Origin of the sequence: Kitasatospora sp. NPDC058115, assembly GCF_042884635.1 — a bacterium.
GTDB lineage: Bacteria > Actinomycetota > Actinomycetes > Streptomycetales > Streptomycetaceae > Kitasatospora.
Window position 1 is genome coordinate 56,419 of sequence record NZ_JBHVTL010000027.1, and the last position, 55,552, is coordinate 111,970.

Genomic DNA, 55,552 nt, shown 5'->3' on the forward strand with positions numbered 1-55,552 from the left:
TCCAGCACCGTGCGCTGGCGGTAGCCGGTCTCCCGGGCCACCGAGATCACCACCACCGGCCGGGCGGTGCGGGGGTCGCTGCCGTCGCAGTAACCCCAGATGTCCTGGTCGCTGTAGACGACGTCCGGGAACCGCTCGGCGAGCAGGTTGCGCAGGCTGACGGCGCCCGTCCCGCCGAAGGCCCGGCCGAACGCGTGGTCACCCCGGAACGCGCAGGTGACGACGGAGTTGGAGCGGCCGTCCCAGACCGCGACGCCCTCCATCGGCTGCTCGCCGGAGCCGTCCAGGACGGCCGTCCACACGCCGCCGCCCTCCGAGCCGTCGGGCAGGTAGTGCAGGCTGTGCCCCAGCAACTGGATCCCGGAGGTGAGGCCGGCGCTGTCGGTGAGCGCCTTGGTCGCCGCCGCGTAGGAGGCGGTGCGCGCCTCGAAGTCGAAGTCCGGCATCGGCGCGGTCTTCACGCAGGCCGGCACGTCCGCGGTGCCCACGAGGTCGCAGCGGACGCCGTCGCCGGGGCGGGTGTGCTCGGTCACCGGCAGCACCGAACGCGGTGTGCCCGCACCGGTGGCCGGGACGTCGAGCACGGTGGCCGCCGCGTAGAAGCGGCCCTCGTCCTTGTCGTCGTCCCACAGCCCGGTACCCGCGCGCACCAGCGAGCCGGCCACCGCCAGCACCACCACCGCGACCGTCAGGCGGACCTTCCACCCGCCGAGGCCCGCCCCGGCCTCCTCCGCGATGACCACCACCGCCCACACGGTGCCGCACAACCCCACCGCGACCCAGAACCAGAACAGCGGCGCCGCGTCCAGCGGACCGCCGTGCGGGAAGAACTGCCGTTCGATCAGCAGCCGGTAGCTCTGGTCCTGCTGTCCGAAGCCGCCGAACACCAGGTGCTTGACCAGCCACACGACGAACGCGACCAGTGGCATCCACAGCCACCAGACGGCCAGCCCCACCACGCCGCGCCGCGCCGCACGGGCACCACGACTCGTCACACGCCCCCCCAATCCCGTGCCCCGCCGCCGCCCGCTCCCCGGCCGGCCGGGCCTGTGTCCCGTCCCTGCCCGCCCGCGCCCCCGGCGCGCCTGCGGAAGGGTCCTGCCGCGTCGGTCCGCGGACGTGGAACTCTACTCCTCCGTACGGACATTGCGACGGGCCGCCGACCGTGCGCGGACGGCGCGCAGCGGGACGGCGCGGACCGGCCCGGCCGTCAGAGGTCGGGCTCGGTCGGGGACCAGTTCCTGCCGGTGTGGGAGTAGGCCGGCGCGTCGCGGATGCCCGCGGTGCGGAAGGGGCGGCCGTGGTCGTCGACGCGCAACCGGCCCTGGCGGTCGCCGCTGCTCCAGACCAGGTCGAGGTACCAGCTGACGTCCTGCGCGGCGGTGGCCGCGTCGACGTCGATGACCTGCGGGTCGGCCGCGGAGACGCGGTAGGGGAAGTTCGAGAGGGTGGGCCTGCCGGTGTCGTCCAGGCCCTGCACGGGGGTGGCCCGGGGGGCGGCGGAGTCGAGGTTCACCGTGAAGGCCGCCGGGGTGAGGCCGCCGCCGCAGCCGGAGCCGGGTGTGTAGGCGTTCCCCTTGGGGGCCGGGCGCGTGCTGACGACCTGGATGTACGCGGCGTGCAGGACCACCGGCGTGGTGCCGGTCCCCTGGGCGGTCAGCTGCAGGCGCAGGTGGCCGCCGGGGACGCCCTGCTGGGCGGCCGCCCAGCTGTCGATGTCCGCCGGGCTGTCCGGCGGCGCGGTCACCTGGCCCGGGGAACGGGGGGAGAGGAACCACTGGCCGCAGGGGCTCCCCCAGTTGTCGGTCAGGACGGTGACGTGGAAGGGCGCGGGAAGGTCGTCCTCGGGCGGTGTCGTGGCGGCGGGGGCCGGTGCCGATGCGGTGGTGACCGGCGCGGTGGGGACCGGAAGCGCGGGGGCCGGCGCCGTGGCGCTCGGTGCGGTGGTGCTCGGGGCCGTGGCCGGCGGCGTCACGACGGGGGTGCTGGGGGGCGTCACGGCCGGCGTGTCGGGGGCCGTGGGCGGGAGGGCGGCGGGTTGGCCGCGGCCGTGCAGGACGAACGCCGACACCGCGGCGACCAGGAGGACGGCGGTCACGGCGCCGAGCAGCGCCCTGACCCGGCGCCGGCGGTGCCCGGTCGGGAGGGCGGCCGGGGCGACGGGCGGGAGGACGGCCGCGGGGACGGGCGGCTGCGCCGGTTCCGCCGACGGCGTCGGCGTGGGCATGGGCGTCGGCGTCGGCGCGGGAGCCTGCGCCGGGGGAACCGGTGCGGCCGGCCGGGGCCTGGACGCCGCCGCGCCCGCCTCCCGGCGCCGCGCCGCGTCGGCCACGATCCAGCGGCGGTGCAGCAGGACGAGCTCCCCGTCGTCCGCCCCGCAGGCCCGGGCGAAGCGCTCCACCGGCGCGTACTCGGTGGGGACCGCCGCGCCGTTGCAGTAGCGGTGCAGGGTGGAGGTGCTGACGTGCAACCGGGTGGCGAGCATGCCGTAGCTGTGGCCGGAACGTTCCTTCAACGCCCGCAGCATCCCGGCGAACTCGTCGGTCTCCACGCCCACTCCGGCTCCCCCGCTCCCCGTCCTTCGGCCCGGCATCCCGCCGAACCCGCAGCTCACGGTACCGGCAGCCGGTCCGGGATCCCCAATCGCGGGGACCTTCGGGCAGATTCCCGGCCCACCCGGCCCGCCGGGCCCGCGACTTGACGGAACTTGCCAACCCGACGCATCACGCGCACCAACCGTTGACCGGAGCATGACGCCATGTGAGGGTTCGAGCACCCGAGCGCGGACGGCCCGCACGGCCGTCCCCACACACGGCCCTGCGGTGTGCCACCAGCTGTTCCTTCCGCGGTCGAGGACCCCCACACGCTAGGAGCCTCGATGAAACGCAGTGCCACCACAGGCCGGTTGCTGACCGCCGCGACCACCCTGACCGTGCTGGCCGGCACGATCGCCGCCACCGTGGGCCCGGCCACCGCCGCGCCCGCCGCCCCGGCGCCGCCGAGCGCGCTGGCCGCCGCCGTGAACGCCGCCGACGCCGCGGCCGCCGCCGGCCTGGACGCCCTGGCCAAGGGCCCGGACGAGACCTACGAGCGTCAGTCCGTCACGCCCTGGGTCGGCGGCCTCTACTCGGTCTCCTACGAGCGCACCTACAAGGGCCTGCCGGTGGTCGGCGGCGACGCGGTCGTCCTGGCCGACGCCCAGGGCAACGTCCGGGGCTCGCAGTCCGCCTCCAGCGGCCGGATCCAGGGCGCCACCACCGCCAGGATCAGCGCCCAGAAGGCCGAGAAGACCGCGCGCACCAAGCTCACCGCGGTCGACTCCGTCCAGTCCCGCCGCCTCGTCGTGCGCGTCAAGGACGGCGACAGCGGCCGGCTGGCCTGGGAGACGGTGCTCACCGGCCGCAACGGCGACACTCCGAGCACCCTGCACGTCTTCGTCGACGCCACCACCGGTGAGGTCATCGACAGCTACGACGACGTGCGGGCCGGCACCCTGAACAGCAAGTGGAACGGCCCCTCGGCGACCATCAACACCACCAGCTCCGGCAGCTCCTTCTCGCTGCGCGACCCGGGCCGCCCCGGTCTGAGCTGTGCCGACAACGCCACCGGCCAGGTCTTCACCAAGTCTTCCGACTCCTGGGGCAACGGCAGCGCCACCAGCAAGGAGACCGGCTGCGGCGACGCCATGTTCGCGGCCCAGAAGGAATGGGACATGCTCCGCGACTGGCTCGGTCGCAACGGGCACAACGGCAACGGCGGCAGCTGGCCCGTCAAGGTCGGCCTCAACGACGTCAACGCCTACTGGGACGGCTCCTCCGTCTCCATCGGCCACAGCCAGGCCAACGAGTGGATCTCCTCCATCGACGTCGTCGGCCATGAATTCGGCCACGGCATCGACCAGTTCACCCCCGGCGGCGCCAACAACGAGAACGGCCTGGGCGAGGGCACCGGCGACATCTTCGGTGCACTCACCGAGGCCTACGCCAACCAGACCTCCCCCTACGACAGCCCGGACTACCTCGTCGGCGAGATGATCAACCTCGTCGGAAACGGTCCGATCCGCAACATGTACAACCCCTCGCTCGTCAGCAACAACCCCAACTGCTACTCCGCCTCCATCCCGAGCACCGAGGTCCACGCGGCCGCCGGCCCGCTCAACCACTGGTTCTACCTGCTCGCCGAGGGCTCCAACCCCGGCGGCGGCAAGCCCACCAGCCCCACCTGCAACAACTCCTCCGTCACCGGCGTCGGCATCAAGGACGCCGGCCGGATCTTCTACGGCGGCATGCTGCTCAAGACCAGCGGCATGACCTACAAGCGCTACCGCACCACCACCCTGACCGCCGCCAAGAACCTCGACCCGACCTGCAACCTGTTCACCCGCACCAAGGCCGCCTGGGACGCCGTCAGCGTCCCCGCCCAGACCGGCGACCCGACCTGCACCAACAACGGCGGCGACGACTTCTCGCTCGCGCTGAACCCGGGCTCCGGCTCGGTCAAGCCCGGCGCCTCGACCACGGCGACCGTCAACACCGCCGTCATCTCGGGCAGCGCGCAGACCGTCGCCCTGACGGCCTCGGGCCTGCCGTCCGGTGTCACCGCGACCTTCAGCCCGTCGTCCGTCCAGTCGGGCGGCTCCGCCACGCTGACCCTGTCGGCCTCCTCGTCCGCCGCGACCGGTAGCTACCAGGTCACCGTCACCGGCACCGCCGGGGCCACCGTCCACACCGCCCAGTTCAGCCTGACGGTCGGCAACGGCACGCCCAACCCGGGTGGCACCTGGGCCGCCGGCACCACCTACAAGGCGGGCGACGTCGTGACCTACAACGGGGTCAGCTACCGCTGCCTCCAGGGCCACACCGCCTACGCCGGCTGGGAGCCGCCGAACGTCCCGGCGCTCTGGCAGGCCATCTGACCGGCAGGCCCTGACCTCCGGTGAAACCACCGCGCCGCGGTCCGTCGAGGGGACGGACCGCGGCGCGCCCGGCGTTCCCGGCCGGGGTCGGTCAGTTGTACCACCACTCCTGGTTGGCCTGGCCCCAGCCGCAGTCCCACAGCTGGACCACGTTGCCGCGGCCCCAGTCGTAGATGTCCAGGCACTGGCCGGTGGGACCGGGGAAGCCCTGCGGAACGCCGGCGAACGCGCGGTTGATGAAGCGCAGGCGACCGGCACTCGCCGGTACGGTCCAGGCCTGCGAGGCGCTGTTGTCGCACGGGAGCTGGACGACCTGCTGTCCCCGGCCCCGGTAGCCGTCGACGCACTTGCCGCTGGCGTTGCTCTGGATCTGGTAGCCGCCGCTGACGGCGTTGTACGAGACGTTCCAGGACTGGTTGGCGCCGCCGTGACAGCCCCACATCTGGACCCACGGCCCGTTGCCCCAGTCCCAGACGTCCAGACACCTGCCGTCGGCCTCGGGGGCGTTGCTGGTGATCGTGAAGGTCCGTGGCGGATAGTCACTCGCCACCGCGGCCGGCCCGGCCGCCGCCGCGCTCGCCGCGAGGGTGCTGCCGGGCGTCACGGGCGCCGTGGGCTCCCCGGCCGCGGACTGCCCGACCGCGACCGCAGGGCCTGCGCACAGCGTCAGCGCCGCCGCCGCGGCGGCGAGGATCTGACCAACTCTTCTGGGACCGTTCATGGTTGCTGCCCTTCCGTTTAACTGGTTCAGACCAGTGACGCTAGGGCCGCAACGGCACCCCGGCACAGTCGAGTACCGGCCGTTTCGATCACCGCCGGGCACCGGCCCCGCGGACCGGGTGCACGGCCGGGCGTAGGCTGTCGAGGTGGAACCCTCGACGCCCGCCCCGCCCCTGCCCGAGCTGCCGCTGCAGGAGCTGGAGTGCTTCGCCGTCCTCGTCCACCAGCTGCACTTCGGGCGGACCGCGCAGCGTCTCGGCGTCTCGCAGGGGCGGGTCTCCCAGCTGATCAAGCGGCTGGAGGGCCGGGTCGGCGCCCCGGTGTTCCGGCGGACCAGCCGCCGCGTGGAGCTGACCGAGCTCGGGGGCGTCCTGGCCGAACAGGTGGTGCCGGCCTTCGAGCGGCTCAGGGAGGGCTACGACGCCGCCCGCGCCCGGGCGGCAACCGCCGAGCCGCTGCGGCTGGGATTCCAGTGCGCGGTGTACGAGCCGGTCGCCCGGGTGATCGCGGGCCTGCCGGAGGGGGCCACGCAGCTGGTCGAACTGCCGTGGGCCGACCCGTTCTCGCGGCTCGCCCGGGGTGAGGTGGACCTCGCCATCGTGCTCGGTCCGTGCCGGGAACCGGGGCTGGAGGTGCTGATGAGCTTCTCCCGGCAGCCGGTGCACGTGGCGGTCGACGCCGCCCTGTACCCGCCCGCGGTGGAGGCGGTGGGCGCCGAGGAGCTGGCCGCGCTGGCGCTGATCGAGCCGCGCGGCCCGGCTCCCGCGTACTGGCGGCAGGTGCACGCGCCCCGGCGCACCCCGGACGGACGGACGCTGTCCTACCCGGCGGGGGCGGTCACCCTCCAGGAGGGCCTGTCGATGGTGGCCGGCACCGGCCGGGGGCTGCTGCTGTGCGAGCGCAGCACGACGTACGTCCGGCGCCCGGACCTCCGCTTCCTGCCGGTGCCCGGGCTGGAGCCGACCGACCTGGTGGTGGTCCAGCGCGAGGGACGGCCGCACCGGCTGACGGCCGGGTTCGTCACCCGGCTGGCCGGGAAGGTCGGCTAGATCCTCTCCTCGCGGATCACCCCGGGCGGCGCCGACAGCAGGGTGAGCAGCAGCCCCGCGGCGGCCAGTCCGGCCGCGGTGAGCAGGACGGCGCGGTGGCCGGCCCGGTCGACCACCAGGCCGCCGGCGAGGGAGCCGAGCGCGATGCTCGCGTTGAACACGCCCGCCCAGACGGCCGCCGAGGCCTCGGCGACGGCCGGGGCGGCGGTGCGCACCCAGGCCTGGGTGGCGACCGACACCCCGCCGTACGAGACGCCCCAGAGGACCAGGACGAGGAGCACCGTGACGACGCCGCCCACGGCCTGCGGGAGCAGCACGGCGGCCAGCGCGACCCCGCCGAGGGCGGCGGCGACGGCCGCCTTCGGGTGACGCCCGGACAGCGGGCCGAGGGTGAAGTTCCCGGCGACCCCCGCCACGCCGTAGACCAGCAGGCAGCCGGCGATCACGCCGCTGCTCGGACCGGCGCCCGCTTCGAGGACCGGACGGACGTAGGTGAAGCCCGCGAAGTGGCCGAGCACGACGAAGGCGGTGGCGGCGGTCCCGGCGGCCACGCCGCGGTGGCGCAGGGCCCCGAGCGGACCGTCCGCCCGCCGGTCCCCGTGCACCGGCGGGGCGGGCAGCGGAGGCAGGACGGCGGCGAGCACGGCGGCGCAGACGGTGCCGAGGGCGGCGAGCGTCCAGAACGCGAAGCGCCAGTCGAACAGGGCGGCCAGGTAGGTCCCCAGGGGGACGCCGAGCACGGAGGCGATGGAGACGCCCGAGAAGATCAGTGTCATGGCGAGGGCGGTGCGCGGGCCTTCGGCCAGGCGCGGGCCGAGTCCGGCGACCAGGCCCCAGACGACGCCCATCGCCGCGCCGAGCAGGATCCGGCCGGCGGCGAGGACGGTGAAGTCCGGCGCGAGGGCGGACAGCGCGTTCGCCAGGGCGAGCAGCAGCATGGCGGTCACCAGGACGGCCCTGCGCTCGCGCCGGCCGACCAGCCTCGGGGCGAAGGGGGCGAGGGCGGCGGCGATCAGGCCGGTGATGGTCAGGGACAGTCCGGTGACCCCGTCGCTGACCCCGAGGCCGTGCGACATCCCGGTGAGCAGGCCGACCGGCATCATCTCGGAGGACACCACCGTGAAGGTGGCGAGCGCGACGGCGAGGACCGGCGACCAGCGCTGCGGGGCGGCGGGTGGGACGGGCGGAGCGGACGGGGGTGGGAGGGTGTCCGCGTGCGTCCTGCGGGCGTTTGTCATGCGATCAGCCCATCAGCCGCCGCCGGGGGCGAACAAGATCGTTGACCTCATCGATCGATGAGCCCGGCTCATCGATCGCGGGCCCCGCCGGGTCTGCGGGCGCACCCCGGGGGCCCCGCCCCGTCTGCCCCGGCGCCGGACGCCGGGTAGCGTGACCTGCGGCACCGCACAGTGCCGCCCCGGTGGGCGGTCGACGGAGAGACGGAGAATCGGATGACCCTGGAGGAAGGCCGTCGCGTCCGGCTGGCCGAGGACCTCGCGATCGGTGACGCGCTCGCCGGGGAGCCGGGGGCGGTCGTCGGGTTCCTCTCGCTGGGAGCGGGGATCGAGGGCACCGTCGAGCGGGTGAACGGGGAACTCCCGGAGAGCCAGGAGGTCCGCGAGTACCGGCGGCTCAAGGCGCTCCTCGACGACTACGGGCACACCATGCCGGAGGCGAGCCGCGAGCGGCTGGAGGCGGAGATCGCCGAACTGGAGCCGGAGTGGGACGCCCACCGGGGGCGGGGCCGGCGGGTGACGGTCCGGGTCCGGTGGGACAACGGATTCGTCCTCGACGAGGTGCACCAGGACGTCCTCGGCACGCTGTGACGGACGGTTCACCCCGGCCGGACCCCCGTCACCCCGCCCCGCCCGCCGCACGTGCCGGGGCTCAGGGCCGCTGGTCCGCGGTGGCCGCGGAGGCGGCCGCGTCCGCGACGCTGCTCCGGTAGAGGCCCAGCCGGGGCCCCAGGACCTTGGCGCCGGGGCCGAGCGGGAAGTTGCGGGTCTCCGCCGTGGGCATGTGCTCGCCGTCGGCCAGCACGTCGAGGTGGTCGATCCCGGCGGCGGTGCCGGCGCTCGCGCCGCCCGGGTTGAGGTCGATCACCGCGTAGGCCGTCCGGCCGGCGCCGACCGGGTAGGCGGGGGCGCCGCCCAGTCCGCCGGGCACCAGCGGCCTGAGGTCCTTGCCGTGGTCGGCGGCGTGCGAGTCGCCGAGGCCGACCAGCGGGTAGTAGCTCAGGCCGCAGGCGTGCGGGCCCTGGTTGCGCACCTCGATCACCCTCTGGGTCGGCGCCTCGGGGCGCGCGGTCACCCGGACCGTCAGGTCCTTGCCCTCGCACGGGTGGGTGTAGGCGTAGGCGTCGTCACCACCGCCGCCGGGCGTGCCCGCCGCGCTCGGCCTGGCCGAGGCCGGCACGGGGGCGGAGGCGGCCGGGGCCGGGGCGGCCGGGGCGGTCGTCGGGGCGGCGGTCTTCGGGGCGACCGGGGCCGACGCCGCCGGGTTCTGGCCCGCCGGGTCGGGGCCTGCCGGGTCCGGGGCGGCGGCCTGCGGGTCGGACGCCGAGGCGGACTTCGCCGGCCGGGGCCCGTCGGTCGGCCCGTCCGGCCCGCAGGCGGTCAGGACGAGGGCGGCACCGGCGAGCGCGGCGGGAACGAAGAGGGCACGGCGGATGGACATGGCGGATCCCCGGAGGAGCGAAGGAGTGCGGTGGAGGGGCGGTCGGCGCCACGGTCGGCGCTCCGCCCGGCAGCACTCTGCCCCGCCGCCCGTCCCGCCCGCCAGCCCCTCCCCCGGATCCGGCACGCTGGAACGATTCCACCCCCTCTGACCTGCGGTTTCACCAGCCCCTGGAACGGTCCGGCGGGACGTTCCAGGGGGTCCGGGTCCGCCCCGCCGTGCCGCCGGGCGAGCCGGTGGAGGGGCGCGTCCGGCGGGCGGGCGGGACCGGCCGGTCCCACCCGGGCCCGGGTCAGAGGCCGTCCCGGTGGCGTTCCTCGACGACCACCTCGTCCACCGCACGGCCGCTCAGATAGCGCCGCCGGCCCAGGACCTTCGCGTACGCCACGACGCCGATGAGGCCGGCCGCCATCAGAACGACGCCGACCACGGTCAGATTGACGCCGGAGAGGTGCCAGTCCACGCCGAACGCGAGGACCGCCCCCACCGCCAACAGGATGATGCAGCCGCCCAGGCCCATGATTCCCTCCGTCATCGCGTCCGGCCCACCGTTGTCGGGGGCCGCCGCTGCGCGTACCCCGGATCGCCGGGGCGATGCCCCACGGTCGACCGGGGGGACGGCTTTCCCGGTGGGCGGGCGGGCGCAGTACGCTGGACGGCCGACGCATCCGGACGGGAGGCGAAAGTGGCGGCGACGACGCGGCCCAACCGTGAACTGCAGACGATGGGCGACCTGTTCGCACCCCCGGGCGATCCGGGACCCCCCGAGGTCCGGGCCCGGGCACGGCGGGCGGTGGCGGCGCGGGCTCACGACGCCGAGGACTGCCGGCTGCTGCTGGACGCCCTCGGGCTGCTCGACCACCCGACGCCCGGCGGGGAGTCCCGGGACGGAGCCGGAACGGACGGCTGAGGGCGCCACCGCGCGGGGATCCCCGAGACCCCTTCAGGTCCGCGCGCCGGGCGCCGGTGCGCGGGCGCCCGCCGAGGTGCGCGGGTGCGCCTCGGCGGGGTTCCCGGCGGTGGTTCAGCGCATGCAGAGCACGGTGGCCCTCGCGGAGTACCAGCCGATGCCGGCCGAGCGGACGTCGAAGCCGAGGACGTAACACTGGCTGCGCTGCCAGCCGGCCCCCTGGGCGTAGAGGTACGCCATGTTGACCGCGCCGTTGACGGCCGTCTCCTGCGAACCCCCGGCGCTGCTGGCGGTGAACTGCGCGGTTTCGGTGGCCTCGACGGACCGGCTCGGGCCGGCGGCGGCTCCGGCCGCGGCCGGGGCGGCCTGGGCGGTGGCGGCGCCCCCGAGCAGACCGGCGGTGGCGGCGAGGGCCGCGGCGGCGACGCGCAGACGGACGGCGGACGTACGGGTCATGGGAACTCCTCGGTCGCGGGTGGGACGGCTCACTGGGGCCGGTCTCGGCCGGCGGATCCAGCCTCGCCGCGCGCGGCCCGCTCCGGCAAAGCCCTTCGACCCCCCTCGAATCCGGGCCCGGCCCCCGGAGGTGGCCGCGCCGGCCGCCCGCGGCGCCGACGGCGGCCCCGCGCGTCGAGCGGGGCCGCGCCCGCGCCACCCGAAGGGGCGGGATCGCGGCGCGCCGGGCTTCGGGGCGGTGTCCGGTGGGCAGCCTCCCGGGCGGACGGACGGCCCGCGAGGAGGAGGACGACATGAGTCAGGACGAGGACCGGACCACCGGCGAGCGGACGGGGACCGTGGACGACCCGGAGGGCCTTCGGCGGTCCGCGGCCTTCCTGGTCGACGAGGCGCTCGGCTTCCTCTTCCCCGCCGCCCTGCGCGCCGCCGCCGACATCGGGGTGGCCGACCACCTGGCGGACGGCCCCGCCGCCCCCGCAGAACTCGCCGCCGCGACCGGTACCGACGCCCGCAATCTGCACCGGGTGCTGCGCCTGCTCGCCACCCGGGGCGTGGTGACGGAGGACGAGCAGGGCCGCTTCGCGCTGACCGCGGCCGGCCAGGCCCTGCGCGGTGACGTCCCGTACTCGGTGCGCTCGGCCGTCCAGATGCTCACCGACCGCACCATGTGGCGGCCGGCCGGGGAGCTGACGCACTGTCTGACCGAGGGCACCACGGCGTTCGAGAACATCTTCGGCATGCCGTTCTTCGACCACTTCGCCAAGGACGCGCGCACCGCCGCGGTCTTCCACGTCGGCATGGCGGCGATGTCCGACCAGGAGAACGCGCCGATCGCCGCCGCCTACGACTTCCCGGAGAGCGGCACGGTGGTGGACATCGGCGGCGGGCACGGCGGTCTGCTGCTGGAGGTGCTGCGCCGCAACCCCGGCCTGCGCGGCGTCCTCCACGACCGCTCCCACGTCCTCGCCGGCAACCGGCTGGAGGCGCACCCGGAGCTCGCCGGCCGCTGGACTCCGCAGGAGGGCGACTTCTTCACCGCCGTGCCCGCCGGTGACGTCCACCTGCTGAAGCGGATCACGCACGACTGGACGGACGAGGACTGCGTGACCCTGCTCGGCCACTGCCGCCGCGCCCTGCGTCCGGGCGGACGGGTCCTGGTGGTGGACGCCGTGGTCCCGCCGGGCAACGCGCCGCACCAGTCCAAGGCCCTGGACCTGATGATGATGGCCTCCCTCACCGGCCGCGAGCGCACCGAGGCGGACTTCGCGGAGCTCTTCGCCCGGGCCGGGCTGCGGCTGTCCCGGGTGCTCCCCACGCCGACCGTGCTGTCGGTGGTGGAGGCGGTCGCGGCCTGAGCCGGCGGGCGACGGTGCCTCAGGAGTCCTCCCCCCGGGGGTGCCGGAGCGCCTCGACGAAGCCGGCGGCGGAGGGGCCGGGCAGCGGGCGGGCGTGGCGTTCCGCGAGCCGCTCCAGGGTGGTGAGCCCGGTGGTCCAGCCGTGCCCGTCGAGCCAGTCCCGGGTGCCGGGGCCGAGGCCGCCGCGCCACAGGCCGGTGAGGTGGGCGAGGGCCGGGTCGTGCGGTGTGGCGGTCACGTCCCGGCCCTGTTCCAGCAGCAGCCGGCTGCCCGGGGCGGCCAGCGCGGCGACCGCGGTGAGCAGGGCCGCCGCCTGCTCGGGGGTGAGGTAGACCAGCAGCCCTTCGGCCAGCCAGGCCGAGGGGCGCCCCGGGTCGAAACCGGCGTCGACCAGCCGGGCGGGCCAGTGCGGCTCCAGCAGGTCGGCCGGCAGTACGGTGCGGGCCGTCCTCGGCTCGGCGCCCAGGCCGTCGAGGACCCGCTCCTTGAAGGCCAGCACCGGGCCCAGGTCGAGTTCGAACACCCGGGTGCCGGCCGGCCAGTCCAGCCGGTGCGCCCGGGTGTCGAGGCCCGCGGCGAGCAGCACCACCTGGTCGGCGCCGGCGGCGAGCAGGCGGTCGTCGTAGAAGCGGGTGCGCAGGATGCCGTGCGCGACCAGGGCCCGGGCGAGGCCGCTGTCCGGACCGGCGGCGGGCAGCGCCACCCCGGCGGCGGCGGCGAACGCGGCGGCGTACGGGTCGACGAACAGCGGGTCGGGTCGGGAGCTCTCGTAGGCCCGCACCATCGCGACGGACAGGGCGGTGCGGGACACCGGGCTCAGTGCTTCGGGGGTCGTCATGGCCGGCAATCTACATCGCTGCCGATGCATCTGTGAAGATGTATTCTTTCGGCATGGACGGCGTACAACTCCTCAGGCTCGGCAAGCGGTTGACCGAACTCGGCCGCGAGATGATCATCGACCCGGCCTCCGAGCACCTCACCCCCGGCGAGATCGCCGTGGTCGCCGACGTGTACCGCCATCCCGCGACCTCCGCCCGGGACATCCAGGTGCGCACCGGCTTCGCGCAGAGCCATGTCTCGGTGTCCGTCGCCCGGCTGCGCGAACGCGGGCTGCTGGACGCCGCCGCCGACCCGCGCGACGGGCGGCGCACCCTGCTGACCGTCTCCGACGTGGCCCGGCGCGCCATCCGCGAGCACGTCGCCCGGCCCGCCGAGCCGCTGATCGCGAAGGCCGTCCCGGACCCGGAGCGGGCCCGCCGGGTCACCGAACTGCTCGACGAACTCGCGGCCCTCCTGCTGCCCTGACGGCCCGCGTGCCGGTGCCGCCCGCCGGACGGGGCGTCAGCCGAGCTCCTCGGCCAGCCCGACGACGATGTCCTCGGGGCCGCGGACGTAGCAGAGCCGGTAGACGTCCTCGAAGCGCACGATCTCGCCGACGAGTTCGGCGCCGTGGGCGAGCAGGCGCGCGACCACCTCGTCGATGTCGTCGACGGCGAACATGATCCGGCGGATGCCCAGGGTGTTGGCCGGCGCCCGCCGCGGCTCGGGGCTGACCGCCCGCGGCGCGTGGAACGAGGCCAGTTCGATCCGGCCGTGGCCGTCCGGGGTGCGCAGCATGGCGACGTCCTGCCGGACGCCCTCCAGGCCGATGATCCGCTCCACCCAGCGGCCCTCGACCGGGAAGCGGCCCTCCGGCTCCAGGCCGAGTTCGGTGAAGAACGCGACGACCGCGTCCAGGTCCTCGACGACGATGAGCACGTTGTCCATCCGGCGGACGGTCATGGCAGTTCTCCTCGGTGCGGTCGGCCACGGGGCGGATCGGTACCCGGCGGGCGGGGCCGCCGGGTACCGATCCCGGCCCATCCTCCACCGGCCCGGCCGCCGGGCGCGGCGAGCCGGTGACGAGTCGCCGGAGTATCGTCACGGGGACAACCGAGAACCGGGGGGCCATCGTGACCATCGCCATCGTCGGAGCCGGCCCGGGGGGCCTGCTCCTCGCCCGGGTGCTGCACCTCAACGGCATCGACGCCGTGGTGTACGAGCGCGAGGCCGCGCGCGACGCGCGCGGCCAGGGCGGCATGCTCGACCTGCACGCGGAGACCGGGCAGCGGGCGCTGCGCACGGCCGGGCTGACCGACGGGTTCCGGGCGATCGCCCGCAGCGCGGGCCAGGACCTGCGGCTCCTCGAACCCGACGGCACCCTGCTGCTGCGGGAGGACACGCCCGACGACGCGCCGCTCGACCGGCCGGAGGTCGACCGCGCCGATCTGCGCGCCCTCCTGCTGGACGCGCTGCCCGACCGCACGGTGCGCTGGGGGCACGCCGTCGAATCCGCCGGCGACGGCGTGCTGCGGTTCGCCGACGGCGGCACCGCCGCCTACGACCTGCTGGTCGGCGCGGACGGCGCGGACTCCCGGATCCGCCCGCTGCTCACCGACGCCCGGCCGGCGCACACCGGCCAGAGCGTCGTCGAACTCGGCATCCCGGACGTCGACCGCACCCGTCCCGACCTCGCCGCGCTGGTCGGGCGCGGCAACTACTGGGTGCTCGGCAACGGGCAGTCCCTGGCGGCGCAGCGCAACGGCGACGGCCGGGTACGCGTCTACCTCAGCTTCTACGACACCGCCGAGGACTGGCTCGCCACCAGCGGGATCCCGTTCGACGACCCGGCCGCCGCCCGGGCCCGGCTGGCCGGCCTGTTCGACGGCTGGGAGGCCGAGGTCGCCGCGCTGATCGGGGCCTGTGACGACACGGTGCTGCCCCGGCCGATCAGCACGCTCCCGGTCGGCCTGACCTGGCCGTCGACGCCCGGCGTCACGCTGCTCGGCGATGCCGCGCACCTGATGCCGCCGGTGGGGCAGGGCGCCAACATGGCGCTGCTGGACGGCGCGCTGCTCGGCCTCGCCCTGGCCGCGCACCGCGAGGACGCCACCGCCGCCGTCGCGGAGTACGAGCGGGAGATGTTCGAGCGCACCGGCGCCGCGGCCCGGCAGTCCGCGCGCGTCCAGGAGATCCTGGCCTCCCCGGACGCCGCGCGGACCATGCTCGCGTTCTTCCAGCCCGGCTGAGGGCCGGTCAGGAGGCCGGCCGGGGCGCTGCGGTGGCGCCCCGGCCGGCCTTCTGCGGTTCGCCGGGGCCGGTCCCCGGCGGCAGGTCAGCCCTCGGTGGGGCGCCGGCGGCGGGAGACCACCACGAGGCCCGCACCGGCCGCGACGGCCGCCGCGGCGGCGCCGGCCTCCCAGCCGAGGCCCTCGGCGCCGGTGGCGGCGAGCTGGCCGGGGCGGGCGGCGGTGTCGCCGCCGCCGGTGGAGGTCGTGGTGCGGGCCGCGGCCTGGACCACCGGGGCCTGGCCGGCCGGCGCGGCCTGGGGGGTCGCGGTGGCCTGCGGCGCCGGGGTGGCCGTGGACTGCTCGGCCGGGCGCTCGGTCGGCCGGGTGGTGGGCTGGGTGGTGGGCTTCGCGGCGGCGGCCTCGTCCTCGGCACGGGCCGCGGCCCAGCCGCGGTCGAGGAAGGCCAGGACGGCCTGGTCGTCGCCGTCCAGGGCGGCGAGCGCGGCCTTGCGGACGGCCGGGCCACCGGTCTCGGCGATCTGCGACACCTTCACCCGGTTGTCGCTCATCCGCACCGCCGCCAGCTCGGACTCCAGGAAGCGGCGCAGGCCGGCCGCGTCACCGGCGAGCGCCTTCCGGGCGGCCTCGCGGGTGTGCCGGCCGCTCTGCGGGTCGGCGGCGATCTGCTCGATCTCGGCGCGGTCGTCCTCGGCGCGGGCCGTGTACTGACCCTCCTTGAGGAACTGCACGATGTCGGCGTAGCTGCCGGACATCGCGGCGGACGCGGCCTTCTTCACCGCGGGGCCGCCCTTGGAGAGGATCTGGGTGACCAGGACGCGGTCGTCGTCGGCCTGCTGCTTGGCGAGCTCGACCTCCAGGAAGTGCCGCAGCGCGGCGGGGGTGCCGACAGCCAGGGCCCGCTGGGCGGTCTCCCGCACGCCCCGGCCGGTCTGCGGGTCGGCGAGGATGCGCTCGATCTCGGCGCGGTCGTCCTCGGCGCGGGCCGTGTACTGACCCTCCTTGAGGAACTGCACGAGGTCCGCGTAGCTGCCGCGGAGCGCGGCGGTCGCGGCCTTCTTCACGGCCGGGCCGCCGACGGCGAGGATCTGGAAGGCCCGGACGCGGTCGTCGGTCACCCGGGCGTTCTGGAGGCCCTCCTCCAGGAAGGTCCGCAGGTCGGCGGCCGTCCCGGCGGCGAGGGCCCGCTCGGCGGCCTCCCGCACGGAGATCCCGCTCGCCGGGTCCGCCAGGATCTTCCGGATCTCGGCGCGGTCGAGGTCCTCCTGGGTGGTGCCCCCCTCGGAGGCGGTGTCGGGCCCGGAGACGCCGACCGGGGCCGGAGCGTCGGCGGCGGAGGCGGAGGACGGGAAGAGGACGGCAGGGGTGAGGACCGCGGCGGCGACGACGGCGGACACCCGGGGAAGCTTCATCCGGCAGAACCTGCTCTGTACGAAGAGTCTGTGAACGCACGAAGCATAGGGCCTTTTCACCGACCGTCACATCCTCATATTTTCAGGCCTCCCGGTCCGGCGGGCGCGGGGTGTCTGCGGGTCGGCCGCGCACGCCCCCGGGCCGTCGGCCGGCGCCGTCCGGGCCGGTGACGGGTCGCCACGCTCGCGGCGGCCCGACCGGTCCGCGCCGTCCGGGCAGACCGGGCAGACCGGGCAGACCGGGCAGACCGGGACCATGAGCGACCTCGACGAGGAGCGGCGTCCGGCGCCGCCCGAGCTGCGCGGGCACCTGGCGGAGGTGGTCCGCCGGGTGCGGGCGGTCCGCGGGGCGGGGACGGTGGGCGCGGAGGCGGAGGCGGCCGCGGCCTCCGGCCGGTGAGGCCGGCGCCGGCAGCCCTCGGGCGGCCCTGCGCCAGGGCGGCGGGCCCGGACGCGCCGCCGCAGGTCAGGCGGCGGCGGGGTGGACGGCGGCGAGCAACTCGTCGAGGCTCACCAGGCGGTATCCGCGGTCCCGCAGGCCGGTGATGACGGCGGGCAGGGCGGCGACGGTCTGGGAACGGTCGTCACCGGCGTCGTGCATGAGGATCACCGAGCCGGGGCGGACCTGGCTCAGGACGCGTTCGGCGATGACGTCGGGGCCGGGGCGGGACCAGTCCTTGGCGTCGACGTCCCAGAGCACCGTGATGAGCCCCGACGCGTCGACGGCGCGCAGGAGTTCGGGGCTGCGTCCGCCGTACGGGGGCCGCAGCCAGCGGACCGGACGGTCGTCGCCGCAGGCTTCGGCGATGGCCTCGCGGGTGTGGCCGAGCTGGCGGGCGAGGCCGACCGGGCCCAGGTCGGGCAGATAGGCGTGGGACCAGGTGTGGTTGCCGAGGGTCTGGCCGGCGTCGGCGATCCGGCGCACCACCTCGGGGTGGGCCAGCACGTTCAGGCCGATGCAGAAGAACGCCGCCGGGGCGTCGTGGCGGCGCAGCACGTCCAGCACCTGCGGGGTGAACTCCGGGTGCGGGCCGTCGTCGAAGGTCAGCGCCACCAGCGGACCGGCCTCGGCACCGCCCGTCAACACGGCCCCCCTTGCCGCGAGTTGCCGCTCGACCGCAGCGCTGGAGCGGTCCGCCGCCGCGATCTCCGCCTCGCGCCCGCTCATCGTCCACCCCGCCGGGGGCAGCGCGGTCAGGGCCTCGGAGCGGGAGCGGCCGAGGGCGGCGAGCAGTTCCGCGGCGGCGCCGCCGTCCGCCGGGAACGGCGGATCGGCGCGGAGCACCGGGATCCCGGCGGCCCCGAGGGGCGCGTCCAGGACGCCGTTGGCACTGTCGACGACCACGGTGAGGCCGCCGGGGGTCCGGGCCGCCAGCTCGGCCAGCCGGGCCACCGGCCTTTCCACGCCGCAGCGTTCGAGCACCTCGACCGCTCCCGGTACGGCGATCCGATAGCCCTCACGCGTCACACCCACACCCGCGAACCGCACCGCGCTGCCCTCCCTGGAACGACTCCCCGTGGGACGACTCCGCCGCAACGACACCGTGGCGCGGTCGCGGCCGAAGGGACGGCTCCGGGCGCCACCCGGCCCCGCTCCCCCACCGGCGTCCCCTACGGCGGGCAGCCCAGATCATACGGACGCCGGGCGCCCAGGACGATAGGGCGGAACGGAACGGTTCGGGACGCAAGACCGGCTCGGGTACGGAGGATTGATTCCGTGCCAGGCCGTGGCGCGCCGCCGGTCCGCAGCCGGCGAGGTCCCTAGAGTGGGCCCCATGACCGACCCGCGCCCCACCTCGGCCTTCCACCCGGCCAACGCCGATCCCGCGCTCACCGAACGGCTGGTCACCGCACTGGACGCGCTGGCCGCCAACCCCGGCGTGCGGCAGCTGCGCGCCTGGGCGCACGAGCGGCTGGCGGTGGCCGCCGGCGAGCGGGTGCTGGACGTCGGCAGCGGCACCGGTTCGGAGACGCAGGTGCTCGCCGCGGCGGTCGGGCCGGGCGGCAGCGCGCTCGGCATCGAACCCCACCCCGGCCTGCGCGCCCTCGCCGAGCGGCGCGCCGCCGACGCCGGCAGCGCGGCCCGGTTCGTGGACGGCGACGCCCTCGCGCTGCCGCTGCCCGACGCCGGGACGGACGCCGTCCGGTGCGAGCGCGTCCTGCAGCACCTGACGGATCCGGCGCGGGCCGTCGCCGAGATGGCCCGGGTGCTGCGGCCCGGCGGCCGGGTCACCCTGCTGGACACCGACTGGGCCACCTTCGTGATCCACCCCGCTTCCCCCGACGTCCGGGCCGCGCTGTCCACGGTCGTCCAGGAGGCCGCCGCCACCCCGGACGCCGGGCGGCGCCTCGCCGAGTGGGAGGCCGGCGCGGGGCTGACCGTCGACGCGTTCGGCTCGGCCGTCCTGCTGCACGACCCGCGCTCCGTCACCTGGCCGCTGGTGCACGGGCTCGGGACGGCCGCCGTCGAGCGGGGGCTGATCACCGGGGCGCAGCGCGACGCGCTCTACGCGGACCTGACGGCCGCCGCCGGGCGCGGCACGTTCCACCTGTCGGTCACGATGTTCGCCGTTCTCGCCCACCGGCGCCGCTGAGAGGCGTCGGCCGGCGGCTACTCCTCCGTGCCGGGCCCGCCGTCCCTGCCCGTGGGCGGGCGGGCGGAGGGCAGGCGGCGGGTGAACAGCAGGGCGCCGGCGGTGATGCCCGTGCAGGCCAGCACCGCGGCCTTGAGCCCGGCGATCTGGGCGTCCCGGTAGCTCTCCACCAGGGCCGAGGCCTCCTGCGGCGGCACCTCCGGGTGCGCGGCCAGCGCCGTCGCCACGTCGTCGGCGGGCACGAAGGACAGGCCCGCCTCCACCCGGACGGCGGTCTGCTCGGCGACGGCGGCGGAGACGCGGGGGTCGTCCTCGATCCGGGTGGTGACGGAACTCGCGAGGGCGCCGATCAGGATCGCGCCGATCAGCGCCGTCCCGAGCGAGGAGCCGAGGTTCTGGGCGGTGTACTGCAGGCCGCCGGCCTCGCTGCGCTCCTCCTGGCGCACGCTGGACTGCACCGTGTTGCCCAGCTGGGAGGCGAGCATCCCCATGCCGACGCCGAGCAGCGCCATCGCCCCGGCGAAGGAGCCGCCGCGCAGCTCCGGCCCGATCGCCGCGATCAGCCACAGGGTGGCGGCGACCAGGACCAGCAGCCCGGCCCGGGCGATGGTCCGGGGCGAGGCGAAGCGCAGCAGCAGGGAGCCGGACATCGAGGCCGCGAGCATGGTGACGGACACCGGCAGCAGCCGCAGGCCCGTCTCGAAGGCGTCCAGGCCCTGGACGACCTGGAGGTAGAGCGGGATGACGAAGAACAGGCCCAGCAGCACGGTGTTCTGGTTGAAGAGGGTGACCAGCCCCGCGCGCAGCGTCCGGTTGTCGAACAGCGCGAGCGAGACCAGCGGGTCCAGGCCCTTGTCCTCCCGCCGGCGCTCGTGGACGCAGAACGCGTAGACCAGTGCGCCGCCGAGGGCCACGGCGAACAGCGTCGGGGCGAACCCGAGGACGGTGAACGGCGGGTTGCGCGGCTTCACCCAGCCCCAGGTGCCGCTCTGCAGCACGGCCAGGACCATCACGGCCAGGCCGGAGGCCGACAGCACGACGCCCGCCACGTCGAGCTTCGGCCGCCGCTGCGGAGGCGGCTGCCCCGGCACCCAGCGCATCAGGAACAGGATCATGACCACCAGGACCACCTCACCGGCGAACACCAGCCGCCAGGTGAGGTACGTGGTGACCCAGCCGCCGAGCAGCGGCCCCACCGCGATGCCCGCACCCGCGAGGCCGCCGATGACGCCGTAGGCCACCGCCCGCTCGCGTCCGTGGTAGGAGCCGGCCACCAGCGCGGCCAGGGCGGGCAGGACCAGGGCCGCGCCGAGTCCCTCGATGACGGACCAGCCGAGCGCGAGCACGCCCACGGTGGGCGCCACCGCGGTCAGCCCCGAGCCGACCCCGTACACCACCAGCCCGGCCACGAAGACGCGGCGGCGGCCGAACATGTCGCCGATCCGGCCGCCGGTCAGCATGAACGCGGCCATCACCAGGGTGTACAGGGTGATGACGGCCTGGATGGCGGTGACCTCGGTGTCGAAGTCCTCCACCAGCTGGCTGATCGACACGTTCATCACCGAGGCGTCGAGCACCATCAGGAACTGGGCGGTGCCGAGCACGACCAAGGGCTTCCAGCGGTTCACCGCGCCTCCCGGTCAGCTGCCGAGGATCCGGGCCTTCTGGGCGGCGAACTCCTCCTCGGTCAGGACACCCTGGTCCTTGAGCGAGGCGAGGTCCTTGAGCTGGTCGAGCTTCTCCTCCATGGTCGGGGCGGCCGCCGGTGCGGCCTCGGGCGGTGCGGCGGGCGGCGGGGGCGCGGCGGGCTCGGCGTAGTAGCCGGCCTGCTGGGCGTCCTGCTGCGCCCAGCGGCCGGCCTGGCGGCGCGAGACGCGGTTGGAGACGGCGGTGGCCGTCCCGGCGACCACCGCGGTACGGGCGACTCCGCGGAGCAGTCCGGGCATGGCTTCCTCCTGAGGGGGTGAGGGGCGCGGGCTGGGGGTGAGGGGCGCGGGTCAGCCCGCGGCGTCGGATCCTTCGAGCGCGTCCAGGACCTCCAGGAGGTCCTGGAGCTGGACGCGCCCGCCGGCGACGATGCGGGCGTCCTCCCGGCGCAGCGCGCCGGCCAGCGGCGCCGCCCAGCGGTTCTCGTAGAGCAGGACGGCGGCGGAGTCGCCCGGCTCCAGGAGTGCGCCGGCCTCGGCGAGGTCGGCCTCGCCGAACAGGCCGGAGGAGGCGCCCTCGAAGACGGCGAGGTCGAGGCGGCCGTCGCCGGTGACGTCGGCCAGTTCGAGGCCCGCCACCGTGCCGTCCTCGTCCTTGCGGACGAAGGTCAGGTCGAGGACGCGGATGATGTCGCGCTCGACCAGGTCGACGAGCAGCGGAAGCCCCTCGCCGGTGAGATGGCTGCCGGGGAACGCGATGACGAGGTAGTCGATGGGGCCCGGTTCGTCGAGTCCGCTGGGCGTCTCGGGTTCGCTGCTCACGTCGGCTCCTGTGCGCGGGGAGGGCCGGCCGACGGCGTCGGCCGGGAGCCGGCTCCGGGTGCTGTCGTGGGGCCGACCCTCGGCGACGCTAACCCGCCGCCCGTGCCGGGCGGCTCACCTGTTCGGGGTGATCCGGGTCGCCGTCCGGCCCGCCGGGCCCTTGGCTGGTGTCGACGGCGGTCCGTCGTTCCGACGCCGCCTCGACACCGCCGCCTCGACACCGCCGTCCCGACAACGCCGTCCCGACACCGCCGTTCGCCCAGAGCGAGGAGCCGCCCGCATGCCACCGGCCGATCCCAGCACACCGCAGCCCGAGGACCCGCGGCCCGGCCGCCCGGAGTCCGACGAGCTGGAGGCGCTCCACCACCGGGTCGCCCAGCTGGAGGCCGAGGCCCGGCGCCGGCCGCCGCAGCACCACCGGCTGCGCACCACCGGTGCGACCGTCCTGGTGATCGTGGCCTCCGTGCTGTCGCTGCTGGCCGTGATCGCCGTCTGGGCCCACGACGAGATCACCGACACCGACCGGTTCGTCGCCACGATGGCACCGCTCGCCCACGACCCCGCCGTGCAGAACGCCCTCGCCGACCGGATCACCGAGGCCACGACGGAGCAGATCGACGTCAAGGCCGTCGTCAACGACCTCTCCCAGGCCGCCGCCGACCAGGGCGTGCCGCCGCGGCTCGCCCAGCTCCTGGGCGGGCTGACCGGTCCCCTGGAGGGGGCGCTGACCGACCTCGTGCACGGCGCCGCCGAGCGGGTGGTCACCAGCGACGCCTTCGCCACCGTGTGGGAGGAGGCCGTGCGGGCCGGGCACGCCACCATGGTCAAGGCGCTCACCGGCCAGGGCGGCGGCGCGGTGGTGCTGAAGAACGACGAGGTCGTGATCGACATCGGGCCGATGGTGGAACGGGTGAAGACCGAGCTGGTCAACGCCGGTTTCGCGCCCGCCGCCAAGATCCCGGAGGTGCACACCTCGTTCGTGGTGTTCTCCTCGCCCGACCTCGCCAAGATCAAGGGCGGGTTCCGGCTGCTGCAGATCCTCGGCTGGTGGCTGCCGGTCATCACCGTGCTGATCGCCGCGGCCGGCGTGCTGACCGCCTTCAACCGGCGGCGTGCACTGATCGGCGCCGCCCTCGGTATCGGGGCGGCGATGCTGCTGCTCGGCATCGCGCTGGCGGTCTTCCGCTCCTACTTCCTCGACCACCTGCCGGCCGACGCCTCGCAGGCAGCCGCCGGCGCCGTCTACGACGCCCTCGTCGACTACCTGCGCTCCGGCGTGCGGATGATCGGTTTCCTGGCCGTGGTCGTCGTGGTCGGGGCGTTCTTCGCCGGCCCCTCGCGCGCCGCGGTGACCGTGCGCTCGGTGGCCGGGCACGGGGTCGCGGCGCTGCGCTCCTCCGCCGACTCGGTCGGCTTCCGGGCCGGGCCGGTGGAGCGCTTCGTGCGGCGCTGGAAGCGGTGGCTGGGCGTGCTGATCCTGGTCGTCGCCGCCGTGGTCTTCGTCCTCTGGGACCACCCGACCGGGATGGTGGTGTTCTGGTTCGCCGTGGTCGTGCTGGCGGCCTTCGCCCTGCGCGAGTTCCTCGCCCCCGCGCACCCCGTCACCCCCGCGCCGGCGTCCCCCGCGCCGGTGGGCACGGGGGACGCGGAGCACTGAGCCCCTGCGGCGTCACCCCAGGACGAGCGCCTTGGCGCGCTGGTACTCCTCCTCCGTGATGGAGCCGTTCTGCTTCAGCTCCGCGAGCCGGGCCAGCTCCGAGGCGGTGCCGGCCGGCTTCGCCTCCGCCCCGGCGGCGTCGCGTACGTAGGTGCGGAACTCCGCCTCGGCCTCCTTCGCCCGCGCCGCCTCGCGCATCCCCATGCCCTTGCCCCGGGCGATCAGGTAGACGAACACCCCGATGAACGGCAGCAGGATCAGGAACACGCACCACCCCGCCTTGCCCCAGCCGTTCACCGTGTCGTCCCGGAACAGGTCGCCGAAGACCCGGAACAGGAGCATGAACCAGAGGATCCAGAGGAAGATCCACATGGTCGTGAGGAAGATGTTCAACAGCGGATAGTCGTCCATCGCCCGCCTCCGGGGGGAGTAGCCGAACCGCCGGGCGGCGCCGCCGCCCGTCCCCCTCGTCCCCCACGATCACCGACCGCGGCGGCGCGCGCACCACCCCGGACGGGTGATCCCGCCGCCGGGGCCCGCGCGCCGGTTCGGCCGCCCCGACGGGCGCCGACCGGGTGGTTCGCACACAATCCTGCTGATGGCCGGAAGAATGCGAGGAGCAGCCGTGCGACGTCACCCGGGCGCCCCGAGGGGCGGCGTTCCCCGTACCACCCGTTGGCTCACCGCCGCGCTGGTGTCGGCCGTCGTGGCGGCGGGCGGGCCGTTGGGCGGGGCACCGGCCGCCGCCGCGCCGATCGGGGGGTACGAGCACTACGTCGCGCTGGGGGACTCCTACGCGGCGTTCGGAACCGTGTCCAAGAACGACGGCACGCCCGCCGGCTGCGGCCGCGCCCGCGACAACTACCCGAACGGCCTCGCCGCGGCGCTCGGCCCGGCGGGCTTCGTCGACGTCACCTGCGGCGACGCCACGACCCTGAGCATGACCGTCCCGGAGCCGGTGCCGGGCGGGGTGAACCCGCCCCAGTTCGACGCGCTGGGGCCCGACACCGATCTGGTCACGGTGACCATCGGCGCCATGGACGCGCTCAGCGGCCTTCTGGCGGCCTGCGCCGCGATCGGCAGCACCGACCCGCAGGGCAACCCGTGCCAGCGCGCCTACACCGCGAGCGGGACCGACCGGGCGGTCGCCGCGATCGACGCGACGCGCCCGAGGATCGAGGGCGTCCTCGACGGTGTCCACACGCGTTCCCCGCACGCGACCGTGGTCCTGGTCGGCTACCTGTCCGTGCTGCCGCCCACCACCGGGTGCTGGCCGGACGTGCCGATCGCCCGCGGCGACGTCCCCTATGCGTACGGCCTCCACAAGCGGATGAACGCGGTGCTCGGCGAGGCCGCTGCCGGCCACCGGGCGATCTTCAGCAATCCCGGCGACGCCCTCGGACACGACGCCTGCCGGCCGCCCGGGGTCCGCTGGGTCGAGCCCCTCGACCCGGCCCCGGACACCAATGCCACGCACCCCAACGCCGCCGGGCAGGCCTACGTCGCCGCGCTCACCAGGGCGCTGCTGCCGTGAGCCACGCGCCCGGCGACCTAGCCGACGAGTCCGCGCACGGCCGTCGCCAGGGCCGCGGCCGTGCGGCGGACGTCCGCGTCGGTGGTGCGCCAGTTGCTGAACGCCGCCCGCAGGGCGGGGACGCCGGCGTAGTGGGTCGGGGTCAGGAAGGCCTCGTCGGCCACGGCGGCGGCCAGCGCGGCCAGGCGCTCGGCGGTGGGGTGCTCGGTCAGGGTGAAGCAGACGACGTTCAGCCGGACCGGGGCCAGCAGGCGCAGCCCCGGCGTCGCCGCCACGGCCTCGCCCAGGGCCCGGGCGCCCGTCACGCAGCGCTCGACGATCTCCCGGTGGCCGTCCCGTCCGTAGGCGCGCAGGGTGAACCAGGCGGCGAGGGCGCGCAGCCGGTGCGAGTTCTCGGGCGTGAGGTGCACCAGGTCGGGGTGCTCGCCGAGCGGGCCGAGGTAGGCGGCGGCGTTGCGGAAGACCTCGGCCTGGAGGTCGGGGCGGCGGGTGAACTGCACGGCGCTGTCGTAGGGGACGTTGAGCCACTTGTGGAGGTCGACGCAGACCGAGTCGGCCCGGTCCAGGCCGGCCACCAGGGCGGCGTGCTCGGGGACCAGTGCGGCGAAGGCGCCGAACGCGGCGTCCACGTGCAGCCAGCAGCCGTGGCGGTCGCGCAGGTCGGCCAGCGCCGACAGGTCGTCGAAGTCCACCGTGTTGACCGTCCCGGCGTTGGCCACCAGGATGCACGGGCCCTCGCTCGCGGCCAGCATCCGCTCCAGGGCGGCCACGTCCACCGCCTCCCGCCCGGGCAGCGCGGGCACCGGCACCAGCGCGGAGCGGCCCAGGCCCAGGACGGCGAGGGCCTTGGCGACACTGGAGTGGGCGCTGCCCGACAGCACCCGCACCCGGCCGAGCGCGCCGACGCCGTCCTCGGCCACGTCCACCCCCAGGCGCTCGCCGAGCCACTGCCGGGCGATCGCCAGGCCGACCGTGTTCGACATGGTCGCGCCGCTGACGAAGGTGCCGCTGTGCGCGGCGGAGAGCCCGAACAGCTCGCGCAGCCGGCCGGCCGTCTCCCGCTCCAGTTGCTGGCCGGCGCCGTCCAGCGAGGAGTTGGAGTTCTGGTCGGCGACGGCGGTCAGCCAGTCGCCGGCCAGCGCCGCCGGGGTCGCGCCGCCGGTGACGAACCCGAAGTAGCGCGGGCCCGCCCCGGCGGAGAGCCTCGGCTCCCAGCGCTCGCCGAACTCCGCCAGCGCCGCCCGCAGCCCGCCGCCCTGCCCGGCCGGCGGCCGCGGGGCGGGCGCGGCGGCGGCGGGCACGACCGGCCGCTCGTCGAGCGAGTCCAGGAAGGCCACCGCCGCGAGCCGGGTCTCCTCCAGCAGTGCGGGCAGGTCGGACAGGTCGGCGGCGAGGTCGGGGTGCATGGCGCTGTTCTCCGCATCGGTCGGGTGTGCCGCCGACGATAGGGACCGGCGGGCGCGGTGTCCCGGTCCAATCCGCACGCGGTGGCCTGGTCACGCCCCCGTGCGCGCGGCGCTCACCGCGTGGTCACGCCACCCCGGGAGCGGGACCGGCGGGGACGGCCTGGCTGCTGACCAGTTCACGGTAGGGGGCGCAGCGCGCGAGCAGCGTGGGGTGGTCGGCGGCGTCGACGACGGTGCCCCGGTCCATCATGATCACGTGGTCGGCGTGCTGGACGGTGGAGAGGCGGTGGGCGACGACCACGACGGCGCTGCGGCGGGCCAGGCGGTCCACGATCGCGCGGAAGCGCAGTTCGTTGAGGCCGTCGAGCTGGCTGGTGGGCTCGTCCAGCAGGACGATGTCGGCGTCGGCGAGCAGCGCGCGGGCCAGGGCCATCCGCTGGCGCTGGCCGCCGGAGAGGTCGAACTCCCGGCCCAGGACGGTGTCCAGGCCCTGCGGGAGACGTGCGACGTCCTCCGCCAGGCCGACGGTGGCCAGGGCCCGGGCCAGCTCCTGTTCGTCGGCGGCGCCGGACCGGCCGAGCTGGAGGTTGTCGCGGGCGCTGGCCTCCAGCAGCGTGAACTCCTGGTCCACGTAGGCCATCCGGGCGCGCAGTGCGCCCAGCGGCCAGGCCCCGAGGTCGTGGCCGAGGACGCTGACCGATCCGGCGCCGGGCCGCACGAAGCGGCCGACCAGCGCGAGGGCGGTGCTCTTGCCGGCGCCGGACGGGCCGACCACGGCCGTCAGACCGGTGCGCGGGATGCTGAAGGAGGCGGCGCGCAGGGCGGCCCGGCGGGTGCCGCCGTGGGTGAAGGAGACGGTGCGGAAGACCACCGCCGGGGCGTCGGGGACGGGCGTGGGCGCGGTCCGGCCGGCGTCGTCGGGGTCGGCCTCCGGGGGCATCGCGAGGAGCTCGTTGCAGCGGTCGCGGGCGGCCAGCCCGGCCTGGAGGCGGCCGAACCCGGTGGCGAGGGTGTTCACGGACGGGACGGTCTGGAGCAGGTAGAGCAGGAACGCGGCGAACGACGCCACCCGCAGGTCGCCCGCCGCCAGCCGGGCCCCGCCGGTGAGGATGACCGCGATCATCGCGAACTGGTTGCCGAGGGTGAGCACGGCCGGGACCAGGGCACTCAGCCGGGCGCCGGTCAGCGAGACGGCGCGCAGGTGCTCGGCGTCCGCGGCCAGGACGCGGTCGGCCAGCGGCTCGGCCCGGTAGGCCTTGATGGTGGTGAGGGCCTCCAGGTCGGCGGTGAAGCGCTGGGCGATGCGTCCCACCGCGTCCTGCTGCCCGGTGACGTTGGCCCGCATCCGGCGGGTGATCGCCAGGACCAGGCCGGTCAGCAGGGCGAGCGCGGCCACGGTGACCGCGGTGAGCACCCAGTCGATCCACACCATGACCCCGAGGGTCGCCAGCACGCTGAGCACGGCGAGCGGCAGCTGCATCGCCACTTCCACCACCTGGCCCAGCAGTTGGGCGTCGGAGGTGACGCGGGCGGCGAGCTCGCCGGTGCCCCGGGCGCGGACCACGGGCAGCGGCAGGCGCAGTGTGCGGGCCATCAGGGTGGTGCGCAGCCGGTAGGTCATCCCTTCGGCGACCCGCGCCAGCTGGAAACCGGAGAGGGCCTGGGCCGCCGCGCCGGTGAGGGCGGCCGCGGCCATCATCAGCAGTCCGGGGGCGAGTGAGCGGTGCTCGGAGAAGTCGCCGACGATCCGGCGGACCAGCAGCGGGAGCGCGAGGGCGGCCGCGGTGGCCACCACGGCGAAGGCCAGGGCGGCGGCGAGGCGGACCGGCTGGGCGGCGAGTTCGCGGCGCAGCCGGACCTGCGGCGGCGCGGCCGCGGGGGCCGGTGGCGCGGGATCCGTCGGCGGCGCGGGGGCCGGTGGCGCGGGGGCGTCGGCCGGCTCGGCGGCGGGGGCGGGCGCGGGCCGGTCGGCCACGGGACACCTCTCTCCTGGGGCGGGTCCGTCGGGCCGCGGCGGTGGCCGCGGCGGCCGGGACCCGGCCGGGTGGTCGGTGGACCATCCGGCCGGGTCGACCGTCACGGGCCGCCCGGGCGGGCGGCCGGTCGGGTCAGAGGCAGAGCAGCGTGCTGACGGTGCTGGTGCCGCAGTTGAGGACGCTCAGCGAGCTGGTCTGGTCGAGGGTGTCGTCGATCGGGGCCGCCTCGGTCTCGGGCAGCTCCAGGGTCTGGAGGTCGAGGATCGCCATGAGATTCTCCTTCGGTGCGGTTGGATCACCCGGCCGGGCGGCCGGGAGTCGGTGGGGGCGCGGCGGTCGCGCCCGGGTGGTCACCGGGGCGGCGTGGGCGCCGTCGCGGTGAACGGGAGGAAGGGGGTGCCCGCCAGGGCCGTGCCCAGGGCCAGCAGCACGCCGGCCGAACCCGTCGCCAGGTCCGTCGACAGGCGCAGCAGCTGGTCGCCGGGGAAGGCCAGCCGGCCGTGGTAGGGGACCTGGTGGAGTGCCAGCAGGGCGCGGTGGCGGTGGACCGGCGTCGCCACCTCGGCCGGGTCGCCGGTCAGCGCGAGGTAGCCGATGAGTCCGGCCCGTCCGTTGAACAGGCCCGGCTGGATCACGAACTCCGGCTCCGCCGCCCTGCGGATCGGCGCCTGGCGCCCGGCCAGGACGCTGTCGGGCCGGTGGGCGAGGAGCGCGGCCAGGACGAGGCCGATGCCCGCGCTGCCGGTCTCGACGTAGGGCAGCACCCGGCGCCGGTCGACCACCTGGAGGGTGCCGTCCGCGACCGTGACGCAGCGGTCGAGGTCGAGTTCCAGCAGCGCTTCGGCCTGGTCCAGCAGGGAGTGGTCCCCGGTGTGCTCGTGGAGGCGGACCAGGGCGAGCGCGGCGCCCGAGGCCCCGGCCAGCAGCCCGGCGCGGCGGCCGGCGTCGGCGCGCCCGGTCTTCTCCCAGGCCATGGCGGCGCTCCTGGCGACGGCCAGGGCCTCCTCCAGCAGCCGTTCGTCCCCGGTGGCGCGGGCGAAGTGCAGGAGGGTGAGGGCGATCCCCGGGCCGCCGGAGACCAGCGTCGGGGCGGCGGCCGGTTCACCGTCGCCGGCGGCGGCCGGGGCCTCGCCCAGGCGGCGCAGGAGTGCCGTCGCCTGCTCGCGCTCGCCCAGCAGGTCCAGGACGTAGGCGACGCCGTGGCCGCCGTGGTAGAGCCCGGGCGCCGGGGCGCGGTGGCGGGCGGCGGCGGCGAACCACCGCAGGTGCGCGGGGTCGAGGGCGGCGCCGGTGGAGTGCAGGGCGTAGAGCACCCCGGCCGCGCCGTGCGCCAGGCCGAGCCCGCCCAGGGTGAACTGGGCGACGTCGCCGGGGAAGAGCCGGTCGGCGCGGTCGGGCGTGGCCGCCGCGGCGATGCCGGCGGCCAGCGAGTCCCGGATCGCCGGCCAGTCGGCGGCCGGCGCCTCCAGCAGGGCGAGGGACTCGGCGCGGCCGGCGGCCAGTTCGGGGCGGGGCGTGCGGCCGTCGTGCGGCGACCGGGCGAGGTGGCGGCGGATGTCGTCGGTGTAGCCGGGCGGCACCGGGAAGCGCCGCTCGATCGCGTCGGCGAGCCGGCCGGTCCGGTCCGGGTCCAGCGCGGTGAGCTGGACCAGCGGGTAGAACAGCCAGAGCCGCAGCGCCGCCAGCGCGTAGCGGTCGATCTCCGGCCCGGTGACGCCGGGCGGTGCGGTGAACCCGGCCGCTCCCAGCGCCGGGCGCAGGAAGTCCTCGACGGTGCTGGCGAGTTCGAAGTCGATGAAGCGCAGTTCGCCGTCCGGTCCGACGATCAGGTTCCGGGGGTGGAGGTCGCCGAAGACGACGCCGCGGGCGTGGATCTGCTCCAGGGCGCGTTCCACCTGGCCGACGACGGCCAGGGCGTCGCGGGCGTAGCGGGCGACGGCCTCCTCGTCGGCGTCGGGGTGGATCAGCGGGTAGCGGGCCGTCAGCCACTCGCTCAGGGACTGCCCGGCCACGTACTCCTGGACGAGGAACTCGTGCTCCCAGGCCGTCAGCAGTCCGTGCTCGGCGGGCACCCCGGGGACTCCGGCCAGCCGGGCCAGGACGGCGTGCTCGTTGCGCAGCCGGGTCACCGCGTCCACGCCGCGCTGGTCCAGCCCCGCGAACGGACGGGCCTCCTTCAGCACCACCGGTGGTCCGTCCTGTCCGTCACGGGCCAGGTAGACGCCGCCCGCGTTGGAGAAGTGCAGGACCCGCTCGACGGTGTACGGCAGCCCGGTGTCCCGCTGGAGCGCGCGCTCGGCGACGGCCGGGGCTATGCAGTCCGGCACCGGCGCCCAGGCGGGGACGGCGAAGGCCGTGCCGCGCACGTCGGGGACGAGCCGGCCGTCGGGCCCGGCCAGGGCCAGCACCCGTTCGCCCGCCTCGTTGCGGCAGTGGCGTTCGGCGAAGCCGCCGTACCGCAGGTAGAGCGGGCCGTCCTGCCAGCGCAGGTCGCTCAGGATGTAGGGGCCCTTGCGGCCGGCGAGCAGCGCGCCGAGGCCGTGCAGGCAGCGCTCCAGTTCGGCGTCGTCCACCGGGTAGAGCGTGCAGAACTTGCCGCTGGAGCCGCGCGGCGCGTACTTGGAGTTCTGCACCTGGAGGATCGGCAGGCCGCGCAGGAACTTGAAGGTGATGCGTTCGCGCAGGCAGTAGTCCCAGACGGTCTCCAGCACCTCCTCCGCGGTGTCGAGGCACGAGGAGACGTGGATCTTCCAGCCCTGGTCCGGGATCCGCACGCCGGCGGGGCGCACCACCGCCCACATCTCCAGGTCACCGTGCTCCCAGCCGTCGGGCAGCGGGCGGGTGACGGCGGAGAACTCCTCGTGCGCCCCCCAGCGGCGGGGCGAGTCGTAGAAGAGCGGGTCGGCGTAGGCGTAGGCCTCGTACCGGTTGTCCAACGGAACCCTCCTCGTGGCGGGGGTCGGAGCGGGCGGGGGCGGCGCGGAGCGGCGAGCGTGGAGCAGCGAGCGTGGACGGCGCGGTGCCGGCGGAACGGTGCCGGGCACGGCGGAACAGGGGTGCACGGCGGAGCGGGGGGCTTGGTGCCGAAGGCGGAGCCCGGAGGTGACGTTCCGGTATGGCGATCGGGCCATCCGAATATTGGGTTCGCCGCCACGACTCCGCAACGGCGCGCATTCCGCCGCTCCGGCCGGAATCGCGCACCCCGTCCGCCGATGGCGCCGCTGCGCAAGCGGGGCGCAGGGCCTCGCGCCACACCCGGCCCGGGGGCGGCCGGGACGCCGACCGGGGCACGTCAGCGGCGGCGCACGCCCGGCGCGCCACCAACCCGGGCCGCCCGGGGGGAACCGTCCACCCGGTCGAACAATCCGAACATGTGCCCGTTTTTTGATATTGCCGTTCTATTTCCGGAGTATTTCAGGGGGCCGGGAAATTTGTTTTCCCTTGACCGACGCGGGGTCTCATCGGAATGATTCGTTCGCACGAGTCCGACCCCTGGCGGCACTCGCGCCCCACCGGGGTCAGGAACCGAGTCGTGCGAAGCCGGCCGTGCCGTGCAGGACCGCACCGGAAGTCCGGGCCGCCTCCAGGCTCCGGCCGAGGGCCTCCGCGCCCCGCTCGGCGTCGAGGTCCATGAGGTCCGGCGGCCACGTCCCCGGCGGCACGACGAGCACGACCACCGCGCCCCGCCCCTCGGCGGCCGCCACCCAGCCGGGCGAGGCGCGGACCTCGGAGGCGGGCTCCCACAGCTGCCGCCCGCCCACCAGCACGAGCCGGCTGAGCACGGCGCCGCGCAGCCCGATCACCGCCGTGGTCGCGGGCGGCTCCCCCGCCGCCAGCACGAAACCGCTGTCCACCGCACTCTCGACGAACTCCCCGTACAGCCGCGGGCCGATCTCCACGATCAGTTCCGCGAACGGCGGCCCGGCCTCCGTCGCACGCACCGCCAGGGCCCAGACCATCGGCGCCGTACCGCCGCCGCCACCCGCTTCGTCCGCCATACCCCCTTCAACGAGCCGGCCGCCCGATCGGAGCGGCCCCGGGCGAACCGGCGACGACGACCGGTGGCCGCCGGCCCCGGGCGGAGGCCGACGCGAACCCGTCGGGCGAACGGCTGAATGACCGTGGCGCCGGCGTCCGCGTTCGGGCGAGCCTGGAGGAGTCGGACCGCGCGGTGCCCGGGCGGTCCCCGGAGGAAGGAACGAGGAGAGATGAGCGAGACGATCGCGGGCGTGCGGATCCCGGACAGCGCCCTGGCCCGGGAGGCGACCGAACTGGTGCGGGAGGCCGCCTCCCCGCTGCTGTTCGACCACTCCCGGCGGGTCTTCCTGTTCGGGTCCCTGCGCGGCCTCGAACAGGGGCTGGAGGTCGACCCGGAGCTGCTCTACGTCGGCGCGATGTTCCACGACCTCGGGCTCACCGGGCGCTTCGCCCGCACCGACCAACGCTTCGAGATCGACGGCGCCGACGAGGCCCGCCGCTTCCTGCACGCCCACGGCATCACGGGCGAGCCGGCCGACCGGGTGTGGACGGCGATCGCCCTGCACACCACCCCGGAGATCCCGCTGCACATGGCGCCGGAGATCGCCCTGGTCACCCGGGGCGTGGAGCTGGACGTCCTGGGCATCGGCTACCACGCCGTCACCGACGAGCAGCGCGCCGCCGTCACCGCCGCCCACCCCCGGCCGGACTTCAAGAACCGGATCCTCGCCGCGTTCACCGAGGGCATCAAGGACCGGCCCGCCACCACCTTCGGCAACGTCAAGGCCGACGTCCTGGCCCACTACGTGCCCGGATTCGAGCGCGGCGACTTCGTCGAGGTCATCAAGGGCTCCGCCTGGCCGGAGTGACGGCCGGTCAGCCGCCCCGGTGACGGCGCCCGGCGGGCCACGGGGCGCGCACGCGGCGGTCGTCCTCCGTACACGTGACGGGCCTGCCGTCCGCCGTCATGGATCGATCGTGTCCGCGCCGAGGCGGAGGCCGGGCGCGGCTCCGGTCCGGCACCGCCCGGCCGCCCCGGCGGGCGGGGTCGGCGGCACCACCGACCCAGGTCCGCCTCATGGCCGGCACCGGCGGGTACGGGTGCCCGCCCGGCCCGCAAGGCTTCGCCAGGAGCTGGCCGGAGGGGCAGGGGTGCCCCGCGACGCCGCGCGTGTCGCGGGGCACCCGCGCGTCGGGCGCCCCCGGTGCGGCGCTTCCCGCCCCGAGCCGGCCGGGGTCAGACTGGTGGCCGGGGGCGATCAGGAGGGTGCCATGACCGTGACCAGGGTCGCCCTGGTGACCAGCGAGGCCGGTGCCGGGCTCGACGAGGACCTGGCGCCGCTCGTGACGGCGCTCGCCGGGTGCGGGCTGACCGCGGAGCCGGTGGTGTGGGGTGGCGGCCGGGCGGCCTGGGAGCGGTTCGACCTCGCGGTCGTCCGCTCGACCTGGGACTACGTGGCGCGGCTCGACGAGTTCCTGGGCTGGGCGGACGCCACGGCGCGCGTCACCCGGCTGTGGAACCCGGCGCCGCTGATCCGCTGGAACAGCGACAAGCACTACCTGCGGGAGCTGGCCCGGCACGGGGTGCCCGTCACGCCGACCCGGTTCCTCGAACCCGGGTCAGCGTTCGACCCGGCGGAGCTGGACGGCCCGCACGGCGTCGTGGTCAAGCCGACCGTCTCGGCGGCCGCGCTGGACACCGCCCGCTACGAGGCCGGCCGCTCCGGGGAGGCCGCCCGGCACGCCCGGGCCCTGCTGGAGCGGGGCCGCGGCGTGATGGTCCAGCCGTACCTGCCCCGGATCACGGAGGGCGAACGCGCGCTGGTGCTGATCGGCGGCGCCTTCAGCCACGCCGTCCGCAAGGGGCCGGTGCTGACGGAGCCCGGGCTCGTCGACGACGACCGCTTCCCGCACCCCGACGTCGTCCCCCACCGGCCGACCGGGGCCGAGATCCGCACCGCGCTGGCGGCCCTGGCGGCGGTGCCCGGCCCCCGGCCGCCGCTGTTCGCCCGGGTGGACCTGGTGCTGGACGACCGGGGGGAGCCGCTGGTCCTGGAGCTGGAGCTCGTCGAACCGAACCTGTTCCTCGACACCGATCCCCGCAGCCCCGCGCGCTTCGCCGAGGCGGTGGCGGCACTGGCCCGGCCCTGAACCGGGGCGCGGGGCGCCCGCTCAGCGGCCCCGGTCCGGCGGCGGGCCGCCCGTCCAGTCCAGCAGCCGCCCGAGCGGCCAGGTCGTCACCAGCCGGTCCGCGCCCAGGCCCGCCTTCGCGGCCCGCGCGTAGCCGGTGGACTGCCAGTGCAACTGCTCCGGGGCGTGGGCGTCGGTGTCCACCGCGAACAGGCAGCCCGCCTCCGCGGCCATCGCCAGCAGGTCGTCCGGCGGGTCGCGCCGCTCGGGCCGGCAGTTGATCTCCACCGCCGTACCGGACCCGGCGCAGGCCGCGAAGACCTCCCGCGCGTCGAAGCGGGACTGCGGGCGGCCGCGGCCGGTGACGATCCGGCCGGTGCAGTGCCCGAGCACGTCGACGTGCGGATTGCGCACGGCCGCCACCAGCCGGGCCGTCATCGGGCCGGGCTCGGAGCGCAGCCCGGAGTGCACCGAGGCGACCACGACGTCGAGCCGGGCGAGCAGTTCCTCCTCCTGGTCGAGCGAGCCGTCCGCCAGGATGTCGCACTCGATGCCGGTCAGCAGCCGCAGGCCGCCCGCACCGCGGCGGGCGTTGACGGCGGCCACCGCGGCCAGTTGCAGCCGCAGCCGGTCGGGGTCGAGGCCGTGGGCGACGGTGAGGCGCGGCGAGTGGTCGGTGAGGACCGCCCAGCGGTGGCCGAGCGCGGCGGCCGCCTCGGCCATCACCTCGATCGGGCTGCCGCCGTCGGACCAGTCGGAGTGCAGGTGGCAGTCCCCACGGCCGGCCGCCACCAGGCCCCAGCCGGCCCGGGCCCGCGGGCCGGCCTCCTCCTCCAACCGGGCGAGGTAGGCGGGCACCGCCCCCGCCGAGGCCTGGGCGATCACCTCGGCGGTGACCGGGCCGATCCCGTGCAGCGCCCGGGCGCGGGCCGCGTCCACCGGCCCGGCCGGCAGCGCGCGGACGGCGTCGGCCGCCGTGTGGAAGGCCCGCACCCGGTAGGGCGAGGCGTCGCGCCACTCCAGGAGGAAGGCGATCCGCCGGAGCGCTTCGACCGGATCCATGTCTCCAGTGTTCGCCGGGTCCCGGGCCGGTGCACGGGGCGCGGACGGTCACGGCCGCCGGGAATGCGGGGGCGGGGGCTCGCGTTGGGCACGGGTGAAAACGACTTCCATCTCCGATCGGGAGGAACCCCATGGCCCGCAGCGAACTCCGCCCGGTGATCAAGCTCCGCTCCACCGGCGGCACCGGCTACACCTACGTCACCCGCAAGAACCGCCGCACCGACGCGGACCGGATGGTGCTGCGCAAGTACGACCCGGTCCTCGGCCGGCACGTCGACTTCCGCGAGGAGCGCTGACCGCGGCCGCCGGGGTCCGTCCTCGGAGGACCGTCGTCCGCTCGGCGGGCGGGGGTCCGAGGACGGGGCCCCCGGAGGACCGGGGCCGCACCGCGGACGGGCGGTGCGGCCCCGGGGCTCTGGCGGTGCGGCCGCGGCGCGGGCCAGGATGATCCCCGTGGCGCGACCGAGGGAGCTCATCGACTGCGGGGACTTCGTGCTGCGCCGCTGGCGCGAGCAGGAGGACTTCGCGGCGGCACTGGCGCTGATCGGGGAGTCGCTGGAGCACCTGCGGCCGTGGGAGACCTGGGTCGCCGGGCACGATGCGGAGCACACCCGGGGGTTCCTCGCGCGCTCGGCGGTGCGGTGGGACGAGGGGGAGGTCTTCACCTACGCCCTCGCCGCCGGGGACGGGCGGTTGCTCGGGATGTGCCAGGCCTACCGGGGCGCCGGGCCCCGGGGGTGGCGGCTGGGGTACTGGCTGCACCCGGCCGCCACCGGCCGGGGGTTCGCGACCCGCGCGGCCGCGGCGCTGGCCGCCGAGATGTTCACGCTGCCGGGCGTGGAGTTCGTGGAGATCTCGCACGACCTGGCCAACACCGCCAGTGCCGCCGTGCCGCGCCGGCTGGGCTTCACGGAGGTCGGCCGCGGGCCGGCCGCACCGCCGGTGGCCCCGGCGGGCAGCGGGACCGAGGTGGTCTGGCGGCTGGACCGCCCCCCGCCGGCGCCGGGGGCCGGGTGAGCGCTCAGACGTGCGGCACGGTCGGACCCCCGCTCCCCCGGCCGGCGCCGAGCGGGGCGAGGATGGCGGTCGCCGCCGCCAGCGACTCGGCGAGCAGGGCGGCGGTGCGGCTCGCCTCGTAGAGCTGCTCGCGGGCGTCGCGGGCGGTCCGGGCGGCTTCGAACCCCCCGTCCCCGGCGGCGGCCGAGGCGATCCGGCCGGCCGCCTGCTCGCTGCTGAGGAACGCCTCGACGTGGTCCAGCAGTTCGGGCAGGCGCGCGGTGAGCCCGGCCAGGGCGCCGACGGTCTCGGCCGCCTCGGTGGTGTGCAGCAGGACGGGCCGGCCGCCCTGCGGGGCGCTGCCGGCGGCGCGCAGGAGTTCGGCGGCCTCGGCGGCGAGGTGCGCGACGGAGAGGTTCGGGGGGACGGGCCGGGTCATCGGGTTCCTCCTCGGCGGTGGCGACGGTGCGGGCGGGCGGACGCCCGACGGCCCGCCGGGAGGGGGATCCCCGACGGACCGTCAGCACCGGCCCGTGGCCCGTCTGCCCGCACCGGCGCGCACCATGCCACCCGGTTTCCGGCCGGGCCCGCACCCCGCCCCGCACACCCGGCCGCGCACCCGGCCGCTCAGCTGCCGCCGCCGGGGCCGGGGGGCTGCTCGGAGGGCGCCGGTGACCAGCGGTCGGGAGTGGCGTACGCGGTCAGCGCGTAGATGGCGACCACGTCGATCGCGATGATCGTCAGCGACCACACCGGGTAGGACGGGACGAAGGACATCTGCGCGAACGCGTTGAGCACCAGGACGACCACGCCGGCCCACCGGGCCCACTGGGTGCGCAGGGCCAGGACGCCGTACGCGGCGCCGAGTTGGGCGACGGCCAGGGCCAGCATCACCCAGCCCCAGGCCAGCAGGTCGCCGAAGACGAAGTGCGCGTTGCCGATGAAGACGTGGGAGCCGGCGATCGCGGAGATGCCGTCGAGCGCGTTCAGGGAGCCCACCAGCACCAGCAGCACGCCGGCGAAGGTCAGCAGCCCGGACCCGACGTGGTCGGTCGTCGCGGACGCCCCGGCCGACGGGGCGGCGCCGTGCGGAACGGCGGCGGTCATGGTTGCCTCCGTGAGGTGTCGGCCGGCCCGGACGGGCCGGTGCGTCCCCCGGGTACCACTGCGCCACGCGCGCCCGGCGCCGGGACCACCCGGTGCGGGTGATTCGGTCGCCGGTGAGGCGGTCGGGGGTGGTTCGGTCGCGGGCGGTTCGGTCGCGGACGGTTCAGTGCCCCACGGCCACCTTGGCGACCACGATGACCAGGCCCAGCAGCAGGTTGACCGCGCCCTCGGCGACGACCTGCCGGGGCGCGGCGCCCGCCCGGCGGGCGCCCAGGCTCGCCCAGCCCACCTGCTGGGCCACCGCGACGCCGAGGGCCAGCCAGGCGTTCTCGCCCGGGTCGAGCCACGGGCTGAGCAGCACCGCCAGGGCCGGCAGGGCCGCCGCCTCGACGATGGGCCACTCGTGCCGCCCCACCGCGCGCACCTGCTGCCGGGTGACCCGGCGGCCGGCCTCGCGCTGCCCGGCGACGTGCGCGTAGACGTGTGCGGCCCAGAAGACCAGTCCGGTGACCACCAGCAGCAGGATCATCGAGAGCCGCGGGTGCGGTCCGCTCAGGCTGGAGGCCGCGATCACGGAGGCCGCCAGCATCGAGCCGTAGACGGCTCCGGCGTAGTCGGTCCGCCGGGCGTCCCGATCCGGGTCCGGGTCCGGTCCGGGCGGGCCGGGGAGGTGCCGGCGGGACGCCGGTCCTGGGACGGTCACGGCGGCCTCCTGCCCTGTCGCGTTCCTCGCGGCACTGTCGCCACTGTCGCCCTCCTCGCGGGCCGGTCCTCGCCTCGATCCTCGCCGCCGCGGCGGGCGCCGGCCTCACCTCCCCGGGGTGAAGCGGCCCGGCCGCTCGGATGGCACGCGGTGCCCGGGCCGTACTACCGTCGAGGTGGCGTCTCCCGAGCCGCCCGCAGCGGCGCGCCCGCGGCCCGCCGCTCCGCGCCCGGCCGTGCCCTGCGGCACGGCGGAACCTCCAGGCGGTGGCCCCATGCCGCACACCCGCACAGCACCCGTGAGCCTTCCCAACGGGGACCCGATGCTGGTCACCAGGGTCCGGCCGCCCGGCCCGCCCGCCGCCACCTTCGTGCGGCGCGAACGGCTGCTGCGCCGGCTCGACACCGCCGCGTCCCGGCCGGTGACCCTGGTCGACGGACCCGCGGGGGCGGGCAAGACGCTGCTGGTGGCCGACTGGCTGGCCCACGGCCGCCTCCCCGGGCCGGCCGGGTGGCTCACCCTGGAGGAGAGCGACAACCAGCCCGGCACCTTCTGGGCCTACGTCCGCGAGGCGCTGCAGGGCGGCGTGCCCGGGCTGCCCGACGAGGTCGGCGCCCCGGCCCGGGCCGAGCACGTCGAACCGTCCCTGCTGGTCCGCCTCGCCGCGTGGATCAACGACCGGCCCCGGCCGCTGGTGCTGGTGCTGGACGAGTTCGAGCACATCGACAACCCCCGGCTCACCGGGCAGCTGCACGACCTGGTCCGGCACACCGCCGGCCGGCTGCGGCTGGTCGTGGTCGGACGCCGCGAGCCGCTGCTGCCGCTGCACCGCTACCGGGCCGCCGGCGAGCTCGCCGAGCTGCACGCCGCCGACCTCGCGCTCAGCCGCGCCGAGGCGGCCGCGCTGCTGGAGCGCCACGGGCTGCACCTGGACGCCTCCACGGTGGACGCGGTGCACCGGGCGGTGTCCGGCTGGGCGGCGGGCCTGCGGCTGCTCGCGCTCGCCGCGCACGACGCCGGCGACCCCGAGGCGTACCTCGGGCGGATCGACGCCGGGCACGCCGCGCTCTCCGACTACCTGCTCGCCGAGGTGCTGCGGACCCAGCCCGCGCCGACCCAGGACCTGCTGCTGCGCTGCAGCATCCTGGGCCGGGTCCACCCGGACCTCGCCGACGCGCTCACCGGCCGCCGCGACGGCCGGCGGATCCTGGAGCGGCTGCACCAGGAGAACGCCTTCACCGAGGCGCTGTCCGACGACTGGTACCGGATGCACCCGATGTTCGCGGGCATCCTGCGTCTGCACCTGCGCGCCGCCGCCCCGGAGCGGGTCGACGAGCTTCGGGTGCGGGCCGCGCGCTGGCTCGCCGACCACGGGCAGCGGCGGGCCGCGCTGGAGCAGGCCGCCGAGGGCGGTGACTGGGCCCTGGCCGCCCGGCTGCTGGTCGACGGGCTGGCCCTCGGCGAGCTGGTCGCCGGGCACGACGCCACCCGGCTGGGCGCCCTGTTCTCCCGGATGCCGCCGACCGAGCGCGATCCGGCCGCCGAACTCGTCCGCGCGGCCGTCCACCTGGGCCGCGAGGAGCCGCACGACGCGCTGCGGGTCCTGGCGCGGGTCGAGCCCCTGCTCTCGCGGCAGCGCACCGCGCTCCGGCTGGCGGCCGCCTTCGTGCGCGCGGAGGCCGGCCGGCTGCTGGGCTCGGCCGCGCTCGCCGAGCAGGCCGCCCGGCGGGCCCACGAGCTGGCGCGCGAGACGCCGGCCGAGCTGCTGGACGAGCACCCCGAGCTGCTCGCCCTGGTCGACGCCGGCCTCGGCTCGGCGCTGCTGTGGCAGGGACGCCTCGACGAGGCGCGGGCGGCGCTGGAGCGCGCGGCGCAGGCCCCGGCCTCGCCCACCACCGCCCGGCTGCGCCACGACGCGCTGTGCCGGCTCGCGCTCATCGACCAGCTGGGCGGCCGGTCCGGGCGGGCCGAGCACCGGGTGCGCGAGGCCGACGAGGAGGCCGACCGTTCCAGCCTCCCGCCCGACAGCCGCACCGAGGTGCGCGACCTGGTGCTGGCCGCGACGGCGCTGGAACGCGACGAGCCGGACGAGGCCCGCCGGGCCCTGCACCGGACGACGGCCCGCCGCACGCCCGAGCGCGATCCCGTGGTCGTGCTGGGTGCCGCGGTGATCGGGGCCGAGCTGGAGCTGTCCCGGGGCCGGCCCGACGCCGCGCTGCGGCTGCTGGCGGAGACCGGGGAGCGCGCGCTCGCCGGCCGGCCGTCCGACTGGAGCCGCGAGCGCCTCGCCGTCGCCGTCTGCGCCGCGCAGCTGGCGGCCGGCCGGCCGCGGGAGGCGCTGGCGGCCCTGGACGGCGTGCCGACCCGCGCGCCGGCGTCGCTCCTGGTCGCCGCGCGGGCCCGGCTGGCCGCCGGACAGGACGAGGCGGGCGCCCTCGACCGGCTGCGTGCGCTGCGCGACGACCCCGCGGTGGGCAGCGCGACCCGCACCCGGGCCCTGCTCCTGCTGGCCCAGGCCGGTGCCGGGCCCGACGGGCCGGAGGGGCCGGACGGGCCGGACGGCGTGGCCCTGGCCCGGGCCCTCGCGGTCGCCGAGCCGGAGCGGCTGCGCCGGCCGTTCCGCGAGTCCGCCCCCTGGGTGCGGCACCAGCTGCGCCGGCGCCCCCAGCTGGCCCTCGCCCACACCTGGCTGCCCGGCGACCTGCGCCCGGCCCCGCCCGGCCCGCCGCCCCCGGCCGGCACGCTGCCCCCGGCCGCCCGCCCCTCGCCGGCCCGCCCGGTGCGGGTGGCCGAGCCGCCGGCGGCCGCACCGCCCCCGCCGGCCGAGCCGCTGACGGAGCGGGAGCGCGACGTCCTGCGGCACGCGGCGCGGATGCTGTCGACCCAGGAGATCGCCGAAGCGCTGTTCCTGTCGCCGAACACCGTGAAGACGCACCTGAAGAGCATCAACCGCAAGCTGCTGACGGCCAACCGCCGCGAGGCGGTGCGCACCGCGGCGCGGCTGCGCCTGCTCGACGGGCCGTGAGCCGCCGGTGCCTCACTCGGGCAGCCGGTGCAGCTCCGTCACCCGCAGGCCGAGCGCCTGGCAGCGGTTCAGCAGGCCGAACAGATGGGCCTCGTCGACGACGTCCCCGTACAACACGGTGTGATCGGGCACGACCCTGCTCTCCAGTTCGGGGAAGCCCTCCCGGCGGGTCGTCTCCTGCAGCACGCCGGACACCCGGATCTCGTAGCGCATGGGGCCGGCTCCCTTCCCTTCGACGGTGGCCTCCAGCCTCGCCGTCCGCCGGGCGGTGCGCATCACCCCCACGAGGTGACCCGCCGGCCGGGGACGGCCCGCCCCGGCGCCCGCCCCCGCGGGTGCTCACCCGCGCGGGGTGATCCGGCGCGCGGACCGCCGCCCGTACGGTGACGGCGCAGGCAGTTCCCGCCGTCCGCCGAGGGAGCGTCCCCCCATGAGTCCCTACCCCCCGATCGCCGAGCACGGCGTCATAGGCGACCTGCAGACCGCCGCCCTGGTCTCCACCGCCGGCGACATCGACTGGTGGTGCACCCCGCGGTTCGACTCCCCCAGCCTGTTCGCCGCGCTGCTGGACGACGCCGGGGGCGGGCGGTGCCGGCTCGCCGTGGACCGGGAGGCCGTGCCGGACGCCCAGGTGAAGCAGCTCTACCTGTCCGGGACGGCGATCGTGATCACCCGCTTCCTCGCCCCGCAGGGCGTGGCGGAGGTGATCGACTTCATGCTCCCGGACACCTCCGCGAGCCCGTCCGAGCGGCACCGGATCATTCGGGGCGCGCGGGTGGTGCGCGGCCGGGTGCCCTTCGTCCTGGAGTGCCGGCCGCGCTTCGACTACGGCCGCGCCGCCCACCGGCTCGCCCTCCCCGACGAGCACACCGCCCGGCTGAGCTCGCCCGGCCAGGAGTTGTGCGTGCGGACCACCGCCCCGGTGACGCTGCGCGCGGACGGCGAGGACGTGACCGCGCGGTTCACGCTGTCCGCCGGGGAGCTGGCGACGGTGGAGCTGACCACCCTGCCGCCGGGCGGCGAGCCGCCACCCGCGCCGACCGGGCAGACGGCGCTCGCCGCCTTCGACGCCTGCCGGGCGTTCTGGTACGGCTGGCTGAAGTCCTCGAACTACCAGGGCCGTTGGCGGCAGATCGTGGACCGGTCGGCGATCACCCTGAAGCTGCTCAGCTACCGGCCGACCGGGGCGCTGATCGCCGCCGCGACCATGGGCCTGCCGGAGCAGGTCGGCGGCGAGCGCAACTGGGACTACCGCTACACCTGGATCCGCGACGCCTCGCTCTCCGTCCACACCCTGATCGGGCTCGGCTTCCGCGACGAGGCGCAGGCGTTCCGCCGCTGGGTGCGCGAGCGGATCGAGGCCGCGGGCGCCGAGGGCGAACGCCTGCAGATCATGTACCGGGTCGACGGCGATCCGCACCTGGCCGAGGAGACGCTCGGCCACTGGGAGGGCTACCTGGGCTCGTTCCCGGTGCGGGCCGGCAACGCCGCCGCCGACCAGCTCCAGCTCGACATCTACGGCGAGGCCGCCTACGCGTTCGCCGCCGGGGGCGGCGACATGGGGGCGCTGCGCGGGTGGGACGCGTTCCGCCGGCTCGTGGACTGGCTGACCGAGCACTGGGACCGCGCCGACGAGGGCGTCTGGGAGACCCGCGGCGGGCGTCAGGACTTCACCTACAGCCGGGTGATGTGCTGGGTCGCCTTCGACCGCGCGGTGCGGATGGCCCGCGCCCACGCCCGCCCCGCGGACCTGGACCGCTGGAGCTCGGTGCGCGACGACGTGCTGCGCCAGGTCGTGCAGCGCGGCTGGAGCCCGAAGCGCGGAGCCTTCGTCCAGCACTACGACACCGAGGTCCTGGACGCCTCGCTGCTGCTGATGCCCAAGGTCGGCTTCCTCTCCCCCGACGACCCGGACTGGCTGTCCACCCTGGACGCGATGGACCGGGAACTGGTCTGCGACAGCCTGGTCTACCGCTACGACCCGGCCGCCTCCCCCGACGGGCTGAGCGGCACCGAGGGCACCTTCAACCTCTGCTCCTTCCTCTACGTCGAGGCCCTCGCCCGGGCCGGCCGGGTCGAGCAGGCCCGCTACGCCTTCGACAAGATGCTCACCTACGCCAACCACGTCGGCCTGTTCGCCGAGGAGATCGGCCCCTCCGGCGAGCAACTGGGCAACTTCCCGCAGGCGTTCACGCACCTCGCGCTCATCGACGCGGCGCTCGCCCTGGACGAGGAGCTCGACCGGCGGGGCGACGCCTGAGGCCGGGCCCGGCCCGGCACAGGTCCGCGGTCCGCGAAAGGAGCCCGGCCATGGCCTCATCCACCCGCCCGGCGCGGCCGCGCCGGAACCTGCTGCCGTTCGCGGGCGTCGCGATGATCCTGCTGGCCCTGTTCAACGGGTGGGACGCGATGGCCGCGCTGATCGACTCGCCCGTCGTCACCGGCACCGACCGCTACGTCTTCGGCGACCTGCACAGCCTGGGCTGGGCGGTGCTCGCGCTGGCCGTCGCCCAGGGGCTGGCCGGCATCACCCTGCTCACCGGGGACCTCCCCGGCCGCTGGTTCCCGGCGGCGGTGCTCTGCGCCAACGTCTTCGTGCAGTTCGTCTTCCTGCCCAGCTACCCCGCCTGGTCACTCATGATCATCGCCATCGACGTGGCCGCGCTCTACGCGGTGCTCACCGCACCCGACGGACGGAGCCGGGAATGACCACCGGACCTGCTCACCCCACCGCGGCCGCCCGGCGCGTGCTCGCTCCGCTGGCCCTCGCCCAGTTCATCTGCAGCTTCGCCGGCTCCAGCATGAACGTGATGATCAACGACATCAGCGAAGACCTCGACACCAGCGTCCAGGGCGTCCAGGTGGCGATCACGGTCTTCCTGCTGGTGATGGCCGCCCTGATGATCCCCGGCGGCAAGCTCACCGACCGCTGGGGCCGCAAGCGCTGTCTGATGCTCGGCCTCGCCGTCTACGGCGTCGGTGCGGTGCTCAGCGCGGCCGCCCCCGGGCTCGGCGTGCTGATCCTCGGCAACTCGGTGCTGGAGGGCGTCGGCACCGCCCTGCTGATCCCGCCGGTCTACATCCTGACCACGCTGCTGTTCACCGGGACCGCCGCCCGGGCCCGCGCGTTCGGCACCATCATGGCCCTCGGCGGGATCGGCGCGGCCGCCGGTCCGCTGATCGGCGGCCTGCTCACCACGGCGATCGACTGGCGCGCCAACTTCGGCTTCCAGGCCGTGGTGGTGGCCGTGATCCTGTTCCTCACCCGCACCCTGGAGGACCCGCTGCCCGCCGACCCCACGCGGTCCTTCGACACCGTCGGCGCGGTGCTGTCGGCGGCCGGCCTGGTCCTGCTGGTGACCGGCATCCTCGCCGCCGACAACAACACCTGGCTGATGATCGCCCTGCTGGCCTCCGGCGCCGTCGTGCTGGCCGCCTTCTTCGGCTGGATCCGCCGGCTGGAGCGGGCGGGGCGGGAACCGCTGCTGGCCACCAGCCTGTTCCACAACCAGGTCTCCAACCTGGGCCTGGTCACCCAGAACGCCCAGTGGCTCGTCCTGATGGGCGTCTCCTTCACCGTCGGCGCCTACCTCCAGGTCGTCCGCGGCTACAGCGCGATCGCCACCGGCGGTGTCTTCACCGCCGCCACCCTGGGGCTGCTGGCCTCCTCGCTCGCCGCCGAGGGCCTGGCGAAGCGGCGCGCCCAGCGCACCCTGATCGTCACCGGCTTCGCCACCACCACGGCCGGCATCGTCGTGCTGCTCCTGCTGGTGCGCGCCTTCGGCGGCGCCTGGGCCTTCGCGCCCGGTCTGCTGCTGATCGGGCTCGGCCTCGGCCTGATGCTCACCCCGTCGGTCAACGTGGTGCAGTCCGCCTTCCCCGACAGCCGGCAGGGCGAGATCTCCGGCCTGTCCCGCAGCATCTCCAACCTCGGCTCCTCGCTGGGCACCGCCGTCGCCGGCACCATCCTGGTCTCCGAGCTCTCGCGCAACGGCTACGCGGCGGCGATGATCGCGCTCGCCGCGTTCGGCGTCGTCGGCCTCGGCGCGGCGCTGTTCCTGCCGCACGACCGTCCGCCGGGCGCGGAGACCGCCGGGCCGGGGCACTGAGCGGGACCGGGTAGGAGCGGCACCGAGCGGGGCGCGGGTGACCCGTCCCTTCCCTGATCCGCAGCCGTTGGGGGGCGGTGCCGAGCCGGCCGGTGACCGGTTGCTCGTCCTGCCGGTGCTCATTTGTACAAGACCGACAATCGGAGCCCGGGCATCATCCCGTCCATGGGGAAGGACGACGTCAAGCGCGTGCACGGGATCCACCTGGTCCACGACGGCCCGCGGCAGGCACCGCCGTTGGTGCTCATCCACGGATCGGGGGCTACGAGCGGTTCCTGGAGCCCGGTGGTGCCGGCACTCGCCGGTCAGTATCACGTCATCCGGGTCGACCTGCCGGGTCACGGACAGTCCCTGCCCGCGTCCTCGTACGACGTGCCCGAGCAGGCGGGTCGCCTGGCCAGGGTGTTCGATGAACTCGGCCTTCGTGCGGTCACCGTGGTGGGGCACTCCGGCGGTGGACACACCGCCACCGCGCTCGCCGAACAGCGCCCCGACCTGGTCGGTTCGCTCGCCCTGATCAGCACCGGCCCGAGTCCCGGCGCCCTCCTTCCACAGCCCGTCGTCCTTCGGCTCCTGATCGGCCCGCCGCTGGGCCCGCTCCTCTGGCCCATCCGTTCGAACGCCATGCTCCGCAGGGGCATGACCTCGGTGTGCAACCGCCCGGTGAACATCCCGGACGAGATGGTCGCCGAGGCCCGGAGAATCGGCTACCGCACGTTCAGGACGGCGCTGCGCCGGAACACCGCGTACATCACCGAGCGGAGCGTGCCCGAGCGCCTCACCGCCCTCGACATCCCGGTCCTGGTGATCTTCGGCGCCGCCGACCGCCGCTGGAACCCGTCTTCGGCGCACCAGTACGACGCGGTGCCGAACGCGCGCGTCCGGCACCTGCCCGAGGTCGGGCACATCCCCATGCTCGAAGCACCGGAGACGACCAGCGAGTTGCTGCTGGACTTCGCGGCAACGGCAACGCGCCGCTGACACCGATCGCCTGGCCTGGCGCTATGGGATCCCCCGAGTCACCACCTGACCGGACGTCGGTGGAAGTCGCGGTCCCGCGGCAGTCGGAACGTCTGCCGGGGATCCGCATGGCCGGATTCCGGCAACATGTCCCGGCGTTCGCGTGGCCGGCTTCGATGGCAGGCCCGACGCCGTCGTCGGGTCCGTTCCACGCCGCCTCGATCTGAGCCCGGAACAAGCCTCCAGCACCGCGCGGGGTGCGGGTGCCGCGCGGCCCGCCTCCTTGCCGGGCCGCGTGGAACGGCCGGTTCTGCCACGGCTATTGACGGAATGTCCAACAGTGGCGATTCTCGTCACACCGAGTTCGCGGGACCAGACCCCCGCCCTCCGGAGAGCCGCCGTGCCGCGGCGGGGGCGCCGGCCGCGTCGTCGGCCCGCCCGTCCGTCCCTCCGGAACTGGGGTGCCCATGACCCGAATCCCCCACGCACGCCTGCGATTCGCCACCCTGCTCGCCGCGCTGCTCGCCCTGGTCGCCGCCGCCCTCGCCGCCCCGGCGCGCGGGGCCGGCGGCGCGAACTGGTGGGACCCGGTCGCCCGGCCGGCGCCCGACGCCGGGATCGGCGTCACGGGCGAGCCGTTCACCGGCACCGACGACCGGGGCCGGGTCCGCGGCTTCGTCGACGCGCACGACCACATTCTCGCCAACGAGGGCTTCGGCGGCCGCCTCATCTGCGGCAAGGCCTTCTCCGAGGCGGGCGTCGCGGACGCCCTCAAGGACTGCCCCGAGCACTACCCCGACGGCACGCTCGCCGTCTTCGACATGATCACCAAGGGCGGCGACGGCCGGCACGACCCGGTCGGCTGGCCGACCTTCGCCGACTGGCCGGCCCATGACTCGCTCACCCACCAGCAGAACTACTACGCCTGGGTGGAGCGCGCCTGGCGCGGCGGCGAGCGGGTCCTCGTCAACGACCTGGTCACCAACGGGGTGATCTGCTCGGTCTACTTCTTCAAGGACCGCAGCTGCGACGAGATGACCTCGATCCGCCTCCAGGCGAAGCTGAGCTACGACATGCAGGCCTACGTCGACCGGATGTACGGCGGCCCGGGCAAGGGCTGGTTCCGGATCGTCACCGACAGCGCACAGGCCCGGGAGGTCGTCCGGCAGGGCAAACTGGCCGTGGTGCTCGGGGTGGAGACCTCGGAGCCGTTCGGCTGCAAGCAGGTGCTGGACGTCGCCCAGTGCAGCCGGGCCGACATCGACCGCGGACTCGACGAGTTGTACGGGCTCGGGGTGCGCAGCATGTTCCTGTGCCACAAGCTCGACAACGCGCTGTGCGGCGTGCGGTTCGACGAGGGCGCGCTGGGCGCGGCGATCAACGCGGGCCAGTTCCTGTCGACCGGCACCTTCTGGCAGACCGAGCAGTGCACCGGCCCGCAGCACGACAACCCGATCGGTCTGGCGCCCGCCCCGGCCTCCGTGCAGAGCCAGCTGCCGGTGGGGGTGACGCTGCCAGCCTACGCGGCGGACGCCCAGTGCAACACCCGGGGCCTGAGCGAACTCGGCGAGTACGCGCTGCGCGGGATGATGCGGCGCGGCATGATGCTGGAGCTCGACCACATGAGCGTCAAGGCGGCGGGGCGGGCCCTGGACGTCCTGGAGTCCGAGGCGTACCCGGGCGCCCTCTCCTCGCACAGCTGGATGGACCTCGGCTGGACGGAGCGGGTCTACCGGCTCGGCGGCTTCGTCGCCCAGTACATGAACGGCGCGGAGGCGTTCAGCGCGGAGGCGCGGCGCACCGACGCGCTGCGCGACAAGTACGGCGTCGGCTACGGCTACGGCACCGACATGAACGGGGTGGGCGGCTGGCCCGGTCCGCGCGGGGCCGGCACCGCGAACCCGGTGCGCTACCCGTTCCGCACCGCCGACGGCGGCTCCGTGGTCGAGCGCGCCACCGCCGGCAGCCGTACCTGGGACGTCAACACCGACGGCGCCGCGCACTACGGCCTGGTGCCGGACTGGCTGGAGGACATCCGGCTGGTCGGCGGGCAGGGCGTGATCGACGACCTGTTCCGGGGCGCGGAGTCCTACCTGACCACCTGGGGCGCCTCCGAGCGGTACCGGTCCGAGGTGAACCTCGCGGGGGGCGCCACCGCCGCGGCGAGCTCGGCCGAGTGGAACCCGTTCACCGACTTCGGGGCCGCCCGGGCGGTCGACGGCAACGCCTCCAGCCGCTGGGCCAGCGACTGGAACGACGACCAGTGGCTGCGGATCGACCTGCCCGCCACCACCCTGGTCGGCCGGGTCACCCTGGACTGGGAGCGCGCCCACGCCCGGGCCTACCGGATCGAGGTGTCCACCGACGGGACCACCTGGCGCACGGTCTGGTCCACCGCCACCGGTGACGGCGGGCTGGACACCGCGCGCTTCCCCGCCGTCCCGGCCCGCTACGTGCGGATCCACGGCGAGCAGCGCGCCACGGGGTGGGGGTACTCGCTGTACGAGGTGGGTGTCTACCGGGGCTGACGCCGGGCCGGGGTGACGGGTCGCCGGGCCGGGGTGACGGGTCGCCGGGCCGGGGTGACGGGTCGCCGGGCCGGGGTGACGGGTCGCCGGGCCGGGGGCCGGGGGGCCGGGGGGCACTCCCCTCCCCGGCCCGGCGGCCCGTCCGGCGCTCAGTCGTGCAGCGTCACGCCGGGCAGGGGCAGGCCGGCGGCGTCGAACAACGCGGCTCCGCACGCGCAGGACTCGCCGGCCAGGGTCTCCTCAGGCGGCAGTTCCCAGAACAGCGTCTGCGCGCACCCCGGGCAGTCCAGGCCGACCAGCCTCGTTCCGGATTCCGCGCCCCAGGCCCGGACCGGGAGGTCCTCGTGGGTCAGCCCGGCCGGCTCCCGCTCGCCGGCCGGCGCTACCAGCAGCTCGTAGGCGTCGGTGCCGCTCTCCCACACCAGGAGGGTGCAGCCGAGGTCCGCCAGCACGCCGGCGAGGTGGTCGAGCTGGCGGACCGGGAGGTCACCGCGGCGCAGCGCCGGATCGGCCTCGGCCGCCCGGCGGACGGCTTCGGTGTCGACGCCGACCGGCTCCACCCCGAAGGCCCGCACCCGGGCGGCCACGAAGTCCGCCAGCCGGCCCGGTTCCTCCTCGCCGGTCCAGTCCATCGTGAACATCACGCTGTCGACCGCGGTCCCCCGGGCCCGTTCGTCGGGGGTCAGGACCAGTTCTCCGAGCTGCGTCATGACGATCACGCTATCAACTGCCCGGCGGCGGGCCGTCGTCGCCGGTTCGGGGGTGGCCCGGGAGTGGTTCCGGGGCGGCCCGGGGTTGGTGCGGGGGCGGTGCGGCCGGGCTACCGGATGGTCTCGCCGGACTCCCGCACCACCGTCCAGCCGGCGCCGTCCAGCGCGTGGACGGGCGGGCGGGGCCGCACCCAGACATGGGCGAACGGCTGGTCGTAGCCGCCGCAGTCGCCGATCACCACCACGTCCCCCGGGCCCGCGTCCGCCGGCCCGGGGAGGTCGTCCGCGAAGACGTCGCCCTCGTAGCAGTTGGCGCCGAGCAGCCGGTAGCGCCCGCCGCGGTCGCCCGGCGCCGCGGGGAACTCGATCGGGTGCGGGCGGCTCTTCACCGTGCGGGCGAGATTGGTGCCGCCGTCCAGCACCAGCAGTTCCCGTCCGTCGCGGGACTTGCGGACCGCCACCCGGCAGACCAGCGCGCCGTGCTCCTCGACCAGGGAGCGCCCCGGCTCGATCAGCAGGTCCACCTCGTCCGGCCCCGGCCCGGCCTGCCGGCACCCGGCGGCGACGGCGTCCGCGTACACCTCCCACGCGCGCCCGGGCACCCCCTGCGGCGGGAATCCCCCGCCGACGTCCACCGTCAGCCGGCCCCCGGCCGTCCGGGCGAGGTCCCGCAGCGGTTCCGCCCAGGACACCAGCGCCTCGCGGTACGTCTCCGGGCCGGACAGGGTGCCGACCCCGATGTGCACGCCCCACACCGGCCGGCCGGCCCGGCCCAGCAGTTCGCGCGCCCGCGTCACCTCGTCCGGCAGCAGCCCGAAGCGCGACCACCGCCCGTCGTCGCCCCGGGTCGCGAGCCGCAGGCCCACCGGCGGCGGGCCGTCGGGCAGGGCGAGCAGGTCGGCCAGTTCGGTCAGCGAGTCGACCTGCACCGGGACGCCGAGCCCGGCCGCGCGGGCCAGGTCCGCCCGGCTCTTCACCGGCCCGTCGAAGACGATCCGCCCGGGTGCGAAGCCGTCCGCCAGCGCGAGGGAGAGCTCCGCGCCCGACACCACCTCCGCCGCCCCGCCCAGCGCCGCCAGCCGCCGCGTCACGGCGGCCAGCGGGTTGCTCTTGTACGAGTACGCCACCGTCAGCCGGGCGAACTCCCGCCTCCAGACCCGCTCCATCTCCCGGTAGCCCGCGGCGAGCGCCTCCAGGTCGAACAGGTAGAACGGTGTCGGACAGCGCTCCGCCACCTCCAGCGCCCCGGCCCGCAGACGATCGCTCAGCACGGCGTGCACCACCTTCCGGCACGGTTCGGTCGGCTGCGAAGCACGATAGGCCAATCCCCTCGGCCTGTCAGTGGCACCTCACGTCGTCGAGGGCCCCCGGGCCGGGGTGACCGGCGGCCGCCGCGTCCGGGGCGCGGCGCGGGGACGGCCTCGCCCGGGGCGCGGTGCGGGACGGCCTCGCCCGGCACGCCGGACACGCTGCCGCCGGCGTCCCGGTACGGGCGGCACGACAGGCGCGGCACCGCCCCGGCGGGGCGAACGGGTCGGTGCCGCAGTCCGCCACCGCCGGCACCGTGGTCCGGATCCGCCCCGGCGTTCGCCCGGTCACTGCGCCCGTCGTCCCGGTCGTCCTCCGCGGCCTCGCTCCGCCACGGATGGACCGCTTCCTCTCCCACGCGCCGCGAGGACCGGGGCCGTCGGCTACCGTGGCGGCGCATGACGAACACCGAGATCGAGGTCACCGCGGAACTCGTCCGGGACCTGTTGCGCGATCAGCACCCCGACCTGGCCGACCGACCGGTGCGGTTCGGCGCACGGGGCTGGGACAACCAGCTGTGGCGGCTCGGCGACGACCTGGCCGTGAGGCTGCCCTGGGCGACGGAGTCCGCGGACGCGCTGCTGCGCAAGGAGCACACCTGGCTTCCCGTCCTCGCGCCGGGGCTCCCGCTGCCGGTTCCCGTCCCCCAGCGCCTCGGCGAGCCCTCCGAGCGGTTCCCGCGACCGTGGACCGTCACCACCTGGCTGGCGGGAACGCCCGCCGACCGCGCCCCCGTCACCCGCGCCGCGGAGGCGGCCGACGCCCTGGCGGCGTTCCTGAACGCCCTCCACCGGCCCGCGCCCGACGGCGCACCCGCCGGCCGTGACCGCGGCGGGCCGCTGGCCGACTACGCGGAGGGATTCGCCCGGGCACTGGCCGCGGCCACCGGGTTCGGGTTGCTCCCCGACCCGGACGCCGTCCGCGCGGTCTGGGAGGACGCCGTCGCCGCGCCCGGGTGGACCGGCCCGCCGCTGTGGCTGCACGGCGACCTGCATCCGGCCAACGTCCTCACCTCGGACGGGACCGTCTGCGGTGTGGTCGACTTCGGCGACCTCTGCGCGGGCGATCCGGCCTGCGACCTCGCCGCCGCCTGGATGCTGCTGCCGGACGGCGCCGCCGACCGCCTCCTCGACGCCTACCGGCCGGCTGCGGACCCGGCGGCCCGGCGCCGGGCCCGTGGCTGGGCAGTGCTGAAGGCCCTCGGTTGCGCCCTCATCGGGGAGGCGGGCGTCCACGGCCGCCCGGGCGGCAAGCCGAGCTGGGGGCCGCCCGCCCGGGCCGCGCTGCGCCGCCTCACCGCGACGGCCCGGCCCTGAGGGCGTGTCCTGCGGATCGGGCCGGGGGAACCCCCGCCGCACGGACTCCGCCGCGGGCTCGTCGGACCTGTCCGCAGGAGATGCCCCGCCCCGCCGTCTCCAGGCGGCGGGTCAGGTCGGCGAAGGCCGCCCGGACGGCCCGGGGGTTCTCGATCCGGGGGAAGTGACCGGCGTCCTCGATCGTGTGCCGCAGCACGTGGGGCCGGTCGAAGTCCACCGCGGCCTGGCAGTACGGGAGGCCCGCCGGCAGCGGCCGGCCCCCTGCCGGCCCCCGGGCGATGAAGTCCCACGGCGCCGCGGCGAGGGTCAGCGCGGGGTCGCGTCGTCCGGCTCCCGGGCGTGGGCGGCGGCCGCCTCGTCGAGGGCGGGGAGCGGGTGCGCCGCCGCCCGGTCGGCGAAGGGACGGCGCCGGCCGGCGTGCGGCGCACTGCTGACCAGGGCCGCGCCGGCGAGGCGTCCCTCCGGGGCCGGTACGGACAGCAGGAACATCCCGCCGCTGGAGTGGCCGGCCCTGGCCGGCGCGTCCACCTCCTCGTCCCTGGTGGCCCCGGCCTGGGGTCCGAAATAGCCGGTTCCACCGCCCCTCGCTCCGCGCGACGCGGCGCAGCCTGACGCCCGACCCCGTCCGGCGCTCCCGGCGCTCCCGCCGTTCCCCGAGTTCCCGCCCCGCGCCGCCCCGCCCTCGTTCATCCCGCAGCCGGTTCCGCCGGTCCGCCGGTCCGCGGGCCGGCAGTAGCCCGCGGGGCGGCGGTCGGGTCAGAGGATCTGGATGGAGGCGACCCGGGGAGGCCGGTTGGGGAAGCTGATGTCGTGCCAGCGCTCGATCTTCACCGAGTCGCCGTTGACGTCGTAGTAGATCAGGTCATTGTTGCCCGTGTAGATCCGGTCGATCCACCACCCTCCGAAGTCGGTCCGGCCGGCGTTCGCGTAGCAGTCGACGCTCTCGCGGCCGTCGAGGTGCGAGTAGATCTTGAGGAAGCTCTCGCCGCCGACGCACTCGACGTGGTCGATGGCGTAGGCCGTGCCGCCCGGCACGCCGAGGGTCAGCGCGGCCGCGGCCGCGAACGCCACGACCGCGGAACAGGCGGCCCGCAGGCCTTTCTGGATCATGGGTGCTCCTTCTCCTGGGAGGGCCCGCGCCTGTCGGGGCGGCGGGCCGGGGACCGGGGCCCAAGCTAGCGATCCGCCGTCCCCCGTCCGGCCCCAACACTCCGGATGCGAACCGCACGACCGGAGGACCACTCGATCGTGGCGCCCGCCCCGGCTTCCGTTGACCGTTCACCCTGACGGGACGTGACCGCGCATCACTTCTCCGGGCTCCGCGCAGCGGGGGAAAGCGGCCCGCTCCCGGGGCCGGTAGGGTGCCGGGATGACCGGATCCGCTCTGCCTCCGCTGCTGTTCCTGGACGTGGACGGGCCGCTCGTCCCGTTCGGGGGGAAGGGCCCGTACCCGGTGTACGGGGCGGCGGCTGGCGGGAACCCGCTGCTCGCCCGGGTCGATCCCGGGCACGGACCGCGACTGGCCGCGCTGCCGTGCGAAGCCGTCTGGGCGACGACCTGGATGGACGACGCGAACACGTGCATCGCCCCGCTGCTCGGACTGCCGCCGCTGGCCGTCCTGGGCCGGCCGGAGCCGGACGACGCCGACGAGGCGGAGGAGGGCGACGGCCTGCACTGGAAGACCCGCGCCCTCGTCGCGTGGGCGGGTGGGCGTCCGTTCGCCTGGGTCGACGACGAGATCACCGGTGCCGACCGGGCGTGGGTCGCCGCGCACCACCCGGGGCCGGCGCTGCTGCACCGGGTCGATCCGCGGGTGGGGCTGACCGACGGCGACTACGCGGTACTCGACTCCTGGCTGCGGCACCCGCGCTGACGGAGGGCCGGCCTCCGGGCCGGCCACGGGTGTCGCCGTGGCGGAGCCGCTGCCGGGTCGCGGGCGTCCGCCGGGTGAACGGACGGGGTCGCCCCGCCGACGCCCGCCCCAACGGTGTCCGTTCGCGGTCCGGCCCGGGCTCCAGGGAGCGCGGGCCCGGCCGGAAGGGCGGTTTCCGGTCAGGGTCCCGGCGGGACGGCACGGACGCGGTGGGGCGGGTGGTGCCGGTGCGGCGGCGGACGGGGCGGCCGGGGCGGGAGGCACCCGGAGGGGCGGCTTCCGCCCGTCGCGCGAAGGGCCGGGCGACGCGTACCGCAGGCCTGTGCCGCCGCCCGGCGCGCCCCTACGATGTGAGCGCCGTCGGGCCTGACCCCCGACCCCGTCACTGCCGGCCGACGCCGGGTAGCGCCGGTCCCCTCCCTGAGGACCGGTCGTCCCGTCGGCCGCCGCCTGCCGGCTCACCCCGGCACGGGCGGAACAGCAGGGCGGGCACCACCGCGCAGGCCGCCCGTGATTCCTCACACCCAAGGGGTATGCCCATGCACGCCGGCACCGCCGTACCACCGGTCAGACCCGTTCCCGCCGACCGCGCGTTCCGCGCCGTCCGCGCCCTGCTGCTCGTCCTCGCCGTACTGGCCGCCCTGGTGGGCGTCAGTCTCCCGGCGGCCGGCCCGGCGCACGCCGCCGTGCCCGACCGCTGGGGCTTCGCGTACCTCGACAACCCGACCCCGCCGCCGTCCTACGTCCCCGACACCAGCCGCCAGTGGGGCAGCTGGCCGTCCCCGGCCGCCAACCCGGTGAGGGTGGACCAGGTCGGCACCGGGTCCTACGTCGTGCACTTCCCGCTGATCGCCGGCCCCGGCGGCATCGCGCACGTGACGGCCGTCGGCCGCACCGGCAGCTGGTGCCAGGTCAGGGGCTGGGCGACGGCGGGCACCGGACAGGACGTCGCGGTCGGCTGCTACCGGCCGGGCGGCGCCCCCGAGGACACCCGGTTCACCGTCCTCTACACGACCAGCAGCGGGGTCCCGGCCCCGGCCGTGGGCGGCTACGGCTACGTCTTCTCGAACACCACCGGCGCGGTGATCACCCAGTACAACTCGACCGGCGGCACCAACGCGGTCGGCTACGGCGGCACCGGCGTCTGGAAGGTCTGGCTGCCCGGCCTGGGCCAGGCGACGCCGGCCGGCAACCTGGAGGTCACCGCCGTCGACGCGGTCAACGGCGCGCGCTGCAAGGTCGGCGAGTGGGCGCCCTCCGCGAGCGGCCAGACCGTCCTGGTGAACTGCTACAACGCCGCCAACGCCCCGTACGACACCCGCTGGACGCTGAGCTACTCGGAGAAGCGGGCCGTGCACGGGCCGGCGCTGCCGCCCAAGTCCTACGGCTACCTGTGGTTCAACGGCGGCGTGCCGGCCGCGACCAACTTCAACTCCTCCGGCCCGCCCAACACCCTGAGCGGGTCCGTCCCCTACACCGTCAACCTGCCGAACATCGCCGTGCCCGCGGACACCGCGCAGGTCACCGCCTTCGGCCCCGGCCCGGACTACT

General features: G+C 76.0%; 52 protein-coding genes and 2 pseudogenes (2 of these 54 running past the window's edge). 25 read left to right on the plus strand and 29 right to left on the minus strand.

Annotated features, from left to right (window positions below; translation table 11 throughout):
• Positions 1-995: the 5' portion of a hypothetical protein gene (locus ACFVVL_RS26835; RefSeq protein WP_387679535.1), read on the minus strand. It extends 862 nt beyond the left edge of the window; 995 of the gene's 1,857 nt are visible here — the first part of the coding sequence; its start codon is at positions 993-995; its stop codon lies off the left edge, out of view.
• Between the two features lie 215 nt (positions 996-1,210).
• Positions 1,211-2,551, minus strand: a complete 1,341-nt coding sequence (locus ACFVVL_RS26840) for a helix-turn-helix domain-containing protein (protein ID WP_387679538.1) — start codon at positions 2,549-2,551, stop codon at positions 1,211-1,213.
• A gap of 327 nt (positions 2,552-2,878) precedes the next feature.
• Between ACFVVL_RS26840 and ACFVVL_RS26845 the strand changes: the two are divergent.
• Positions 2,879-4,777: pseudogene (locus ACFVVL_RS26845) on the plus strand (M4 family metallopeptidase); the annotation flags it as partial.
• Positions 4,778-4,789: 12 nt separating this feature from the next.
• Positions 4,790-4,915 (plus strand): annotated as a pseudogene (locus tag ACFVVL_RS26850) (carbohydrate-binding protein); the annotation flags it as partial.
• A 91-nt stretch (positions 4,916-5,006) separates the two neighbouring features.
• Here the strand turns inward: ACFVVL_RS26850 and ACFVVL_RS26855 are convergent.
• Positions 5,007-5,636: an RICIN domain-containing protein gene (locus ACFVVL_RS26855; RefSeq protein WP_387679541.1), complete on the minus strand. Its 630-nt coding sequence runs from the start codon at positions 5,634-5,636 to the stop codon at positions 5,007-5,009.
• Between the two features lie 145 nt (positions 5,637-5,781).
• Here ACFVVL_RS26855 and ACFVVL_RS26860 point away from each other — a divergent pair, with 145 nt between their 5' ends.
• Positions 5,782-6,684 carry a LysR family transcriptional regulator gene (locus tag ACFVVL_RS26860; protein WP_387679544.1) on the plus strand — a complete coding sequence of 301 codons (903 nt, stop codon included), beginning with the start codon at positions 5,782-5,784 and terminating at the stop codon, positions 6,682-6,684.
• Here the strand turns inward: ACFVVL_RS26860 and ACFVVL_RS26865 are convergent.
• Positions 6,681-7,922, minus strand: coding sequence for an MFS transporter (locus ACFVVL_RS26865; RefSeq protein ID WP_387679547.1), 1,242 nt, complete (start codon positions 7,920-7,922; stop codon positions 6,681-6,683). The two genes, ACFVVL_RS26860 and ACFVVL_RS26865, sit on opposite strands and share 4 nt — an antisense overlap.
• A 213-nt stretch (positions 7,923-8,135) precedes the next feature.
• Between ACFVVL_RS26865 and ACFVVL_RS26870 the strand changes: the two genes are divergently transcribed.
• The gene (locus tag ACFVVL_RS26870; protein ID WP_380298371.1) at positions 8,136-8,510 is read left to right on the plus strand and encodes a hypothetical protein; all 375 of its coding nucleotides are present in this window, start codon (positions 8,136-8,138) and stop codon (positions 8,508-8,510) included.
• A gap of 61 nt (positions 8,511-8,571) precedes the next feature.
• Here ACFVVL_RS26870 and ACFVVL_RS26875 read toward each other — a convergent pair whose 3' ends face one another.
• Both ACFVVL_RS26875 and ACFVVL_RS26880 read right to left on the minus strand, forming a co-directional pair.
• A complete protein-coding gene (locus tag ACFVVL_RS26875) occupies positions 8,572-9,360 on the minus strand; it encodes a DUF4232 domain-containing protein (RefSeq protein ID WP_387679550.1) in 789 nt (262 codons plus the stop codon).
• Between the two features lie 292 nt (positions 9,361-9,652).
• Positions 9,653-9,880, minus strand: coding sequence for a DUF6458 family protein (locus ACFVVL_RS26880; RefSeq protein WP_380298211.1), 228 nt, complete (start codon positions 9,878-9,880; stop codon positions 9,653-9,655).
• 165 nt (positions 9,881-10,045) lie between these two features.
• Here ACFVVL_RS26880 and ACFVVL_RS26885 point away from each other — a divergent pair, with 165 nt between their 5' ends.
• Complete coding sequence (locus ACFVVL_RS26885) at positions 10,046-10,270, plus strand: hypothetical protein (RefSeq protein ID WP_380298209.1); 225 nt, start codon at positions 10,046-10,048, stop codon at positions 10,268-10,270.
• Between the two features lie 114 nt (positions 10,271-10,384).
• Here ACFVVL_RS26885 and ACFVVL_RS26890 read toward each other — a convergent pair whose 3' ends face one another.
• Positions 10,385-10,726 carry a hypothetical protein gene (locus tag ACFVVL_RS26890; RefSeq protein WP_380298207.1) on the minus strand — a complete coding sequence of 114 codons (342 nt, stop codon included), beginning with the start codon at positions 10,724-10,726 and terminating at the stop codon, positions 10,385-10,387.
• 293 nt (positions 10,727-11,019) lie between these two features.
• Between ACFVVL_RS26890 and ACFVVL_RS26895 the strand changes: the two genes are divergently transcribed.
• Positions 11,020-12,081, plus strand: coding sequence for a methyltransferase (locus ACFVVL_RS26895; protein WP_387679554.1), 1,062 nt, complete (start codon positions 11,020-11,022; stop codon positions 12,079-12,081).
• A gap of 19 nt (positions 12,082-12,100) precedes the next feature.
• Here the strand turns inward: ACFVVL_RS26895 and ACFVVL_RS26900 are convergent, their stop codons facing one another.
• Complete coding sequence (locus ACFVVL_RS26900) at positions 12,101-12,919, minus strand: SAM-dependent methyltransferase (RefSeq protein WP_387679557.1); 819 nt, start codon at positions 12,917-12,919, stop codon at positions 12,101-12,103.
• A gap of 53 nt (positions 12,920-12,972) precedes the next feature.
• On the opposite strand from ACFVVL_RS26900, the gene ACFVVL_RS26905 reads away from it, so the two are divergent.
• Entirely contained in the window at positions 12,973-13,386 is a 414-nt protein-coding gene (locus ACFVVL_RS26905; protein WP_387679560.1) for a MarR family winged helix-turn-helix transcriptional regulator, read from the plus strand.
• A 36-nt stretch (positions 13,387-13,422) separates the two neighbouring features.
• On the opposite strand, the gene ACFVVL_RS26910 is transcribed toward ACFVVL_RS26905, so the two are convergent.
• Positions 13,423-13,863 carry a VOC family protein gene (locus ACFVVL_RS26910; protein ID WP_380298201.1) on the minus strand — a complete coding sequence of 147 codons (441 nt, stop codon included), beginning with the start codon at positions 13,861-13,863 and terminating at the stop codon, positions 13,423-13,425.
• Positions 13,864-14,033: 170 nt separating this feature from the next.
• Here ACFVVL_RS26910 and ACFVVL_RS26915 point away from each other — a divergent pair, with 170 nt between their 5' ends.
• Complete coding sequence (locus ACFVVL_RS26915; RefSeq protein WP_387679563.1) at positions 14,034-15,149, plus strand: FAD-dependent oxidoreductase; 1,116 nt, start codon at positions 14,034-14,036, stop codon at positions 15,147-15,149.
• 86 nt (positions 15,150-15,235) lie between these two features.
• Here ACFVVL_RS26915 and ACFVVL_RS26920 read toward each other — a convergent pair whose 3' ends face one another.
• Positions 15,236-16,561: an ALF repeat-containing protein gene (locus tag ACFVVL_RS26920; protein WP_387679566.1), complete on the minus strand. Its 1,326-nt coding sequence runs from the start codon at positions 16,559-16,561 to the stop codon at positions 15,236-15,238.
• A 256-nt stretch (positions 16,562-16,817) separates the two neighbouring features.
• Between ACFVVL_RS26920 and ACFVVL_RS26925 the strand changes: the two genes are divergently transcribed.
• A complete protein-coding gene (locus ACFVVL_RS26925) occupies positions 16,818-16,961 on the plus strand; it encodes a hypothetical protein (RefSeq protein ID WP_387679569.1) in 144 nt (47 codons plus the stop codon).
• Between the two features lie 66 nt (positions 16,962-17,027).
• Here the strand turns inward: ACFVVL_RS26925 and ACFVVL_RS26930 are convergent, their stop codons facing one another.
• Complete coding sequence (locus ACFVVL_RS26930) at positions 17,028-18,029, minus strand: polysaccharide deacetylase family protein (RefSeq protein ID WP_387679571.1); 1,002 nt, start codon at positions 18,027-18,029, stop codon at positions 17,028-17,030.
• 307 nt (positions 18,030-18,336) lie between these two features.
• Here ACFVVL_RS26930 and ACFVVL_RS26935 point away from each other — a divergent pair, with 307 nt between their 5' ends.
• The gene (locus ACFVVL_RS26935) at positions 18,337-19,155 is read left to right on the plus strand and encodes a methyltransferase domain-containing protein (protein ID WP_387679574.1); all 819 of its coding nucleotides are present in this window, start codon (positions 18,337-18,339) and stop codon (positions 19,153-19,155) included.
• 17 nt (positions 19,156-19,172) lie between these two features.
• Here ACFVVL_RS26935 and ACFVVL_RS26940 read toward each other — a convergent pair whose 3' ends face one another.
• The 3 genes from ACFVVL_RS26940 to ACFVVL_RS26950 are packed head-to-tail and all read right to left on the minus strand — an operon-like array spanning position 19,173 to position 21,623.
• Positions 19,173-20,783 (minus strand): MFS transporter, encoded by a 1,611-nt coding sequence (locus ACFVVL_RS26940; protein ID WP_387679577.1) that lies wholly within the window; start codon positions 20,781-20,783, stop codon positions 19,173-19,175.
• A 12-nt stretch (positions 20,784-20,795) separates the two neighbouring features.
• Positions 20,796-21,101: an SHOCT domain-containing protein gene (locus ACFVVL_RS26945; RefSeq protein WP_380297719.1), complete on the minus strand. Its 306-nt coding sequence runs from the start codon at positions 21,099-21,101 to the stop codon at positions 20,796-20,798.
• 51 nt (positions 21,102-21,152) lie between these two features.
• Positions 21,153-21,623: a DUF6325 family protein gene (locus ACFVVL_RS26950; protein WP_387679580.1), complete on the minus strand. Its 471-nt coding sequence runs from the start codon at positions 21,621-21,623 to the stop codon at positions 21,153-21,155.
• Between the two features lie 280 nt (positions 21,624-21,903).
• On the opposite strand from ACFVVL_RS26950, the gene ACFVVL_RS26955 reads away from it, so the two are divergent.
• Positions 21,904-23,280, plus strand: a complete 1,377-nt coding sequence (locus tag ACFVVL_RS26955; protein WP_387679583.1) for a hypothetical protein — start codon at positions 21,904-21,906, stop codon at positions 23,278-23,280.
• Between the two features lie 12 nt (positions 23,281-23,292).
• On the opposite strand, the gene ACFVVL_RS26960 is transcribed toward ACFVVL_RS26955, so the two are convergent.
• The gene (locus tag ACFVVL_RS26960; RefSeq protein ID WP_380297723.1) at positions 23,293-23,691 is read right to left on the minus strand and encodes an SHOCT domain-containing protein; all 399 of its coding nucleotides are present in this window, start codon (positions 23,689-23,691) and stop codon (positions 23,293-23,295) included.
• 214 nt (positions 23,692-23,905) lie between these two features.
• On the opposite strand from ACFVVL_RS26960, the gene ACFVVL_RS26965 reads away from it, so the two are divergent.
• Positions 23,906-24,814: an SGNH/GDSL hydrolase family protein gene (locus tag ACFVVL_RS26965; protein ID WP_387679586.1), complete on the plus strand. Its 909-nt coding sequence runs from the start codon at positions 23,906-23,908 to the stop codon at positions 24,812-24,814.
• 17 nt (positions 24,815-24,831) lie between these two features.
• Here ACFVVL_RS26965 and ACFVVL_RS26970 read toward each other — a convergent pair whose 3' ends face one another.
• The 5 genes from ACFVVL_RS26970 to ACFVVL_RS26990 all read right to left on the minus strand — a co-directional run bounded on the left by ACFVVL_RS26970 (position 24,832) and on the right by ACFVVL_RS26990 (position 32,194).
• A complete protein-coding gene (locus ACFVVL_RS26970) occupies positions 24,832-26,220 on the minus strand; it encodes a pyridoxal phosphate-dependent decarboxylase family protein (RefSeq protein ID WP_387679589.1) in 1,389 nt (462 codons plus the stop codon).
• 124 nt (positions 26,221-26,344) lie between these two features.
• Positions 26,345-28,195, minus strand: coding sequence for an ABC transporter ATP-binding protein (locus ACFVVL_RS26975; protein WP_380422761.1), 1,851 nt, complete (start codon positions 28,193-28,195; stop codon positions 26,345-26,347).
• 133 nt (positions 28,196-28,328) lie between these two features.
• Entirely contained in the window at positions 28,329-28,466 is a 138-nt protein-coding gene (locus tag ACFVVL_RS26980) for a SapB/AmfS family lanthipeptide (RefSeq protein WP_350554074.1), read from the minus strand.
• Between the two features lie 80 nt (positions 28,467-28,546).
• Complete coding sequence (gene lanKC / locus ACFVVL_RS26985) at positions 28,547-31,132, minus strand: class III lanthionine synthetase LanKC (RefSeq protein WP_387679594.1); 2,586 nt, start codon at positions 31,130-31,132, stop codon at positions 28,547-28,549.
• Between the two features lie 582 nt (positions 31,133-31,714).
• Complete coding sequence (locus tag ACFVVL_RS26990; RefSeq protein WP_387679597.1) at positions 31,715-32,194, minus strand: hypothetical protein; 480 nt, start codon at positions 32,192-32,194, stop codon at positions 31,715-31,717.
• Between the two features lie 210 nt (positions 32,195-32,404).
• Here ACFVVL_RS26990 and ACFVVL_RS26995 point away from each other — a divergent pair, with 210 nt between their 5' ends.
• Both ACFVVL_RS26995 and ACFVVL_RS27000 read left to right on the plus strand, forming a co-directional pair.
• The gene (locus tag ACFVVL_RS26995) at positions 32,405-33,043 is read left to right on the plus strand and encodes an HD domain-containing protein (protein WP_387679600.1); all 639 of its coding nucleotides are present in this window, start codon (positions 32,405-32,407) and stop codon (positions 33,041-33,043) included.
• A gap of 403 nt (positions 33,044-33,446) precedes the next feature.
• A complete protein-coding gene (locus ACFVVL_RS27000) occupies positions 33,447-34,325 on the plus strand; it encodes a RimK family alpha-L-glutamate ligase (RefSeq protein ID WP_387679603.1) in 879 nt (292 codons plus the stop codon).
• Positions 34,326-34,346: 21 nt separating this feature from the next.
• Here the strand turns inward: ACFVVL_RS27000 and ACFVVL_RS27005 are convergent, their stop codons facing one another.
• Entirely contained in the window at positions 34,347-35,366 is a 1,020-nt protein-coding gene (locus ACFVVL_RS27005; RefSeq protein ID WP_387679606.1) for a PHP domain-containing protein, read from the minus strand.
• A 131-nt stretch (positions 35,367-35,497) separates the two neighbouring features.
• Here ACFVVL_RS27005 and rpmG point away from each other — a divergent pair, with 131 nt between their 5' ends.
• On the plus strand, positions 35,498-35,662 hold the full coding sequence (gene rpmG / locus ACFVVL_RS27010) for a 50S ribosomal protein L33 (RefSeq protein WP_380296033.1): 165 nt from the start codon (positions 35,498-35,500) through the stop codon (positions 35,660-35,662).
• 148 nt (positions 35,663-35,810) lie between these two features.
• Entirely contained in the window at positions 35,811-36,383 is a 573-nt protein-coding gene (locus tag ACFVVL_RS27015) for a GNAT family N-acetyltransferase (protein ID WP_387679610.1), read from the plus strand.
• Between the two features lie 4 nt (positions 36,384-36,387).
• On the opposite strand, the gene ACFVVL_RS27020 is transcribed toward ACFVVL_RS27015, so the two are convergent.
• From ACFVVL_RS27020 to ACFVVL_RS27030, 3 genes are all read right to left on the minus strand, one after another.
• Positions 36,388-36,801 (minus strand): hypothetical protein, encoded by a 414-nt coding sequence (locus tag ACFVVL_RS27020; RefSeq protein WP_387679613.1) that lies wholly within the window; start codon positions 36,799-36,801, stop codon positions 36,388-36,390.
• A gap of 188 nt (positions 36,802-36,989) precedes the next feature.
• Entirely contained in the window at positions 36,990-37,469 is a 480-nt protein-coding gene (locus ACFVVL_RS27025) for a hypothetical protein (protein WP_380296038.1), read from the minus strand.
• Between the two features lie 163 nt (positions 37,470-37,632).
• Complete coding sequence (locus ACFVVL_RS27030) at positions 37,633-38,172, minus strand: hypothetical protein (RefSeq protein WP_380296040.1); 540 nt, start codon at positions 38,170-38,172, stop codon at positions 37,633-37,635.
• A gap of 298 nt (positions 38,173-38,470) precedes the next feature.
• Here ACFVVL_RS27030 and ACFVVL_RS27035 point away from each other — a divergent pair, with 298 nt between their 5' ends.
• Entirely contained in the window at positions 38,471-41,197 is a 2,727-nt protein-coding gene (locus tag ACFVVL_RS27035) for a LuxR C-terminal-related transcriptional regulator (protein WP_387679617.1), read from the plus strand.
• Positions 41,198-41,209: 12 nt separating this feature from the next.
• Here ACFVVL_RS27035 and ACFVVL_RS27040 read toward each other — a convergent pair whose 3' ends face one another.
• Complete coding sequence (locus ACFVVL_RS27040) at positions 41,210-41,410, minus strand: hypothetical protein (RefSeq protein ID WP_355363385.1); 201 nt, start codon at positions 41,408-41,410, stop codon at positions 41,210-41,212.
• Between the two features lie 217 nt (positions 41,411-41,627).
• On the opposite strand from ACFVVL_RS27040, the gene ACFVVL_RS27045 reads away from it, so the two are divergent.
• From ACFVVL_RS27045 to ACFVVL_RS27065, 5 genes are all read left to right on the plus strand, one after another.
• Complete coding sequence (locus tag ACFVVL_RS27045; protein WP_380296043.1) at positions 41,628-43,457, plus strand: glycoside hydrolase family 15 protein; 1,830 nt, start codon at positions 41,628-41,630, stop codon at positions 43,455-43,457.
• Positions 43,458-43,507: 50 nt separating this feature from the next.
• Positions 43,508-43,906 (plus strand): hypothetical protein, encoded by a 399-nt coding sequence (locus ACFVVL_RS27050; RefSeq protein WP_387679621.1) that lies wholly within the window; start codon positions 43,508-43,510, stop codon positions 43,904-43,906.
• Complete coding sequence (locus ACFVVL_RS27055) at positions 43,903-45,306, plus strand: MFS transporter (RefSeq protein ID WP_387679624.1); 1,404 nt, start codon at positions 43,903-43,905, stop codon at positions 45,304-45,306. Before ACFVVL_RS27050 ends, ACFVVL_RS27055 begins: the two co-directional genes overlap by 4 nt.
• A gap of 165 nt (positions 45,307-45,471) precedes the next feature.
• Positions 45,472-46,287: an alpha/beta fold hydrolase gene (locus tag ACFVVL_RS27060; RefSeq protein WP_387679626.1), complete on the plus strand. Its 816-nt coding sequence runs from the start codon at positions 45,472-45,474 to the stop codon at positions 46,285-46,287.
• Between the two features lie 446 nt (positions 46,288-46,733).
• Positions 46,734-48,794 carry a discoidin domain-containing protein gene (locus ACFVVL_RS27065; RefSeq protein WP_387679628.1) on the plus strand — a complete coding sequence of 687 codons (2,061 nt, stop codon included), beginning with the start codon at positions 46,734-46,736 and terminating at the stop codon, positions 48,792-48,794.
• 149 nt (positions 48,795-48,943) lie between these two features.
• Here ACFVVL_RS27065 and ACFVVL_RS27070 read toward each other — a convergent pair whose 3' ends face one another.
• Together ACFVVL_RS27070 and ACFVVL_RS27075 are read right to left on the minus strand one after the other, a co-directional pair.
• The gene (locus ACFVVL_RS27070) at positions 48,944-49,504 is read right to left on the minus strand and encodes a hypothetical protein (RefSeq protein WP_380297263.1); all 561 of its coding nucleotides are present in this window, start codon (positions 49,502-49,504) and stop codon (positions 48,944-48,946) included.
• Between the two features lie 110 nt (positions 49,505-49,614).
• Entirely contained in the window at positions 49,615-50,775 is a 1,161-nt protein-coding gene (locus ACFVVL_RS27075; protein WP_387679631.1) for a hypothetical protein, read from the minus strand.
• Between the two features lie 435 nt (positions 50,776-51,210).
• On the opposite strand from ACFVVL_RS27075, the gene ACFVVL_RS27080 reads away from it, so the two are divergent.
• Positions 51,211-52,128 (plus strand): phosphotransferase, encoded by a 918-nt coding sequence (locus tag ACFVVL_RS27080; protein WP_387679634.1) that lies wholly within the window; start codon positions 51,211-51,213, stop codon positions 52,126-52,128.
• A gap of 306 nt (positions 52,129-52,434) precedes the next feature.
• On the opposite strand, the gene ACFVVL_RS27085 is transcribed toward ACFVVL_RS27080, so the two are convergent.
• Together ACFVVL_RS27085 and ACFVVL_RS27090 are read right to left on the minus strand one after the other, a co-directional pair.
• Positions 52,435-52,656, minus strand: a complete 222-nt coding sequence (locus ACFVVL_RS27085) for a hypothetical protein (protein ID WP_387679637.1) — start codon at positions 52,654-52,656, stop codon at positions 52,435-52,437.
• A 228-nt stretch (positions 52,657-52,884) separates the two neighbouring features.
• Complete coding sequence (locus ACFVVL_RS27090) at positions 52,885-53,238, minus strand: beta/gamma crystallin domain-containing protein (protein ID WP_380297269.1); 354 nt, start codon at positions 53,236-53,238, stop codon at positions 52,885-52,887.
• A gap of 259 nt (positions 53,239-53,497) precedes the next feature.
• Here ACFVVL_RS27090 and ACFVVL_RS27095 point away from each other — a divergent pair, with 259 nt between their 5' ends.
• Positions 53,498-54,001, plus strand: a complete 504-nt coding sequence (locus ACFVVL_RS27095; protein WP_387679641.1) for a hypothetical protein — start codon at positions 53,498-53,500, stop codon at positions 53,999-54,001.
• Between the two features lie 539 nt (positions 54,002-54,540).
• On the plus strand, positions 54,541-55,552 hold the 5' portion of the coding sequence (locus ACFVVL_RS27100) for a hypothetical protein (protein WP_380297271.1). Its footprint extends 122 nt past the window's final position; only the first 1,012 of its 1,134 coding nucleotides appear in the window; the start codon lies at positions 54,541-54,543; its stop codon lies beyond the right edge, outside the window.

Coding starts and splice junctions, on each gene's coding strand:
- ACFVVL_RS26855 (WP_387679541.1), bottom strand. CDS start 5,636: ATGAACGGTCCCAGAAGAGTTGGTCAGATCCTCGCCGCCGCGGCGGCG.
- ACFVVL_RS26865 (WP_387679547.1), bottom strand. CDS start 7,922: ATGACAAACGCCCGCAGGACGCACGCGGACACCCTCCCACCCCCGTCC.
- ACFVVL_RS26870 (WP_380298371.1), top strand. CDS start 8,136: ATGACCCTGGAGGAAGGCCGTCGCGTCCGGCTGGCCGAGGACCTCGCG.
- ACFVVL_RS26875 (WP_387679550.1), bottom strand. CDS start 9,360: ATGTCCATCCGCCGTGCCCTCTTCGTTCCCGCCGCGCTCGCCGGTGCC.
- ACFVVL_RS26880 (WP_380298211.1), bottom strand. CDS start 9,880: ATGGGCCTGGGCGGCTGCATCATCCTGTTGGCGGTGGGGGCGGTCCTC.
- ACFVVL_RS26890 (WP_380298207.1), bottom strand. CDS start 10,726: ATGACCCGTACGTCCGCCGTCCGTCTGCGCGTCGCCGCCGCGGCCCTC.
- ACFVVL_RS26895 (WP_387679554.1), top strand. CDS start 11,020: ATGAGTCAGGACGAGGACCGGACCACCGGCGAGCGGACGGGGACCGTG.
- ACFVVL_RS26900 (WP_387679557.1), bottom strand. CDS start 12,919: ATGACGACCCCCGAAGCACTGAGCCCGGTGTCCCGCACCGCCCTGTCC.
- ACFVVL_RS26905 (WP_387679560.1), top strand. CDS start 12,973: ATGGACGGCGTACAACTCCTCAGGCTCGGCAAGCGGTTGACCGAACTC.
- ACFVVL_RS26910 (WP_380298201.1), bottom strand. CDS start 13,863: ATGACCGTCCGCCGGATGGACAACGTGCTCATCGTCGTCGAGGACCTG.
- ACFVVL_RS26920 (WP_387679566.1), bottom strand. CDS start 16,561: ATGAAGCTTCCCCGGGTGTCCGCCGTCGTCGCCGCCGCGGTCCTCACC.
- ACFVVL_RS26925 (WP_387679569.1), top strand. CDS start 16,818: ATGAGCGACCTCGACGAGGAGCGGCGTCCGGCGCCGCCCGAGCTGCGC.
- ACFVVL_RS26935 (WP_387679574.1), top strand. CDS start 18,337: ATGACCGACCCGCGCCCCACCTCGGCCTTCCACCCGGCCAACGCCGAT.
- ACFVVL_RS26945 (WP_380297719.1), bottom strand. CDS start 21,101: ATGCCCGGACTGCTCCGCGGAGTCGCCCGTACCGCGGTGGTCGCCGGG.
- ACFVVL_RS26955 (WP_387679583.1), top strand. CDS start 21,904: ATGCCACCGGCCGATCCCAGCACACCGCAGCCCGAGGACCCGCGGCCC.
- ACFVVL_RS26960 (WP_380297723.1), bottom strand. CDS start 23,691: ATGGACGACTATCCGCTGTTGAACATCTTCCTCACGACCATGTGGATC.
- ACFVVL_RS26970 (WP_387679589.1), bottom strand. CDS start 26,220: ATGCACCCCGACCTCGCCGCCGACCTGTCCGACCTGCCCGCACTGCTG.
- ACFVVL_RS26980 (WP_350554074.1), bottom strand. CDS start 28,466: ATGGCGATCCTCGACCTCCAGACCCTGGAGCTGCCCGAGACCGAGGCG.
- ACFVVL_RS26990 (WP_387679597.1), bottom strand. CDS start 32,194: ATGGCGGACGAAGCGGGTGGCGGCGGCGGTACGGCGCCGATGGTCTGG.
- ACFVVL_RS26995 (WP_387679600.1), top strand. CDS start 32,405: ATGAGCGAGACGATCGCGGGCGTGCGGATCCCGGACAGCGCCCTGGCC.
- ACFVVL_RS27000 (WP_387679603.1), top strand. CDS start 33,447: ATGACCGTGACCAGGGTCGCCCTGGTGACCAGCGAGGCCGGTGCCGGG.
- ACFVVL_RS27005 (WP_387679606.1), bottom strand. CDS start 35,366: ATGGATCCGGTCGAAGCGCTCCGGCGGATCGCCTTCCTCCTGGAGTGG.
- rpmG (WP_380296033.1), top strand. CDS start 35,498: ATGGCCCGCAGCGAACTCCGCCCGGTGATCAAGCTCCGCTCCACCGGC.
- ACFVVL_RS27015 (WP_387679610.1), top strand. CDS start 35,811: ATGATCCCCGTGGCGCGACCGAGGGAGCTCATCGACTGCGGGGACTTC.
- ACFVVL_RS27020 (WP_387679613.1), bottom strand. CDS start 36,801: ATGACCCGGCCCGTCCCCCCGAACCTCTCCGTCGCGCACCTCGCCGCC.
- ACFVVL_RS27025 (WP_380296038.1), bottom strand. CDS start 37,469: ATGACCGCCGCCGTTCCGCACGGCGCCGCCCCGTCGGCCGGGGCGTCC.
- ACFVVL_RS27040 (WP_355363385.1), bottom strand. CDS start 41,410: ATGCGCTACGAGATCCGGGTGTCCGGCGTGCTGCAGGAGACGACCCGC.
- ACFVVL_RS27045 (WP_380296043.1), top strand. CDS start 41,628: ATGAGTCCCTACCCCCCGATCGCCGAGCACGGCGTCATAGGCGACCTG.
- ACFVVL_RS27050 (WP_387679621.1), top strand. CDS start 43,508: ATGGCCTCATCCACCCGCCCGGCGCGGCCGCGCCGGAACCTGCTGCCG.
- ACFVVL_RS27055 (WP_387679624.1), top strand. CDS start 43,903: ATGACCACCGGACCTGCTCACCCCACCGCGGCCGCCCGGCGCGTGCTC.
- ACFVVL_RS27060 (WP_387679626.1), top strand. CDS start 45,472: ATGGGGAAGGACGACGTCAAGCGCGTGCACGGGATCCACCTGGTCCAC.
- ACFVVL_RS27065 (WP_387679628.1), top strand. CDS start 46,734: ATGACCCGAATCCCCCACGCACGCCTGCGATTCGCCACCCTGCTCGCC.
- ACFVVL_RS27070 (WP_380297263.1), bottom strand. CDS start 49,504: ATGACGCAGCTCGGAGAACTGGTCCTGACCCCCGACGAACGGGCCCGG.
- ACFVVL_RS27080 (WP_387679634.1), top strand. CDS start 51,211: ATGACGAACACCGAGATCGAGGTCACCGCGGAACTCGTCCGGGACCTG.
- ACFVVL_RS27090 (WP_380297269.1), bottom strand. CDS start 53,238: ATGATCCAGAAAGGCCTGCGGGCCGCCTGTTCCGCGGTCGTGGCGTTC.
- ACFVVL_RS27095 (WP_387679641.1), top strand. CDS start 53,498: ATGACCGGATCCGCTCTGCCTCCGCTGCTGTTCCTGGACGTGGACGGG.